Raw genomic sequence first — 47,682 nt, 5'->3', positions numbered from 1 at the left:
ACTCACCTGAGGTCGGTGGCCCGGCCGCGGTCCCACTGATTCCGCCGTCCGACACCACACAACGGAAGCCGAATCGAAATCGCAACAGCCCGGATTCCGTACGAGGGTGACAATAGTGGGCGCTCAGGTCAGTTGTACGGCTTGCGCGCCGTTTCCGGGTCGCCGTAGGTGATTGCCCGTTCACGTCGCGTTCCGCTGAGAAGTGTTGCGCCCCAGTTGATCAGCGTTCCAGCTCGGTTGCGTTTACCGGCCAGGAATGCGATGTGGATGACGCCCCACGACACCCAGCCCAGGAATCCCGACATCTTCAGCGGCCCGGCCTGCACCAGTGCGTGTCCGCGGGCGATGTAGGCGGCAGTGCCCAGGTCTCGATACTTGAAATCCGAACGCGCAGAACCGGATACGTCGGCCGCGATTGCTGCGCCCGCTGCGCGTCCACCCTGCATCGCCACTTCGGCGACACCGGCCAGACCGTTCAACGCCATGATGTCGCCGACGACGAACACGTTGCGGTGACCCGGTACGGACAGGTCGGGTTGCACGGCGATCCGTCCGGACCTGTCCTGCTCGACGCCCAGGGCGTCGGCCAGGTGCTTCACGAACGGAACCGCTTCGACGCCTGCGGTCCACAGCACGGTGCGAGTGTCGTGGCGTGTGACGGTCTTCGGTTCGGCCTTGGCCGTCACCTCGACGTCGGTGGCCGTGACGTCGGTGACGTGAACGCCGAGATGCGTTTCGACTCCGACCGTGTCGAGGGTGCGCTGGGCCTTCTTCGTCAGCGAGTCGGGGAACGATTCGAGCACTCGGTCACCGCCGTGGAACAGCAGAACGCGCGCTTCGGACGGGTGGATCGAATCGAATTCCTTCGCCAGCGCCCGGGTGGCGAGTTCCCGTATCTGCCCGGCCAATTCGACTCCGGTGGGCCCTCCCCCGGCGACGGCGAAGGTGAGCCAGGGGCGACGCTCTTCGGGGGTGGGCAGGGACTCGGCCATCTCGAATGCCGAGATCAGTTTTCGTCTGATCGCCAAGGCGTCGTCGAGGGTCTTCATGCCCGGTGCCCTCTGCACGTATTCGTCGTGGCCGTGATACGCCTGCTGCATTCCGACGGCAACCACGAGATAGTCGTACGGCAACTCGAACGTCGACCCGTCGAAGCGGCTCGCCGTCACCACTCCGCCATCGCCCACGGTTGTCACCGAGGTTGCTTCACCGAGAGCCACCTTCACGTTCTTCTGCTTGCGCAACAGGTGCCGCAACGGGCTGGCGATCGAGCCTTCGGAGAGAAGGCCGGTTGCGCACTGATAGAGCAGCGGCTGAAAGACGTGAGAGGTGCCTCGTTCGAGAACGGTGATGTCGACATCCGAACCGTGCAGCCGGCGGGTTGCATACAACCCGCCGAAGCCGCCGCCGAGGACCAGGACCCGTGGACGTGACATCGTCGATACTCTCCCTCGATCCGACCCGCAGAACACAATTCCTCGCGCGTCACAGCGTACTCGAGGGCAACGGCGTGCAGCCGTCCCCCGCCGGGCCGCACCCCGGTCTGGGGTGCGGCCCGGCAACGTACCGACAACGGATCAGCCGAGCATCCGCTGCATCGTGTCGATTTCCTGCTGTTGCGTGGCCACGATCGTGCGAGCCATCTCCTGCGCGTCGGGGTTCGAGCCGTCCGCAATCTCGTTGTTCGCCATCTCGATCGCGCCCTCGTGATGCTCGATCATCATCGTCAGCCACTGACGGTCGAACTCCTGGCCCGACAGACCGGTCAGGGCGTCCATGTCCTGCTGGGACATCATGCCCATACCCGAGCTGTGGTCCATTCCGCTCATCTCACCCATGTCCGACGGGGGTGCGGGCTGACCCCATTCGGCGAGCCAGGCCGTCATCCGGTCCATTTCCGGTTGCTGCGCGGCTTGGATCGCCGACGCCAATGCCACGACGTCCGGATTGTCGGTGCGACCTTGGACCATGTCAGCCATGTCGACGGCCTGCGCGTGGTGCGGGTACATCATCTGCGCGAACATGACGTCGGCAACGTTGAACTCCGCCGATGCCGATGCCGACGCCGAGGCCGAGGCCGATGCCGATGCCGATGCCGAATCCTGAACGGAAGCCGATGAGGTAGTCGACGTCGACGAATCCGACGTGGTGTCGTTGCTGCAGCCGGCGACGAGGAATGCGCTCACGGTGGCAGCAGCCACCGAAGCGACGAGTGTTGTACGCATGTGAAACTCCTTGAACGAGTGTGCAATACAGGGCTCTAGGTATGCCGATCCGCCGGTGGTCGTGCGTCCACCGGGCTCCCTGTCACACTCGCAAGGTCACCGATCTGTCCAACTCCCACAGAGTCCACGGCGGCGCACGCTCCGATATGGAATGGACGCGCCCACCGATCCCGTCCTCCGACATGACCGGGTGGGCGACATCGACGCTCGTCGCCGGGACCGACAGCGCAGCCCACGACACGGTGGTTCCCGCGCACGGATGCATCATCTGATGTCCCGACGGGCAGTCGTGCTCACCGACTGCCACCTGAACCGGGTCCTCGTGGTGGGTCGCCGACGCCATGGCCGCATGCTCGCTTCTTGCCGACGTGGTCGGTGTCACCGAATGCATCAGCAGTACCCCGAGGATCGTCAGCGCGATCAGCAATCCGGTCGCCGAAGCAAAGCCCGGGCGACGGCGTCGGATCACTGAATGCATGTCACCGACGATAGCAAGACATACCCCCAGGGGTAGCAGTGAGGGCATTCCGGCTCGAGCCGAGGGACTTCCGACTCTGTCTGCTCTCCAGCGAAGGGGCCATGCTCGAGGTGTACCTGAACACGACAGTCAACGAACGGGAATACAACATGAATGCATCGAGTCGGGTCGTCGTCGGAGTCGACGGATCTGCCACATCGCTCGACGCGGTCCGTTGGGCAACGCGTGAGGCGATACGACGCCACGCCCCGCTCGAGTTGGTCACGTCGTCACTGTTCGCACCGGGAACCTACGGCGATGCCATCAGCCTCCGGATCGGCGCGTTCGCAGATCCGGACGTCGAGGCCAAGCGGGTCCTGACCGCTGCGGTCGACGTTGCGCACAAGACCGCGGCAGGCAATTCGCTGATTCTCGACACTCGTCTCGAACATGGCTCGGCTGCACGCAATCTGACGCACTTCGACGTCGCGCCTGCCTTGATCGTCGTCGGTTCGAGAGGCCTCGGTGAGTTCACCGGCGGATTGGTCGGGTCGGTCAGTACCGCCGTCGTGTCACACGCCAAGTGCCCTGTTGCAGTGATCAAGTCGAACACGGTCAGCGACGGGCCGGTGGTCGTGGGTGTGGATTGCACGTCCAACAGCCAGCCGGCCATCGGATTCGCGTTGCGCGAGGCGTCGATGCGAGGTGTCGACCTCGTTGCCGTACACGCGTGGAGCGACCTCGAGCTCGGGAGCGTGCTGACCCGCGACGAAGAAGGTCCGTGGGCCGATTCCGAACTGGCAGAGAAGACTTCGCTGGCGGAGAGCCTGGCCGGGTGGTCGGAGGACTACCCCGACGTCACCATCCGCCGGGTGGTGGTTCAGGACAGACCCGTTCGCGAACTGGTCCGCGCCTCCGAGAGCGCGCAGCTGATCGTGGTCGGCAGCCGCGGCCGGGGCGGCTTCGCCTCGATGCTGCTCGGATCGACCTCCCGCGCACTGCTGCATTCGGTCGATGTCCCCGTCGTTGTCGTACCCACGAACCGATGACCGCGTCCACCACCGAGACCACCTACAGCTCCGATGAACTCGACGCCGATCTGCGCTACTGGGCTGCCGCGAACTACCTGACGGTTGCCCAGATCTACCTGCAGGACAACGTATTGCTACGGCAACCACTGACGGTGGAACACATCAAGCCCCGACTGCTCGGGCACTGGGGCACCAGCCCCGGTCTGTCGATGATCTACACGCTGCTCAATCGCCTCATCTGCCGAACCGGTTCGGATTGGCTGTATGTCACCGGTCCCGGTCACGGTGGCCCGGCGTTGGTCGCGAACACCTATCTCGAAGGCACGTACAGCGAGATCTATCCCGACATCTCGCTCGACAGCGACGGTGTGCGTCGTCTGTGTCGCCAATTCTCCACTCCCGGTGGCATTCCGAGCCATGTGAGCGTGCAGACCCCCGGCAGTATCCACGAGGGTGGCGAGCTGGGGTATGCCCTGATCCACGCAGCGGGCGCGGCGTTCGACAACCCCGATCTGGTGGTCGCCTGTGTCGTCGGCGACGGGGAGGCCGAAACCGGTCCGCTGTCGGGTTCATGGAAGATCCCGGCGTTCCTGAACCCGGTTCGTGACGGCGCAGTGCTGCCCATTCTGCATCTCAACGACGCCAAGATCTCCGGCCCGACAGTGCTCGGGCGCAGCACCGATCAAGCGATTGCCGACTACCTCGGCGGTCAGGGTTGGGCACCGATCTTCGTCGAGGGCGACGATCCGCGAGAGGTGTTCCCGGCCTTGCAGTTCGCTCTCACCCGCGCCCACGACGATATTCGGAGAATCCAGCGTGCGGCCCGCGGCGGCGAGTCGCACCACGGAAGTGCATGGCCTGCAATCGTCTTGCGTACCCCGAAGGGCTGGACCGGGCCACACGAGGTCGACGGCAAGCTGATCGAGGGAACGCACTGGGCCCACCAGGTCCCGCTGTCCGGCGTCCGCGAGAACCCGTCGCATCTGGCGCAGCTCGAGCAGTGGTTGCTCTCCTACGATCCCGGATCACTCTTCGACGACAACGGCGTACCCGCGGCGCACATCAGTGAACTCACTCCGACGGGCGACAAGAGGCTCGGGGCCACTCCCCACGCCAACGGCGGTGTGCTGTTGCAGCCCTTGGTCATTCGCGAGCTCGAGAACTACGCTCTTACGATCGACTCCCCGGGACGCGTCTCACACGAGACGACCACCGTACTCGGGGAGATGATGCGGGATATCTACCTCGACAACGCACGACCCGACGGCGGTGGCACTTTCCGCCTGTTCTGCCCCGACGAGACCGCCAGCAACCGTCTGCAGGCCGTGTTCGAGGCCACCGACCGATGCTGGCAGCTGCCGACCACCGAGTTCGACGACAATCTGGCCGCCGACGGTCGCGTCATGGAGGTGCTCAGCGAGCATCTGTGTGAGGGCTGGCTCGAGGCGTACCTGTTGTCGGGCCGACACGGATTGTTCGCGAGCTACGAGGCTTTCGCGATGGTGAGCGTGTCGATGCTGATCCAGCACACCAAGTGGCTGCAGCATGCGGCCACTCTGGCCTGGCGAGCACCCGTCGCCTCGTTGAACGTGCTGCTCACCAGCACGTGCTGGCGCAACGACCACAACGGGTTCAGTCATCAGGGGCCCGGACTGATCGACGCGGTGATTCCTCTGGCACCGGATGTGGTGCGCGTGTGGCTGCCACCGGACTCCAATACTCTTCTCGCCGTTGCCGACCACTGCTTTCGGAGCCGCGGACACGTCAACGTGCTGGTGGTCGACAAACAGAGCCATCCCCAGTATCTGACGCTCACTGAGGCTCGCGCACACGCAGCAGCCGGTGCCTCGCGGTGGGACTGGGCCGGTACCGAGAACACCGCTACTCCGCGCGATCCTGAGATCGTGCTGGCCTGCGCCGGCGACGTTCCGACCGAGGAGACTCTCGCTGCAGCGGACCTGTTGCGTAACTGGACTCCCGAGTTGCAGGTGCGCGTGGTCAACGTCATCGACCTGATGGCGCTACTACCCGTCGCCGATCATCCACACGGGTTCTCGGAGGATCAGTTCGCCGATCTGTTCACCGACTCGGTCGATGTCGTCTTCGCTTTCCACGGCTACCCCCGGGCGGTGCACCAGCTGCTGCACGGCCGTCCGAACGCGCAGAGATTCCACGTCCGCGGCTTCATCGAACAAGGCACCACGACAACACCGTTCGACATGGTGGTGCTCAACAAGATCAGTCGCTACCACCTGGCGATCGAAGCACTCGACCGAGCACACACGGTGCCGGCCGGTGCCGTGGAACTGCGGCAGCACTGCCGGGACCAACTGACCCGGCACGACGCCTACATCCGGAAACACTTCGAGGATCTACCCGAGATTCGCGAATGGCGGTGGTCGTGACGGATCGGTTGCTATCCGCGAGCGATGATCAGCGGACAGTCGACGCGGTGGGCCAGTGACCGAACGGTGGATCCGAGCAGTTGGCCACTGAAACCGGTGCGTCCGCTCGAACCGACCACCACGGCCTCTGCGCGCACCGCCGCGCCCAGGATGCGTTCGACGACGTCGCCGCGCAGCACTGTCTGCTTCACCACCACGTCGGGATACAGCTCGCTCCACCCGGACAGGTTCTCGGCCAACACGGTTCGGCCGGTGGACACAATTGCCTCGGACTTGTCCGACGTCGACGCGTCGGGTGACGAGACGAGTCGGTCCGTCGACACGTGGACTGCAACAAGGCCAGTGCCCCGAAGCGAGGCCTCCTCGAAGGCCAGCCGGACGGCCTCCTGGTTGTGCGCCGAGGCGTCGACTCCGAGGACGACCGGTCCCCGTGCCGAATGTAATTCCACGCTGCGCGGCACGATGACTACCGGACAGCGCGCCTGCACAGCCACCGCCGTGCTCACAGAGCCGAGCAGCTCGGCGAAGTACTCGCCGTTGCCGCGTGAGCCGACCACCATCATCGACGCGGTGGCGGACTCGTCGATCAGCGCCTGAACAGTCGGTCCGACAATCGGTTCGATCATGATCGTCAGCGCGTCGGGTTTCTCGACCGACCGCCGCGCGACGAGGGATGCCGACGTCAGAATCGAATCAGCACGTGCATTCTCCTCGGAGCCGAGGTGCGACGGGAGTGCGACGAAACTGGTGTAGAGGGCCCTGATTTGGTACGCAGACACCAGCTTCAACGGTGCTCCGCGTAATTCGGCTTCGCGTGCGGCCCAGCCGACCGCGTCGAGTGACGAACCGGATCCGTCGACGCCGACGACGATCGCCTTCGAGTTCACGGTACTCATGCGTGCGGCACAACGAGGACGGGGCATTCGGCGTGCCGCAAGACTTTCGTCAACGTGCTTCCCGGCACGCGATCGCGCTCGTGCCCCACCACCAGCAGCTGTGCAGTGTCGGACACCGCGATCAGTTCCGAACCCGCATCGGCCTCGGCGTAGACCGACGCGACCCGCACCGAAGGATAATCGGCGCTGAAGGGTTCCAACCGGACGTCCATTGCCGACTCGGGGTGCAGATGGTCGACCGGACCGCCGATGGCGCTGGCCAGAATGGTCGAGACAGTCTGGGTGTGCACGGCCAACACGCTGGCCCCGCGCATCGACGCTTCGTGGAATGCCTGCGCCACAACGAGGTCCGATGCCGAAACCTTCGCGTCTCCCAGAGCGGCGACGACCGCGCCGTCGCGCTCGGAATCGAAGGTGTGCACGATCGCCACGGGGTTCGGTGAGCATTCGACCACCGTGCGCACCATGGATCCGAGAACCCGTGCAGCGATCGAATTCTCGGTCTTGGCACCCAATACGATCAGGCACGCAGACGCTGCTTCGGACAGCATCACCGTTTCCGGGACACCCTGTAGAACAACAGCTTCCACGATGACGGTCGGGTCGCTCGCCCTCGCTATGATCGCGGCCTGGTCCAAGACGGTTCGCGCATAGTCACCGTCCACGTCGGGTGCTCCGTATACCGTTTCACGCTGAATCTGGGGTTCGATCACATGTACCAGTCGCAGTGATGTTCCTCGGCCTCGCGCCTCACGCACTGCGAAGCGCACTGCATCGAGCGCGGCCGTCGATCCGTCGATTCCGACCAGAACGGGTCCGGTGGTGTGTGAGATGTTCATCGGGTTCCTCTCGGTGGTGCGACGCAGGATCAGCACCGTCACCGAAAACGCTACGAGCTCATCGCCACTCGCGGTAACGGCCGGAGGTCATCGAAAGAGGTGACCAACGACTGGAGCCGTCAGGGCAGTGGTACCGCCCACGTAACATCGGTGCCGCTGCCGGAGGCACCGGGGCAAACGGTCATGGTCCCGCCGCACTCGGCCGCACGGGCCCCCAGGTTGGACAACCCACTGGTGGTGGTGTTGTCGGGCATACCGACCCCGTTGTCGGACACCACGATTTCGAGCTCGTTCCCCACCGACAGAGTAACGGTCACAGTGTCGCCCTGGGCGTGATGAACGACGTTGCTGACAGTCTCGCGGACAACGGCAACGGCATGATCGGCGAGTTTGGTGTCGACGACCGACAGTGGTCCGAACATCCGCACGACGGCACGGATATCGACGTTCTCGGTGAGTTCGAGTACCGCGCTGTTGATACGTTGCCGCAACCGTGTTGCGGAGTGGGATGTGCTCTGCAGGTCGAAAATGGTCGTCCTGATGTCCTGCACCGTGTCCTGCAGGTCGTCGATCGTTCTGGACAGACGCTGCCGTAGGTCCGGGGACTCGGTGCGCTGCAGGGTGCTCTGCAGCGCCAATCCTGCAGCGAAGATCCTCTGAATCACGTGATCGTGCAGGTCACGGGCAATACGATCCCGGTCGGACAACACGTCGAGTTGATGCATCCGCCGACTGGCGTCCGCGATCTGCATCACCAGCGCGGCCTGGTTGGCGAAGTTCGAGACCAGTTCGAGTTGGGTCTCGTCGAACGGTCCCCGCCCCGCGGCGCGCAGAACCACCAGGACTCCACTGACGCCCTCTGCCACGCGGAAGGGTGAAATCATTGCGGGTCCGAAAGCAGAGCCCAGTTCCTTGACCCCGTAGTCGAGTCGCTCCTTCCGCAACGCTGTTCGACGCCGAAAGGCTACTCCCGAGCTCGAGCCCTCGATCGGAACGACTGCCCCGATCATTCGATCGGCCCCGAGCCCGTCGCTGACCGTGACGACGAGTTGCGTGACATCCCCGAAGGCTTGGTCTGTGTCCTCGGGTACCGCGATGAACGCCGCATCGGACCCGGTCAGGTGCAACGACTTACGCGCCACCATCTGCAGTACTTCGTCGATGTCCGTCCCGGAAAGGAGCTCGGTGCCGATGTCCCGCGTTGCCTCCATCCACGCCTGACGCACCCGCGAGTCCTCGTACAGTCTCGAGTTGTCGATGGCGATGCCGGCGGCGGACGCCAACGCCTTGGTGACGACTTCGTCGTCCTCGGTGAACTGCTTGCCGCCCTTCTTCTCGGTGAGATAGAGATTGCCGAAGATCTCGTCGCGAACCCGAATCGGCACTCCGAGAAAGGTTTTCATCGGAGGATGGTTGCGCGGGAACCCCACCGATTCCGGGTGCGATGTCAGATCGTCCAGACGTAGCACTTTCGGTTGGTCGATCAATAGTCCGAGTACCCCGCGTCCGGTGGGGAGCGGGCCGATGGCCACCCGGGTGTCCTCGTCCATGCCGTAGTTGATGAACGCACTCAATCCGTGGCCTTCTCCGCGCACGCCGAGCGCACCGTACTGGGCGTCGACGAGCTTGACGGCCGATTCCACGATCGAACGCAGCGTCACCTCCAAATCGAGTCCCGAGGTGATGACGAGCATCGCGTCGAGCAGACCGTCGGCTTGAATCCTCGCATCGGCGATGCGACCGATACGATCCTGCACCTCGGCAAGCAGCTCTCCGAGCCGGAGTTGCGGTAGCGAAGACCGGGTTTCCCCGTGCTGGTCATCCATCCCGGGACCCCGGTTTCCGGTGGGCAGGCGGATCGCCGTCGGCGAGCTTCGACGCATACACCGCAGCTTGGGTGCGGCGTTCCATCCCGAGCTTGGCGAGCAGCCGAGACACGTAGTTCTTCACCGTCTTCTCCGCCAGGAACATCCTGGCCGCGATCTGTCGGTTGGTCAGGCCCTCTCCCAGCAGATCCAGCAGGGTGCGCTCCTGGGGCGTGAGGTGATCGATAGGGCCCGATGACGCCGTCCCGGCTCGCAATTTGTCCATCAACGCCGCGGCTGCACGGTTGTCGAGCAGCGACCGGCCGGAACCGACGTCCTTGATCGCTCGGGTCAGTTCCATGCCGGTGATGTCCTTGACGACATAGCCGCTCGCGCCCGCGAGTATCGCGTCGAGCATGGCCTGGTCCTCGGTGAACGAGGTCAGCATCATGGTCTTGAGGTTCGGCAGTCGATCGAGAAGCTCACGGCACAGTTCGATGCCGTTGCCGTCGGGTAGCCGCACGTCGAGCACCGCGACGTCGGGCTGCAGGGCCGGAATTCGGGCCAGCGCCTGCGCAAAACTACCTGCCTCGCCGATGACCTCGAGATCGGGATCGGAGTCGATGAGGTCGATCAGACCGCGCCGCACGATTTCGTGATCGTCCACCAAGAACACCGTGACCACGTCGACACCCCTCTACCTGCGTCCATGTCGAACGCCTCGACTTCTGAGCCTACGGGGGACGGGCGGCGGTGGTCCGACCTTTCGTCACCGAAACAGAGGACCAAAGTCCTCGGTCCAGGTGTTGTTGTCCTGCCGCGCCCGAGGCTGTGCGCGGCGTCTGATGGATGTTCGACACCACGACCGAGGAGGAAATCGATGGGTCCACTTCCGACCATCGTCGGGGTCGACGGTTCGGCGGCGGCTCTGGACGCGGTGCGCTGGGCCGCTCTCGACGCACGATTGCACCTGTCCGATCTGCTTGTCGTCTCGGCGACGTCGCTGCCCAAGGTCTTGACCGGGTTGGGCGTCCTCCCCGATACCGTGGTGCACCAGGCCAGATCGGAAACCGACCGAATTCTCAGCGAGGCCCGGGAGACTGCGTCTCGTGGGACGGCGACAGTCACCGTCGATACCGTCTCGTCCGAAGCCTCTGCGGTGTCCACATTGCTCGAACTGTCCGAGACGGCCCGCATGGTGGTCATTGCCACGCGGGGGCTCGGTGGCACCGAGCAGCGGTCACTCGGCTCGATCGGATTCGCCGTCACCACTCATGCTCGCTGCCCGGTCACCGTGGTGCGTGGCTGGACCGACGGCAGTATCGACCACGCGATCCAACCGGTGGTCGTGGGCGTGGACGGCACCAAGGCGAGCGCTGCCGCAATGACGTCGGCGTTCGAGGAGGCGGATGTTCGATCGGCACCACTGACTGCGGTGCACTCCTGGTCGGACACGGATCTGTCGATCGGCTTCCCGATTCGAGGAATGGAGTGGCCGGACAACCGACGCGCGGCTGCAGATCACTTGGCGCGGCTGCTCGAACCGCACACTCGACTCCATCCGACGGTGTCGGTGCGGTCCGTGGTGGTCAAGGACAAACCGGTGCAGGCACTTCTCGATCACGCCCAAGGTGCTCAGCTGGTGGTGATCGGTAGTCACGGACGCGGCGGCTACGCGGAGATGATGCTCGGCTCGACCAGCCGGTCGGTGCTGACGCGAGCGCACTGCCCGGTCACCGTCGTGCCGTCGCCCGGTCGCCTCGCCGCTGTTACCCACCGGCCCATCATGTGACTGTCCCCGACCGGACAATGCCGTTCGTCGACCTACGAGGGTCCTAATGCCCTACGACGGCCGGGCCGAGCCGAGCACGCTGTGTTCATGAGCCGACCGGACACCGCCGCCTACGCCATCGAAGTACGCGCACTGAGCAAGAGCTACGGCGGGAAGCTCGTCATCGACGACCTGTCGTTCGTCGTCGAACCCGGCACCGTCACAGGCTTTCTCGGCCCCAACGGATCGGGTAAGTCCACCACGATGCGATTGATCGTCGGATTGGATCGCCCCAGCGCGGGCACCGCACTGATCGGGGGCGTCGAGTACGCGCAGCTGCACCGCCCACTACTCACGGTCGGCACCTTGCTGGATTCCGAGGCCGTCCACCCGGGCCGGACCGCATACGACCACTTGTTGTATCTGGCTCAAACTCAACGTATCCCGGTCACACGCATCATCGACGTACTGAAGCTGGTCGGTCTACGCGACGTCAGTGGCGGCGCGCATTCTGCACCTGAATCGCTGCATTCATCACTGCTCGATTCCTTGTGAGCACACGCGCTGGTCCAGCGCGTGTCTGCCCTCGAGCAACCCTACGGCGAATCGAGCCCATGGGGAACACTCGTCGAGATCGGAGAGCCCCTCAGAACTCGAAAACCTGACGAGCGGTGACGCGTCCGGCCATCAGGTCGTCGAAGCAGTCGTTGACCTCGTCGAGTTTGCGCGACACCGCCGATACCGTCGTTCGTCCGGCCTCGTGCAGTGCGAAGACTTCACGCAGATCTGTCCTGGTGCCGACGATCGAGCCGAGTACCGAGATTCCGCCGACCACCGTCTCGAAGATCGGGATCGGGAACACGCCGTGCGCCGGCATCGACACGCACACCAGACGTCCACCGCGGCGTAGCGACCGGAAGGCCTGATCGAACACACTCGGGATGACGGCCAGGACGATCGCGACATCGGCTCCACCGAGCGCCTGAATTGCCTCCACCGGATCGGTCGTCGCCGAGTTGACGGTGTGGTCTGCGCCGAGTTCTTGTGCGAGGTCGAGTTTTTCGTCCTCGATATCGACCGCGGTGACGAAGCCGCCGGCGATCTTGGCGTACTGCACCGCCATATGACCGAGCCCGCCGACACCGAAGATGGCCACGCGCTGCGCCGGGGTGACGCCACCGACCTTGACAGCCTTGTACGTGGTCACGCCGGCACAGGTCAGTGGGGCAGCGTCGAACGAGGAGATCCCGTCGGGAACATGGACGACATACTTCGCATGGGCGACAGCGTATTCGGCGTACGCACCGTCGATCGAGTAGCCGCTGTTCTGTTGCGTGTCGCACAGCGTCTCCCAACCCGAGACACAGTGATCGCATTCGCCACATGCCGAACCGAGCCACGCGATGGCGACTCGCTCACCGATTCTGTCCTTCGACACCTGCGACCCGACCGCCTCGATCACTCCGATGCCCTCGTGCCCGGGGACGAAGGGCAAGGTCGGCTTGGCCGGCCAATCCCCCTGCGCAGCATGGATATCGGTGTGACACACACCGCACGTCTCTATCTTCACCAGCACCTGTTCGGGCGCGGGCTGCGGTATCGGGATGTCCTTGACTATTAGGGGCCCGCCGAACTCGGTGACAACAGCTGCTTTCATCGTGAACTTCCTCCAACATCAGAAACCGGTGCCGTTCTCGACCGTCGAGCAATGCACACCGTCGATGATCGGCGCTGCGGCGGTCGGCGCGTAGGGCCGGAAGTCATCGACCGGTCGGGACGTCTCCCGAGGTGCGCGTGGGGAGGCAAAAGGCACAGCAGTCATGGACTTTCGTCCCTGGTGACTCTGGCGATCAGGGGCCACACTAGGCACCATGGACACTTCTGCACCCTCCGATTCGAAGACTTGCGAACGATGAACCTGTGGAGAAGACATCCGGGCGTCCGAACCGGTGATGCACTGACCACGGGTGAGCGTGCGGCGGATTACGTCCGAAACGGAATGGGCTCCTGGCCGTTCGTCTTCCTGTTCCTGGGCGTGATGGCGCTGTGGGCCGCGTACAACCAGAACGACGGGTTCGATCCGTACCCTTTCATCCTGCTCAACCTGTTCCTGTCGATGATGGCAGGACTGCAGGGTGCCATTCTGCTGATCTCGGCCAAGCGCGCGGACTCGGTGAGCAGTGAGGTTGCCGTACATACACTTTCGAATACCGCACTGCTGCAGGACATGATCGAAGCGAATACCGTCTTGACCGAATCGGTGGCACAGTTGGCGGCAGAGATTCACGAGCACGTCTGCCCGTCCGCTCGGCGTGTCGGTGCAGGCACGTTCACGAAGGTTACGAGCCCGGTGTCCCAGCCCTGAGACAGGCAAGGATCTCTCGGGCCCAGTTGCACACACGAACCCAGTCTCGGAAGTCTCCGGCAACCGCGCCGGAGTTGTCGAAGATCTGACGTTCGCCCACCGAGAGCCGTTCCGCGTCGAGCCGACCGGGAAATGTTCGATGCGAGGACGCATCCAACATCGATACCGCGCGTGCGGCGTCGGCGGTGTCGTTGACCGGTCGGTCGCTCGAATGCAATGGCCCGCAGGAGAACAGCCACACGGGTGGGTGCGCAGACCCGGAGACCCGCTCGACGAGCCGCTTGGCGGTGGGGACCCACCGATCGGAATAGACAGCACTTCCGATGACCAGGGCGTCGTAGCCACTGATGTCGACGACGGAATCCGGAGCGCAGACATCGACCTCGGCTCCCCCGTGCCGGAACACGCGGGCCATCTCCTGCCCGAGCGAGTTCGTCGCTCCGTGCCGTCCGGCGGTCGAGACCAGGATTCTCATGCGGTGCGACTTGCGAGGCGGTTCGTGTACGCCGTGATCCGCCACCCTCGGAGGGCTACGAGAACTCCCAGTACGCCGAACATGCCCTGCAGCCAACTCGTTTCGCCGATCACAAGCGGTTGGACCACTATCCAGGCAGCGAGCAGTACGCCCGCCGTGTGGGCGATGGGGCCGGTCTTGCCGCCACCCGCCAGAGCCGATGCCGCCGCCAGTCCCATCGGCACTCCGACGACCAGAACCAACGCGAGGCCGGCGAGCGCCGTATTCGACAGCGGCAGGCGTGCGTGCGCCTCGGTGCCCAGATCGATGGCACCCGAGGCCAACCCGATCGCGCCACCGAAGGCGTTGATGGAAATTCCGGCGCACACTGCGCCCAGCCACGGCCATCGTCGGTCCCTCGTGGTGAGTGCTCGCGTTGTCGACATCATGAGCTCAGCGTGGCTGCCGAACAATCCGCGAGCTAGGGCACAAGGTCCGCCGCCACGAGGACTTCTCTCCACTTCGCGATGAAACCACGCCCGAACATCACGCGCTTGCGCGCTACCCACGTTCGCATTCACGGTCCACCGCCCTCGCCGTATCGGGACCTTGTGCCCTTACTTACGAGTGCACGGCGTCGGAGACTCGTAATCGACGCCGAACACACGGCGGTGAGGGGTAGGTGACCGCATGCTCGCAGAACTCGCGCACCGGTGGTGGCGCCGAACTCCTTGGTGTTCCAATCCGCTGATGCGACTGCCCGACAGGATCGAACGAACGGCGTACGTCGTCGGTGTCGCGGTCCTTCTGTTGCTGATACCCGTCGCCGCGACGATCGGTTCGGTGACCTACAGCGACCTGTCGACGCGGTCGCGTCAGCAACGGGCACAATACGTTCAGGTCGACGCCCGAGTGATCGACACCGTGCAGTCCACGAGTACCGGCAGCGACAGCACCACGCTCGCCACCGGTGTCGCAACGGTGCAATGGAGTGCACCGGACGGGTCGATTCGCTCGGAATCGACCGAGGTTCCCTCGGACGTCCACATCGGTGAGACCACTCCGATTTGGTGCGACGCGAACGGAACCCTCGCGCGTGCGCCCGTCAGCGAAGTCGGTGCCGTCGTCAACGGGGCCTCCACAGCCGTGTTCGTGTGGGTTCTCGGCGCGGTCTTGGTCGGATTCCTGGTCTATCTCACCACCGTGGCCGGTGATCGAGTTCGCATGCGGCGTTGGGACAGCGACTGGAAAGACTTCCTGCAGGCGCGAAACCACCCCTCGCGGTAGAGCCGTCGAGCATCCACCGTTCGAGGAGACAATGACATGAGCGATCTCGACACCGAATATCGGTCCGCCCGCATCGACTACGAGCGCAAACTCATGCGCAGCCCTCTGGCGGCGCAGCTGCGTGTTGTCGAGCAGCTGACGAGACTGATGATGGCCGAGCAAGGCGTGCTGCACCCTCGTGATCTCGTTGCGTCGGCGCTGCCGCCGAACATGCACCCGACGCTGAACTCTGCCTGACGTCGGCGGGGTCGTACAGGTACCGATTCGCGATCCTCGACTGCGGGTCGGCCTCCGGGTGGGCGCTGCGCGGGCTGTGGCCGTCGGGCTGCTGGCTACCGCACTCGGCTGGGCCGTCTCCACTGCGTTCGATCCACCGCACCCCGGTCTCTACGCGGTGTTGATGGCATCGTCCTCGGCCGCGGTCATCATGCCGATAGTCGAATCCAGCAAGACGGCCACATCCGGCGACACTTCGACCTCACCGGACTGCGCCGCCGAATCCACCATGTGTCTGCCCAGCGTAAGTTCGCTCTCGAATTGCGACTCAACCTGGTTCTGCTGTTCGGCCTCGCGGCCCTCGCGGTCCACACTCATGCGTCGGTGATGCTGGCCGGCTTCGGCTTCGGACTGGCCATCGCTGCGATCGGAGAACCGCGACGTCTGGCGAAACAGCTGTTCGCCATCACCGAAGGTTTCCTGGGTCCGCTGTACTTCGTCTGGCTCGGCGCGTCACTCGACCTGCGTGCACTGGGTGGCCACGCGAGCATGATCGTGCTGGGGCTCGTGTTGGGCCTGGGTGCAATCGCGGTGCACGGTGCGATGCGCGCGACAGGCCAGCCCGTCGGGCTTGGGATACTCGCGGCCGCCCAACTGGGCGTTCCGGTTTCGGCCGTGACTCTCGGGGAGCAGAGCAGCGTGCTGGCACCCGGTGAAGGCCCCGCCATCGTGCTCGGCGCACTGGTGACCATCGCGGCGGCGGCCGTCATATCTCGGTCTGCTGCTCGTCGTCCTGCCTGAGCGGTGGGCCAGAACTGCGCGGCTCAACGGCGGGTCTTCGGCGCCGCAAGGCATTTGGTTGTTTCGAGTCTCCAGGGATGGGGAATAAGCGTTGTGGAACGATCGGCACGACGCGAAACGGATCACGACGATGACGGATGACCAGGTCTGGCGCCTCAAGGGTGCGTGCATCGAAGACATGGATGCATACGACTCGCAACAACTTCCTCGGCACGGACGCAAACGCGCAGAGAAGGCATGGCGGCTGTGCGCCGACTGCCCGGTGTTGCGGAACTGCGCCGAGCAAACGGCTCGCGATATCGAGTCGGGTCGCATTCCGGTCGGCGTGGTCGTCGCCGGCGCGGCGTATCACGACAACGCCAGCAACGGTCGCCGAACGGATGCCTACCGCACCCTCGAACTTCTGATCGGGAGACCTCTGGCCAACCCGGCTGCCTGATAACGAGGCGGTTACGGAACGCTACGTCACCGGTAACGGCTACGGCTACGGCACGGTCTGTCGCTTTCACCGCGTGTCTTTCGGTCTCTGACCTGCATGGACGTCAGGTGCGCAACAATGACTGCATGAGCACAGCGCACGTGACGAGGATCGAGGGCCCGCTCGATCTCCAGGACGCGTTGGCGCGTCGCGCGCCTATCGAACAGGCAAAGGGAATCCTGATGGCGGTGCACCGCATCACTGCCGACGAGGCGTTCGCTTTGTTGGTCGAGAGGTCGCAACGTGCCAATCGCAAAGTGCACGACATCGCTCTGGAGTTCGTGCACGAGATGGCCGAGTTGCCCTGACCGACAAGTCGACCCCGCACGCTGTGTTTTCAACGTACGGGGTCTGAGCAATGTGGCAGTCCGGACTACTTCATCACCTGTTGTGCCGTATGCCCTGCCGTGGCTGCCCGAAACATCCAGTACGCACACCACCGGCTCGACCGTTCAGAAGCGCGCGAGAATTGCACGGGCGCAACGGACTACGGTGGCGCGGTCGTACGACATCACATAGTCGAATTCACGATCCGCGTCGGCTTCGCCCCGGTGAAGGTCGATGGCGGCGAGCACTCCGCAGAAATGCGGGCCGAGAACTACCACGTTCCACTCCTCGACGAGTGAGTCCGTCGGGTCGAGCGGGGCGTGCACGATGCCGCCTTCTTGCACGTAGCCCATCCCCACCCCGTAGACGCCGGCGTACGAGATCTGCTCCGCCATCGACACCCACCGCGCACGGCTGGTCGGTGTGAAATGCTCGGCCCGCTGAAAGGTGCCGAGTACCAATGTTTCCGGGCCCGACGCCGACGCCTGCATCTCCAGGGACGTGCTCATGGCCACCAACAGACGCTTGGTGCTCCGCGTCGCGACCTTGCCTGCGGCGGCAATTGCGTACGGCGACTCGAGCGCGGTGGCGGGGGTGCTCCAGGTGGGGAACGGCGGCATGATCTCCGCGGCGTCGGCCGGCAACTCTTCGGTCGTCTGAGCAGCCGGGTACAGCTCGCCCACTCCGTAGGTGGCACCGAGACCGAGTGCCCGGCTGCGGTGCACGGCGGTGTCGACTCCGCTGGCCACGACCACGGCACCGGTTCGCTCCACCTGAGCCGACACCGCGTGCGCCGTACGGGCGGTGGCCAGATCGGGCCGGGTGGAGACCATGGAGGAAGACAGAATGATGACATCGGGTTCGATGAGCGGCAGCAGCGTCAGGGACTGCGGTCGGCGACCGACGTCGTCGACGGCAACCACTTTTCCGTCGCGACGTGCCTTGTCGATCGCGGCCAGTGTGCGCGCCGGGCTGTCCACGAGTGCCGCCTCGGTGACGACGACGATGTCGCGACGCAACTGTTCTTCGGTGGCTTCGTCGAGTGCTGCGAGCGAGTCGACATCCATCGAGACCAGCATCGGTAGCCGAACGGCGCTTTCCAGCCGGGCCACTCCCCACGCGAGAACATCGAGTTCACGCTTGGCGTCCATGGCGCGAGCAGCGCGCTTCAGTGCATCGGCGGAGGCGAGTGGACCGTCCTTCGGGCCGCGCAGTTGTACTTCGATTGCCGCGAGCGCACCGTTATCCAGTCGACAGACCGGGGCGAAATACGGCTGCACCGTCAACTCTCCCGTGTCCGTGTCGACTGTTGAACCTGCTTCGGCCAGCGCGAACGTCACACCACAGTTTGACATGAAAAAACCACCCCCGTCACGCAGGGGTTGCTATCTGTTTCAAACCTCTTCGGGTCGTCTTTTCTCGCTGACGCCAGCCTGAACGACTCAGGTGTCACCGAAGTACTACGGCGCGTCTCGTTTCGGTAACGAACCATAACGGTTCGATAACGCCACAGATGGGTGTTCGACGCGCCCACCATGCCGACTCCCCCAGGAAAAACGGGCCGAAAACTCATGAAGCGCATACCTTCCGAGGTGCCGACCGAAATCAATACCAAGACTTACAACAAACATACCGACCGGATTGTGACTTGTCACTGTCTTGCAAAAGAACATATCCGACATCCATTTCGTCGTCCTAATGTTCGTTTCGGCTGCCGGAGCACCGGAGCCACCGGATGCCCGTCTGGGAGCCGGAAGCTGCTCGGACTTGGAGGATCGATGACGCTCAACCTGCCGTCCCGTACCCGAACGTTCACCACTGTCGCTGCTGCAGTCGCGATTGCCGGGGCCACCCTCGGCGCCGGAAGTGCCGCTGCCGCCACCATCTCGCCGGCGAATACCGCCTTCACCGCACCCGGCACGATCGTCGTCACCACACCGGCCTCGTTCGGGGTACCCGTCAGCTGCTCGATCACCCTGTCCGGATCCACCAGCGCGGACGGCTCGTCGGCGTCGATCACCGACGCGAAGATCAGCGGATCGAACCGCCTCTGCGGCCTGCCGCAGCTGAAGAACCTGCCCTGGACCCTCACTCCCACCAGCTCCACCACCGGTGAGGTCTCGAACGTCGGCTTCTCGCTTCTGGGCTACAACTGCGGGCCCGCAACGCTCGCAGGTTCGTTCGACAACATGACCAACACTCTGACGTCGAGCAACCAGCCGATGTCGGGCAACTGCACGGTGAACAGCCTGTCGGTGCAGCCGAACCCGGCATTCACCTTGTCCTGATCGCCAATTCCTTTCCAGCACAACAACAATATTCAGGAGAGCACGTGAAGATCCGTAACAAAGCCGTCGTCACCGCGACGGCCTTGGCGTCGAGTGTCGCTCTGGCGACCTTGGTCGCCGGCCCGGCCAACGCTGCCGACACCCTTCCCATCACGTTCCAGGCCGACACCACGACCGTGATCGCCAAGACCGGCCAGCCGGTGGTCTTCCCGACCACCGCTCTGGCCACCGACGTCGACCTCGTCGGCGGAACGGTGACCGGCACTCTTGCCTTGCCGCAGGCGTCGGCCGATCTCAAGCTCGGCCCGGCGACGCTCGCCAACTTCACCATCTCGATCGTCGACGCCACTCCGGTCTCCGGCACCATTGCAGCCGGCGGTCCCGCCGAGGCACCGCAGCTGGAGCTGAATGTCGCGCAGAGCTTCAAGATTCGCATCGACTCCGTCAAGCCCCTCGGCATCGGCGGCACCGGATCGTCCGGGTCGGCGGCACTCGACCTGATTCCCCCGGGGAGCAACTGCGTCACCAGCGAGACCACCGCCAATCTGACCGGTGCCCTCGACGCGATCGATCTGATTCAGAACAACGAGGCCGACACCCATGTGAAGGGCACGTACACGATTCCGCAGTTCCAGAACTGCGGCACGTACACCTCGTTGCTCAACGGTCTCATCGCCGGCCCCAACAACACCCTCGACGTGCACCTGACCAACCCGGTCTTCGACGTCGGAACGCAGCAGGCCATCGCGGCCAAGGTTGCTCCGTAGCAACATATTTCGATTCCGTTGACGGCGTCGACCGGTTCCGGAAGTGGGATCGGTCGACGCCGTCGTTCGTCAGTGCGGCTCGCCGGCCGGCCGCGGCGATCGAGGCTCGCCCTCCGACAGGGCGACGCGGTCGCCGCCGAGCCCCTTGGCCCGGTACATCGCACGGTCCGCGCGACCCAGCAACTCTTCCACTGCGGTGCCGATCTCTCGCGTGTCGACAACCGCATGCGCGATGCCTATCGAGGCGGTCAGTGGGGAGCGATCGGTGGCGTTGCACAGACGGATTCGTAGTACCTCTGCGCTGGCGACAACCGAGTCACGGTCGTCGAGGGCAATGATGGCGAACTCTTCGCCGCCGAGCCGAACGGTGATGGCGGGTGCCGGAAACACGTCGAGAATGCGGGAGGCCGCCAGCCGGATCACGGCGTCTCCCTGCAGATGGCCGTATCGGTCGTTGACGGCCTTGAAGTTGTCGATGTCCATCACCACGGCCGTCATTCCGGTTGCCGATCCCGGCCGTAGTCGCAAGTTCCCGATCGCCGCGTCGAATCCCCGCCTGTTCTGCAATCCGGTGAGGGGGTCGTAGAACGCGCCGGTGGCATCGCGTCGCAACATCATCATGAACGTGTGCACGATCAGCGGTGCCGAGAACATCACCAGTATCAAGATCACCAGGTAGACCGTGGCCAGTAACCGTAGTTCGGGTTCGGCCACCAAGGCCGAGCCGTACAGCACAGCGGTCGTGACCAAGGCGAAACCGTAATGGGCGGTGAGCAGCTTGGGACCGTGGAACCCGACGACGTAACTGCCGATGACGGTGAACAGAGCGGCTGTCGGCAGAACCGTCGTGGGAACACCGATGGTGAGCACCACGGCCGCGAGGACGACGTCGGCGTAGAAGACGAAGGCGATCGACATCTGCCAGCTCGGCCAGCCACCGACCCACCAGGCGACCCCGACCGGGACTGTCGTGGCGACGGTGAACCACAGTGCAGCCGTACCCAAAGTGCCTTCGGCGAGGCCCGGCACCACCAACCCGATGGCCGCCGCCGCGCCGAACAGCCAACACCAGAGGCCGATGAGGATCTTCGTGATCTCGAGCGCCTGCTGCGAGCGCGCGAAGGCAACGTTCCATCCGTAGTCGACTGGAAGTGCCCACCATTCGCGCAGACTGTTCACGTATCTCGAGCGGCTTTCCTCGTGTCCCGACTTGGATGAACCAGTGAACCACAGAAGATACCGCCTGGTACGCGAACGGCAGATGTCTTCAGCAGGCGTCAGCCGCGCATGCCGTCCGCCAATTCGAGCACTCGGCCGGCATAGGTGCCGACGAACGCGTCGAGTGCCTGCTGCGACAACTCAGGGCAACCCGCTCGGCGAAAGTAATGTTCGAGATCGACCAGCCGGTCACCCATCCCGACGCGTTGGCGGTCGAGGGCCTCGAGCTCGGTGACCAGTGCTTTGAGCTCCGCTACCTTGCGCAACACGTCGTCCATCGCCGTCACCGTCCACTCGCTCGGGTGTCATATGTAGGAGCGGTGGAGCAAGGCTTCCCTCCTCGCTCCACCGACTCGAACTCTACTCCTGATCGAACACGTGTGCGAATCACATCTGCACATTCGCCGGTTTGTACCATCCAACTTGTGCACAAACCCGAGAAGTGACCTACAGTCTGTGCCATGCTCCAGAAAAGGGGTCCGAACGGCGTTCGGCCGCCAGGCTCGACCAGCCCAATCCAGTTGGCACTCTTAGCAATACTCATTATCGCGGCGATCGCTCTCGTCGTACTCGCCATCGCCGAGGGCCGCTTCTAGCTGTTCGCCATCGAGCGTGTGCGGCGATGCCCCGCGTTCACTCCTACCGCTTCGCCACTGACGCTCCGCGGGCTGCGCCGGCATTCTCGCCGACGCAGCCCCTTCGGGTCAGGATCCGAAGATTGCGCTCACTGCGGTGCTGCCGCTCTCGGCACTTCCGCTGCCGATGAGCCCGAGGATGACGTCGACGATGATCTTGGCGATGAATGCGTCCATAACTACTCCTGATGTGAAGTACCCCCGACGGGATACAGACGAACCTGCGAGTGCCGTGACCATTCGTGACCGATCACAACGAGTCGGAAGGTAGCAGGCCGATTCGTCCAAACGGTGACGCTGTGACTGCCGCAACAATCCATCCACTGATGTACAAATATCTTGATTTGTACACACGGGATACAAATTGCGCGTATTGTCCACACCACAGTGATCCGCCCTACACGAGGAGTGACGATGACGGCATCGAATGTCGACGATCAGGCACAGGCGCCCGTCGACGAGTGGCACGACCGCAAGCGATACCTCTGGCTCATGGGCCTGATCCCGCCGACGGCGGTGTTTCTGGCAACCGGCCTGGTGTGGGCTTTCAACCAGCTCGGTTGGAACGCCGTGGCACCGGTCTGGTGGTGGATCGGCGCGCTGCTCGTCTACGGGTTGCTCCCGATCCTCGACAGGTTCTTCGGACCGGACGGCGACAATCCGCCCGACGAGGCGATGAAGGCGCTCGAGGAAGACAAGTACTACCGCTACTGCACCTACGCCTACATTCCGTTCCAGCTCGCCAGCCTGGTGTTCGCCTGCTACCTCTGGTCCGCCGACAACCTCTCGTGGCTCGGCATCGACGGCGGTCTGGGGCTGCTCTCGAAGATCGGCCTGGCCATCAGCATCGGTGTCATGGGCGGCGTGGGCATCAACACCGCGCACGAGCTCGGTCACAAGAAGGACGACCTCGAACGCTGGCTGTCGAAAATCACACTGGCGCAGACGTTCTACGGCCACTTCTACATCGAACACAACCGCGGTCACCACGTGCGCGTCGCTACTCCCGAGGATCCGGCGAGCTCCAAGTTCGGTGAGAGCTTCTGGGCCTTCCTCCCCCGCAGCGTGTGGGGAAGCCTGCGGTCGTCCTGGGAACTCGAGAAGACTCGCATGGAGCGACTGGGCAAGAGCACGTGGAGTATTCACAATGATGTACTCAACGCGTGGCTGATGTCCGTCGTCCTTTACACGGTCCTTGCCGTTGTGTTCGGCCCGATCGTGTTGCCGTTCTTGGCCGTTCAGGCAATCTACGGCTTTTCGCTGCTCGAAACGGTCAACTACCTCGAGCACTACGGCCTGCAGCGCCAGAAGAAGGACAACGGCCGCTACGAGCGATGCACCCCCGAGCACAGCTGGAACTCCGATCACATCGTGACCAACATCTTCCTGTATCACCTTCAGCGACACAGTGATCACCATGCCAACCCCACCCGGCGCTACCAGACTCTGCGTAGCATGGACGGAGCACCCAACCTGCCGAGCGGTTACGCAAGCATGATCTCGCTGGCCTACTTCCCGCCCGTGTGGCGCAAGGTGATGGATCACCGCGTTCTCGATCACTACGACGGCGACATCACTCGCGTCAACATCCAGCCGTCCAAGCGGGAGAAGATCCTCGCTGCCTACGGAGCGAAGTGATGGCTGTCTACGAATGCCCGGTGTGCGAGTTCGTCTACGACGAGACCGCGGGCGCACCACGCGAGGGCTTCCCGGCCGGAACTCCGTGGTCCGAGGTACCCGACGAGTGGCCGTGCCCCGACTGCGGCGTCCGAGAGAAAATCGACTTCAGGAGCAAGCAATGAAGCTTTATCGCTGTGTGCAATGCGGATTCGAGTACGACGAAGAGCTCGGCTGGCCCGAGGACGGCATCGAACCCGGCACGCGTTGGGACGACATTCCCGACGACTGGTCGTGCCCCGACTGCGGTGCGGCCAAGGCCGATTTCGAGATGGTCGAGGTCGAGCGCGGGTGACCGCTCGCCAACCCGGCAACGTCGTGATCGTCGGCACCGGGGCCGCCGGATACACCGCCGCCAAAGTGCTTCGCGCCGAGGGTTTCACCGGATCCATCACGATCGTCGGTAGCGAACCGGAGACCACGTACCGTCGACCGACTGTCTCCAAGGAACTGCTGCTGGGTACGAAATCGGTCGATCAGGTTCAGCTCGGTGCAGCCATCGACGGGGTCGATGTACGCACAGGCGTCACGGCTACCGCCGTCACCGATTCCGAGGTGCACCTGGACGAGGGAGCTCCGGTCCCGTACGACGCCCTGCTGCTGGCAACGGGTTCTCGTGCACGGCAACTCGACCTACCGGGTGCCGAGCATGTGTTCACCCTTCGCACCGCAGCCGATGTCGCCCCGCTGCAGGCCGAGATCGTCCGAACGAGATCACTGTTGGTGATCGGCGGCGGCCTGATCGGGTGCGAGGCGGCGGCAGCGGCACGATCGCTCGGTGCCGAGGTCACGGTGTTGGAGGCGGCATCGGCTCCGCTGAATCGGATCGCACCGGCCGCGATCTCGCAGATGTACCGAGACCTGCATGCCGACAACGGCGTCACGATGCGCACCGACGTCGCCGTGACCGGCCTGGAGAAGCTGGCCGACGGCACCGTTCTCGCAACCTCCGAGGACGGTCGTTCATGGTCCGCCGGCACCGTGCTGATGTCCGTCGGCTCGGTCGCGAACACCGAGCTCGGGGCGGACCTGGGCCTCGAGACCGCGTCGGGAATCTTGGTGGACGCCGGCATGCGTACGTCGAGACCGAACGTCTACGCCGCGGGCGACGTCGCCGAAGTTCCCAACTCGGTACTCGGCGGGACGTATCGGAGTGAGCACTGGAACGGAGCCGTCGATCAGGCGACCCGGGCGGCGCGATCCATCCTCGGTCTCGATGTGGGTGCTCTCGATGTTCCGTGGGGATGGTCCATGCAGCACGGCGTCAACCTGCAATTCGCGGGGTGGACCGATACACACGACGAGTATTTCGTGGTTCGCGGCTCCATCGAAAGCCGTCGGTTCACGGCCTGCGCGGTGCGCGACGACAGGCTCGTCGGGGCAATCGGGGTAGGTCATCCCAAGGACATCCGGCAGGTCCGCACCCTCATCGCGAGCGCGGGCCCCGTCGATCGGAACAGTCTCGAAGAAGGTTGGCTGGACAGGCCACATGCGGTCGTTCGATAGAGTCGTGTTCATGCCCGCCGCCGAACAGACGTCGACTCCCGGTCGATACCGTGAAGCCGCGTCCACTCTGGCGCGCGATGTGGCGCTCGATGCGCTGCGCGAGTTGTTGCACGAGCGCAACTGGCGCAACGTCACGATGAGCCACATCGCCAAGGCCGCGGGGTTGAGCAGGCAGAGTCTGTACAACGAGTTCGGTTCGCGACGCGGCGTCGCACAGGGGTATGCAATCAGATTGACGGACGCGTTCGTCGCGATGTGCGAGACCGCGCTGTACCAACACGAGAACGATGCGTCCGCCGCTCTGAGACAGGGCTTTTCGTCGTTCTTCGAGCTGAGCGGTCTGGATCCACTCGTCCGATCTCTGCACAGCGGCGACGCGCCGGAGGATCTTCTGCGCCTGATCACCACCGACAGTGAGGTCCTGATCGACCGTGCGGGCGAGCGTCTGGCGGAGACATTTCAGCGTGGATGGGTGGGCGCAAGTCCACGACAGGCCGACGTCATCAGCAAGTCCATCGTGCGCCTGGCCCTGAGCTACATTCCCGAGCCGCCCGACGATGTCGCCTCTGCCGCAGACGATCTCGCCCTGCTGCTGACGCCGTTCATCGACTCCATCGCCGACGGCAACTGACCTCGGCGCCCGTAGTTCGCACCCACCCCCAGTTCTCGCACCCACCCCCGCTTCTCTCCACCCACCCCCGCTGATCTCGCAAACGCGCGCGCGTTTGCCAGGTGCGAGCGAAATAGGCCCCGAATCGGTAGCGAACTCGGACGCGTCTGACAAATGCGCGCGCGTTTGCCGCAGCACAGCCACATCAGTCGACGTTCACACGACTGCGCGGCGGACCAGCAGGAGCGCTTCTCCCTCCCTCCCGCAGGGCGACCACGGTCCATCCCGCGCCGACCAGAGACAAGGCCAATACAGCTCCAATTGCGATCATGCGACAACAATGGACTGGTTTTACCGTGAATAGTTCAGTCCAGTGTGCGACAGTGGACTGCATGGACTCGTTCGACGCCACCGCGATCTCGGCCCCGGAGTTGGCAGCACGCATCGGCCCGTCGACGCTGCGCAACAGATCCGGTGGTCCGCTCTACCTCGAGATCGCCGACGAGTTGCGGCGGCTGATCGAGAACGGCGAGGTGTCGGCTCAGACGCGGCTACCCGCCGAGCGGGCACTCTCGATCAGTCTGGACGTCAGTCGGGTCACGGTGGCGTCGGCCTATCGCCACCTCCGTGAAGGTGGCTGGATCAGCGCCCAACGGGGCTCGGGCACATACGTTTCCCCGACGGGGTCGATACCGGCCTGGAGTTCCCTCGCCGGCGACCGTGACACTGCGACAGTGGAATTGGTCAACGCGTCACCGTCGGCTTCTCCCCTGCTGGCCGATGCGTACGGCGTTGCGGCCCAGAGGATTCAGGGCCGATTCGCGTCCGGCGGCTATGCCCCACTCGGGCTGTTCGAGCTCCGCGAATCGATCGCCGCCTACTACCGGGGGCGCGGAGTGTCGACCACAGCCGAGAACATCCTCGTCACCTCCGGTGCCACCGACGCCATCCATGCGGTGTTGGCGACATTCACCGAGCCGGGCGCCCGCGTGTTGGTCGAGCACCCGACGTATCCGGGTGTCGTCGAACTCGTCCACTCGCTCGGCGGCCGATGCATCCCGGTGCCCATCGACCCGGACGACACCGAGGAGTTCGTGCCGGCCGCAGACCGGGCCGCACGTCAGAGCGCACCGACCCTGGCCTATTTCATGCCCGACTTCTCCAATCCATCGGGAGCTCGACTCCCCCTCGGCACCCGCCGACAGCTGTCCGCGACGATGCACCGCCACGCAGTACTGACCATCGTCGACGAGGTAGCAGCGGACCTGTCCCTCGACGGGTCGCCCGACATCGAACCCTTCGGGGCGGCAACGCCGGACATTGCGACGGTAACGATCGGGTCGACGAGCAAGACGGTGTGGGGTGGGCTGCGAGTCGGGTGGGTTCGCGCCGAGGCAGGGCTACTGGCGAGAATTGCCGCCACCTATGCGCGACGCCAACTCTCGACGTCCATTCTCGATCAACTCGCTGCGGTCGAGTTGATGGGCAAATACGACGAGGTACGCCGAGTGCGCGCCGACATATCGAGAGTCGCACGTGATCACACCGTTGCTCTGATGCGAGATCGATTGCCTGATTGGCACTTCCGCGTTCCGGACGGCGGGCTGGCATTGTGGTGTTCCCTGCCCGACGGTCTTCGATCCAGTGCCCTTGTCGCCGAAGCTCAATCGCACGGCGTGCTGTTGGCACCCGGACTACGATTCGGGACGGGATATGCCTTCGACGACCGTCAACGCATCCCCTTCACTCGTTCACTCCCCGACATCACCTCGGCTGTGGATATTCTCGCGCGCCTGTCTGCTGCGGACAGGTCGACGGAGATCGTCGCATCGAACAGGCCCGCGACAGTGGTCTGATCGACGCTGACACCCGCGCCCCCATGCCGGGTCGTACGTCAGGGCCGAAGAGCCGCGACGATCGACGCGATGCGACGGTCACGGGTGTCGGCGCGCTTGGCGTCGGCGACCGATCGTGCGTGCTCTTTTCTCTTCGACGGAGACAGTGCGTCGAATGCTGCGCGCACCGCAGGTTCGGCGTCGAGTGCAGTGGCGAGCTCCGCCGGTAGCTCGACGGTGCGCGGTTCGGCATCGAGTTCGATGGTCACGTCGACGGTGTCGCCGGCCTCGACTCCGAGCGTGGTGCGCACACTCTTGTTCAGGCCCAGCAGGTTCTCCCCGCCCATGCGCCCGATGCGTCCTGCCACCGTCTGCCCACCGATCGTGAACCGCACCGGCGGCGTCTTGGTGCTGCCGAGTGAGGCGACCTGGGCGTCGGTCAGCACGATCGCAGCCGCTGGGCCGCGAGGCTCGAGGACCGCGGTCAGTTGAAGAACCGTCGACGTCATCGGCACAGAATAGGCGCGACTACAGGGCTGAGTGTCCACAATTCGTGTCTGCAGGCGGAATCGCGCGCCGACGCGAAAAGTGGACAGCCAGCGCACCTACCTGTCAGGACTCCGATTCGATGATGCGCTTGATGGCCGCCAGGGTGCGCGGAATGCCGTCGAGCGCGGCCTTGCTGCGGGTGTCGATCTGCTCCTGCGCGGAGTCTCCGAATTTGCGGTGGAAGAGAGCGATGCCGTCGGGCAGGAAGTTCCAGTTCTCGGTCAGCCGGGTGCCGCCGTCCACCGCTTCGAGTGTGTATCCCCAGCGGACGAAGTTGTCGCCGACGACCCACGCGAATTCGCGTCCGGGCTCGGCCACTGCGACGGTCGAGACCGTTTCCCAGGTGCGGTCGGGTGTGACGTTGCGTCCGGTGAACGTCGATCCCACACCGCCGCCGTCGGGTTCGTTCCACCGGCACGCCTGGCAGATCGGGCTCCATTCACCTGTTCGGGTGACGTCGGATACGACGGCGTAGACGTCCTCGGGCGATGCGGCGACGACGACGGAATCGGAGAATTCGAGTGCTGTCATGCCTCCATTGTCCCTCGAGCGTCACGCAGCTCTGAGCAGCGTCTCTGCCGACAGCAGAATCGTTGGCACACAGCGCTATTGGAGTTCACACTCGAACCATGAGCGAGACACCCCGAATGTTCCCACCCGAACTGCGCGACCGACTCCTACGTCATCGAATCCTCGTGCTCGACGGCCCACTCGACGACGACAACGGCACCGTCCTCACCACCCACCTGTTGACGATGGCGGCCGAGAATCCGTCGGCCGATATTGCCCTGTGGATTCACTCCCCTGGCGGATCGGTGCCTGCCATGCTCGCGATCCGCGACGTGATGCACCTGATTCCCTGCGACGTCTCGACGTTGGCACTCGGATTGGCCTGCAGCGCCGGTCAATTCCTGCTGTCGTCGGGAACACCCGGAAAGCGCTACGCACTACCGCATTCGCGGATTCTGATGCACCAGGGCTCGTCCGGCATCGGTGGTTCTGCTGTCGAAGTGGAGGTGCAGGCCAACGATCTTCGTCATACCCGCGATACGGTGCTCGGCCTCATCGCCGACGACACCGGGCAGACACGAGAGCAAATATTCGACGACTCCTTGCACGATCGTTGGTTCACCGCGGACGCCGCGCGTGACTACGGGTTCGTCGACGCCATCGTCAGTTCGTTCGATCAGGTCATGCCTGCGCGTCGGGTGTCGTTCGGGATGGAGATGGCCCGATGAGTACGTACACCATTCCCAATGTCGTCACCCGTGATTCGCGCGGCGAACGCGTCGTCGACGTCTATTCGCATTTGCTCAGCGAACGCATCGTGTACCTCGGTACTGCATTGGATGCCGGTGTTGCGAATGCGATGATCGCGCAGCTGTTGCATCTCGAGGCCGACTCCCCCGATCAGGAAATCTCGATGTACATCAACTGCGAGGGCGGCGACACTGCGGCCATGTTGGCGATCTACGACACGATGCAGTTCATCGGATCCCCTGTCGCCACAACATGTGTGGGGCAGGCAGTGGCGGCCGGCGCGGTGCTGCTCGCCGCAGGTGCACCGGGTCGACGTTCGGCGTTGACGCACAGCCGGGTGGTGTTGCATCAGCCAGCGGGGCAAGGGCGAGGCACCATTCCCGATCTCATTCTCGCCGCCGACGAGATCGTCAGGGTACGCGCCGAGATGGAGATGATCCTGGCGAAACACACCGGACGCGATGCCGCGAAGATTCGGCACGACACAGACCGTGACCTGGTGTTGACGGCTCCGTCGGCGCTGCAGTACGGCCTGGTCGACCAAGTCCTCGAGGGACGACGTCAGGCAGCCATCAACGTCGCATTGCCGCGGGACAGGTCGTGATGCGCCAGGCCTGAAATTTCGGCCATCGACGTGCCGAGTGCCCCGACGACGGCCGCAAGGATCTCACTCGACGGGTCCTTGCGGCCGCGTTCGAGCTCCGAAAGATACTGCGGTGCAATCCCTGCGCGCGCCGCCGTGTCGGCGAGCGTGTCGCCGCGGGAGTGTCTGCGCTCGCGCAGCCGGCGACCGACCACCTCACGCCACAGCGGTTCCACTGCGCGTGCTGCTCGGCGCTCATCGATTCGTATGACCTCGCCCATGATCGGAGCCTAAGCCTCGATTCCATGGAGGGTCGGCGATTCTGCTCAGAGCAGAGAACCTTCGATCACCCGGGCTGTGTCCATTCGATGGTGTGCCTGAATCCGACGCGATGTCGCATCGTTGCCCCGGGCAGTATCGCGTCGACCGACCGCTTCACTTCGTCGAAACTGAGCACCGGGTCCTTGACCGGGAAAGGTGCCGGCTGCTTTCCCGCTGGGCTCGGCCAGGGATGGCCGACGAAGCCGATCAGCGGGTTGGTCACGATGGATACGGCGTCCCACAGCAGATCCCGGGGACTTCGTGGCGCAGCCATACCCACGACGAGCAGCCGGCCGTTCGGCGCGAGAACACGCTCGACGTGGCGAAGCGTGTCGTCGATGTCGAGGTGGTGGAGAACGGCGATCATCGTGATCAGATCGACGGATTCGTCCGCCCACGAGTCGAGTTGGCGTTCGGAGACAGTCACATTGGTGACATCGGAGCACGCAAGACCTGTGCGGCGGCGCATGTCGGAGTCGATGTCGACTCCGGTGACGTGATCGAAATACGGTGCGAGAGAGTGCACGAGACCGCCACGGCCACAACCCACGTCGAGTGCCTCGCGTCGTCGGCTCGGCAGGTTGGCGAGAATCCAACTGTGGAAGTAGTCGTTGTGACTCCACGGATGCCGCGCATTCAGCGCTTGCACCCATTGAGCCCCCTTGCCTCCGATCAGCGAGGTTCCCATTCGTCTGAGCATGCGTCGAGTATCCAGGCCAGTGCCCGGCCATTGCGCTTGAACATGTTCAAAAATGGGTCTACCGTCCTTTTTGAACACGTTCAGAAAACGAGGTGACCGCATGGCCCGCACATCCGAGACGCGCGACAAGCTGGTCGAAGTCGCTCTTCGGCTGTTTCGCGAAGAGGGGTTCCAGGCCACCACCATGCGCCGGATAGCCGACGAGGCCGGCGTGTCGCTCGGCAATGCGTATTACTACTTCGCCGGGAAGGACGAGCTGGTCAATGAGCTCTATGTGGTGATCCAGCGCGATCACCGCGAACGTGCGGAGCAGGTCATCACCCAGGGCGGGTCACTGTCGGAGAACCTGGCCGCGGTTCTGCATTCCGGCTTGGACGTCCTGACGCCGTATCACGCGTTCGGCGGCGCGTTCCTCCAGCTGGCGCTGCCGACGAGGTCCAGCTCCAGTCCGTTCTCCGAGGAATCCTCCGACGCCAGAGCCATGGCCATCGATCTGATGCGCACGACGCTGGATGCATCGAAGCAGAAGGTACCCGCGTCGCTGAACGATGCACTCCCGCTGCTGCTCTGGATGATCTACATGGGCGTCACGCTGCACTGGGTCACCGATTCGTCCGACAACCAGGCTCGCACCCGCACTCTGGTCGACGGGCTCGTACCCGTCGTATCCAAGGCGGTTCGTCTCGCCCGACTCCCGGTTGCGCGCGGCCTGGTAGCCGATGTCGCCGGTCTCCTGAAACGAATGACCTCTCCAGAAGGGTTTAGTCGATGACCGATTCACCATCGACCGTCGTCCTGTGCGGTGCCTCCGGCTACATCGGCGGGTATCTGCGCAGCTACTACGAGGACCGCGGTATCGGCGTCAGGACGGTCGGACGCGGATCGTCCAGCGATGCACCATGGTCCGACCATCGCGGCCTCATCGAGGTCCTGAACGGGACCGATCTGGTGGTCAACCTCGCCGGCCGCTCGGTGAGCTGTCGCTACAACAAGGCCAACGCCGACGCGATCATGTCGTCGCGAATTCAGACCACAGCCCAGCTCGGGCGTGCCTTGGCCCAGGTACAGAATCCACCCGCGCTGTGGGTCAACGCGAGCACCGGAACCATCTATCGCGATGCCCGCGACAGGTCGATGAGCGAACGGGACGGCGAACTGGGATCGGGCTTCTCGGTCGAGGTGGCCAGGTCGTGGGAGCGCGAACTGTTCGACGCCGACGTGTCGATTCGCAGAGTGGCACTGCGGTTGTCGATCGTGCTGGGCGCAGGCGGCGGGGCGATCAACCCGATCATCGATCTGGCACGAGTGGGATTGGGGGGCCGCATGGGCGATGGTGGCCAGATGTTCAGCTGGGTTCACGTCGACGATGTCGCTCGGACTCTCGACCACCTGTACGCCACCTCGCACGTCGCCGGACCTGTCAACGTGGCGACACCGTTCCCGGTGACCAACGAGGTTCTGATGCACCAGGTTCGATCTGCTCTCGGTCTCGATCACGGACTGGCGACGCCGGCATGGCTGCTGAAGCTGGGCGCACGGGTGATCCGAACCGAACCCGAGCTGGTCCTCAAGAGTCGGTGGGTCGAGCCGCAGGTGTTGACCGACAGCGGGTTCGACTTCCGATACCCGACGCTGGAGGGTGCGTTGGCCGACATCGCATCTCGGACGCGACCCCGCCTGCTCCCCGTCGCCCTCGGCTGACGGGGACCTCCGAGCGTTACACCAGCGACGCCGAGAGGCCGCCGTCCAGAATGTAGTGAATTCCCGTGATCCACGTTGCACGGTCCGAGGCGAGGGAGCGTCACTCGACGTCTTGGACATCGAGGAACGTCGCGAAGACATAATTTGGCGCGTGGTGACGAAGTACTGCGAACTACGCGGCTCCGAATCGGCCCTCGACCGCCCCTCCGCCTACATCCTGCTCGACGGGATCTTTCAACGCGCCTTGCTCCACCATCTTGCGGGCAACACCTCCGAAATCGACGCAGCCCGAGCACAATTGACGGCCGCATTCGCGTTGTTGGACCTTCCGAACGTCCGACTTCTTGATCTTCTCCAGCGGGTAACCCCCCACCACCACGACGACGACGACGACGACGACGACGAAGCAGCCAGACCGGCCAGCTCCCAAGTCGTTCTTTCACGGTGAAAGTCGGAGCCGATCCATACGATCGGCACCACAGCCATCATGGAACTGACCGTGCACCAGATCCCGACCGATCGATTGGCTCGTGCACGCAGTCGGGGTGTCGATTTCACCGTGTCCGACACTCGTGCACCGTAGTAGTCGGGATGCGTTGCCCTGCCACGGAATCCGACGGATGCCGCGTACGCAAGCGCGACGAACCAGAGCATCAGCATCAGCACGGTGTTCATGGGCTATATTGCGGACGCTCGACGTCGACTCTTCAGTTCGCGAAAATTCCGAATCGTGTTGGAGCAAGCCCATGCCGCGATGAGCGGCACCAGAATTGCGGCTGATGCGGTAGCTGTCGCACACACCAGAACAACGACGGCGTAGGCAATGAGTGTCACCACCACCGCGTCGACTTTCCTTCCGATCGACGACCCCGGTGTGACGACGATTCCGGGGAACCTCGGAGAGTCGGCCAGTGTGCGAACTGCCGCAACACACGCGGCGAGACCGCCCACGACCAGGAACGAGAACAGCAACACTTCACCGAAACCCGTGTCGGCCCAATCTATTCAAGGGTCGAATATCCCGTGGACCAGCGACGAGAGAGTCGGGATCGACGCGATGTACCCCAGATACAGCAGCACAATGGGTCCCGCGAGCCCTGCTACTGCTCCCCGATCGGCCATACCGAACGGTACCAAATTGGGCGACGTCAGTGGGAAGTTATGCCTTTCGTTTCGATCACCGTCGCGAACTCGCCGTGCAGGTTGGTGGCCGTGATGGCCGACAGTGTTGCGGCGGGTACGACTGTCCCGTCGAGCGCGACGCGATCGAAGGTGTGCGTCGCGTCTATGACGAAGTAGGTGTCGTAGCCGAGGTTCCCAGCCATCCTCGCTGTGGTCTCACAGCAGTGATTGGTGGTGATTCCGCAGATGACCACCTGGTCGATGTCCTCGCCTCGCAGCCATGCGTCCAGATCGGGAGTGCCGTAGAAGCTCGAATTGACGCGTTTGTGGACGAGCAGATCCGGAATCCCGTCGAGCATGTCCTTGAAGCGATGCCCGTCCTGCGTCGGCGACAACGGCGACTCCGGATTGTCGGAATCGTGCTGAACGAATACCACGGGCCAAGCCCGGGACCGCCAGAACTCAACGAGATCGACAATATTGCTCTCGCACGACGGGTTGTCCCGTGGACCCCAGAATTCCGAGTTTTCGAAACCGGCCTGCACATCGACGACGATCAATGCAGGTCGACGAAGGTCGGCCACCCGGATATCCATGGACATCCATGGACATCAACCTATCCGGTGCCGATCGGGACAGCGAAAATCCCGGGTCGAGTTGCGGCCCGGGATTTTCGTCGAACTATCGCGTCGCGAGTTCGTAGATCAACAGTCCGGAGAGCGAGAGGACGGAGACGAGTCCCAGCCACACGCTGACAAAACGTACCGGTCTGTCCGTGTCGAGTTCCTTGTATCAGGTACAACGATCTATCGTGTAGGCCATGACGACGTCCAGTTTTCGGCCGCTCTACGCGCGGTCAGACTCGGACGTGCGCGCAGAGAACGCCCCGGAGTCGGCCATCCGGGAGACGCAACCGGAAGTGCATGCGACGCGCGTTGGCCGGCTCGGTTGGCGCTGGTTCCTCGCGTCGGCCATCGCCGCGTGCGTCGCGGTCGTTGCGCACGCCTACTTCCTGGGATGGTCGACCCCCTTCGGTCTGTTCGGCAACGGAATCGACACCATCGTCTATCGACACGGCGCGTACGTCGTTCAGCATGGCGAGCCGCTCTACGAGTTCGCATTGTTCGACATCGGCCTACCGTTCACCTACCCGCCCTTCGCGGCGTTGGCCTTCGCCCCGCTCGCCCTCCTCTCGGTCACGAGCGCTGTGACGGTGGTCCAGGCGATCAATCTGTTGCTGATCTACGCGGCCGTGGTCGCGAGCTGGCGCGCGCTCGGATATCGAAGCGCAACAATGTATCTCGTCAGTGTCGGATTGGCAGTGGCACTGACGTGGCTCGAGCCCGTCCGCATGACCATCTGGCTCGGCCAGATCAATGTGCTTCTACTGGTTCTCGTTCTGCTCGATCTCACCCGCGGCGAGGGCAGTCGGCTCCGCGGTGTGGGGGTCGGCATCGCTGCAGGACTGAAATTGACGCCCGCATTCTTCGTGCTTCATCTACTGGCACAGAGACAGTGGCGAGCAGCCGTCACCGCGATCGCCGCGTTCACGGTGACCGTGCTTGCAGGACTGATCGTCATTCCCGCAGATTCGTGGAGATTCTGGACGTCGACGATGATCGACTCGGAACGAATCGGCGCACTTGCCTCACCCGCCAACCAGTCGATTCATGGCGTGTTGGCTCGACTGTGGCCGGGCAACACACCTCCATTTGCTGTGTGGCTGGTGCTCGCCCTCGTCGTCGCCGCCCTGGCGCTGTGGGTGGCGGCACGCGCACAGGCAGCCGGAAAGACGTTGCTGGCCCTGACGATATGTGGAATGGCGACGCCGATGGTCTCGCCTTTCGCGTGGGGCCATCACTGGGTGTGGTGCATTCCGCTGACCGTCCTCGCTCTCGACTATGCCAACCGACACCGAACCTGGTGGAGTTGGCTGGTCCCGATCGCCGTGACCACGCCGATGATTGCCTGGTACTTCACCGACTACCGCGGCATCAAGGCCATCGGAATCTTCATGTTCGAGGGCTCCCCCGCCTTCGAGTTCGCCGTCCAATTCACCTATCCCGCGGTATTTCTGGCGACCCTTGTCGTGGTTTTCGTCGGTCTGAGGATCAGGCCCACTGCGGGCCATGACAATGCTCGCCAATAGGCGCACACGCGTCCGCCCGATCCGGTGACCGTCCTGCTCACCAGGGATGGGCAGCGATCATCTCTGTACATCTACTGCCCAGGACATTGACGCGACATCCGGCCGTGTCCGCGCCCCCACCCCAGGTTTCCAAACCGACTCGTCTGTCGAAATCGCGAGGACAGCGCTACGATCTTCGATACAACGGACCGAGCGGTCTTGGACATGGAGGGACACAATGCCGTATTTCGGTTTGCTGGTCATGCTGCTGTGGGTGTTCTGTCTGATCGACGCGATCACCGCAGACGAGGGTGGCATCCGCTATCTACCCAAGATCGTCTGGATTCTGCTCATCGTCTTCCTCCCGTTCGCTGGGTCGTTGGCCTGGCTCGTTGCGGGCCGACCCGTCGGTGCCGGGATTTGGGGAGGTGCCGGCGGGTCCGGTTACGGTCGCGCGAGCAACTCCGCGTACCCCGAGTACGAGACGCGGCCGGGACGTCAGGCCGCCCAGAATCCGGATGCGGACGCCGAATTCCTCCGGCAATGCCGCGAACGCGCCGAGGAACAGCGACGCATCGAACGCGAGCGTCGTAAGCGCGATCTCGGGTTCTAAGACGCCGCTACTCGACAGGATCGTGGGAATGCGCAGTCGATCAGCGCTGTATCGCAGGCGAGTCGATGACACCCCATCTCGACGGTGGCAGCACGATGAATCTGGCCTTGCCTATCACGTTCCCGATAGGGACCGTTCCGCCCAGTTCGTCACGGGAGTGTGCCCTCGAATCGGCTGAGCCGCTTCGATTGTCGCCCATCATCCACAGATTTCCGGACGGCACGGTCACCGGCCCGAAACAGCGACCGGACTGCGGAACTGTTGCGCAGGTAAGTGTGTCCGCGTCGTAGGGGAAGTCGAACGCGATGTAGGGCTCGTCGAGGGGCTGCCCGTCGACCTCGACTCTTCCTTGCACATCGCAACACTGGACGGTTTGCCCGCCTGTTGCGATCACCCGTTTCACCAGGTCGTTCTCGTCGGGCGCGACGAGTCCGGCCCACGATCCCGCGTCTTGTAACGCCTTCACTCCCGCGTTGCTCGATCGGTTCGAGCTGTATCCCCTGTTCCACGACTCCGTCGGAGCCTTGAACACCACCACATCACCCGGCTGCGGATCGCCGAATCGAAACGTCATCTTGTCCACCACGATTCGATCACCGGTACAACCGGGACAGCCGTGCAGAGTGGGTTCCATGGACTGCGACGGGATGAGATAGACACGGCCGACGAATGTTTGCAGTAGCACACTCAATAACAATGCGACCACGACCAGAACCGTCAACTCTCGTAACCAGGACGGCACCCGACGACGGGTCTCATCGGAATTCGCAGCGGCAGTCATACCAGCAGCCTAGGGCCACAAGTTTGCGTAGCGTACTGAGCATGTTGTTTCTCGGCCTCCTGATCGCCGCCATCAGCGCGGCCATGATGACTGTCGCTACGCTGCAGCTGTCACAGGTGAACGAGGGCCACTATCTGCCGATGACCATAGGCAAATTCGTAGTTCGTTCACCGTGGACAGTGACGGCCCTCCGAGTGGGTGCGCAGGCCATCGCGGCCGTGGGTGCATGGATAGTGGCTGTAGCGGTCCACAACCTGACGACTGCTTCTGCTGCCCTCGTTCTTCAGCGGCGGCCTTGATCCTGCCGATCGCCATACCGGTACTGGTGATCACCGCCCAACACAACCGACGCCTGACGACGTCGGGTATCTGACGCCGATTCACCTACCCACCATGCTGTTTCGGTTCATACTGGGCTGGTGAAACTTGTTGGAGTGAGCGCGGTCGCTGTGGTGTTGCTCGCCTGCGCCTGCTCCCCCGCCGAGGTGGACGAGCCGGAGTCGCCGGTCGCATCGATCAGCCCGACGCAATTCGCCTCTCCGCCACCGCCCATCACCGACGATGTGCCGACCACAGCCCAGTTGACGGCTCTGTTCGCAGCGAGCGTGGACTACTCGATTCGCGAAGAAGATCGAGCTCGATTGTTCGACGGGCCGGCCGAGAACAACGTGCGGCTCGCACGCGCCTGGGGCGCTCAGCCGGATCCGCAACACATCGAATTCACAACCGTCGCTTCGACCGGTCCCGATTCGGTCGAGGCCATGGGTGTCGGAACCTTCCGAAGCATGGAGGGTTATCCCGTCGGACCGATGTAATTCGTGCGATACGACAATCAGTGGAGAGTCCCGCGTGATGTTGCCTGCAGATTCGTGGGCGCGCTCGACGGCCCTGACGCCTGTCGGTGAGCGTGTCCTCGGCGCGCTCACCGGTTCGGACTGAACCGCTCCAGCCGAAGTCAGTTGACCTCGGGCGCAAGGAAGTACGCGAACACGTAACTGATTGCAGTCAACGCAATTGTCACCATCAGCTGTATTGGCGGCTCCGCGCTGTCCGACGCGACCATCACCGAGGAAGCGCTCGCCCATGCCAAGAGCCCAGCAACAAATAGTGTCACCACTGCCGCAGTGCACAGGGCAAATCGGTGTCGCCATTGTTTTCGACCGCTCGGTGGCCACGGCACTGCAGTCTTCAGTGCGTACTTGCCGCCGACCACCGCCGCGAATCCCACCAGCAGTCCACCGATTGCGCCGAGTACGGCTGGGAGAGTCAGATCCAACCACTTGCCATCGATGACCGGTGCGATGAGTACCGCCGACGTGACTGCCCCGCTCCCCGCAGCCACACACAGCTCTCTGCCGACCCAGTCCATGGGACTCACCCAAACACATGGCCTCACCACCCTCGACTCACAAGCAGCCTGGCAAAGAGGGTGAGCGCGGCTATCTGCACCCGATTCAGGTGGATCGGGAGGCAACGGGTGCCCACGCCGAACTGCTCCGGCCGAGTCACGAAACGGGACTGAACCCCGCCGCAAACGCGCGCGCTTTTGTCGAATGGCCCTCTCTGGCGGTCGAAATCAGAGACGAATCCGCGCGCACCTGACGAATGCGCTCGCGTTTGCGCCGCCACGCCGACCCGACGCCGACCCCCACGGGCATCGATCTAAGAACGCATCCGTCCGTCTATTCGCCGGATGGCCTTCCATCCCGCAGGAGTAGCGACGGTGCAGATGATCGCGCCGAACATGATTCCCTGACTCAGGGCCGACCAGTGGCCAGGGCTGTCTCCGAACACCGGCCACTTGTAGATGATCGCGAGTACAGCGAGGAAGACAACAGCGCGCATAACTCGAACCCCACCTAAACCAACTCTCCGGTATCCTGGCTGAACGGGACAAATCAGACCCATACAAGGAGCCTGAGATGCAGAAGCCATTTCGCGAGTGGGTCATGACCGGCGCATTGAGCAAGAAATGCGGCGCGACCCGGGCCGATTACATCAACGCCCTGGCGCTCGTCCCGGCCGTCGCAATAGGGTTCTTCTTGCTCCACTTCACGATCAACTCAGGATCCACCGCCCTCGATATCGCAGCAGGATGTCTCGGCGGCACCATTACCGGCTGCCTGTATCTCTATCTCGCGTATCGGGTCGATTCGCGCAAGAAGCAAGACCCTGCTCCCGCACCGATACTGGGGGCACGTCCGACACGGCTGTGAGGCACCACCCTCGTAGCCGACTCCCACGCCGACCGGAGTACCTCGAGGCCTCCCGCAAGAGTGGCGTCTACATCGTTCTGGCGGAGGTCCATGTTCTTGCGTACCTTCGCAAACGCGCGCGCGTTTGCCGAACGCTCCCATAATTGCCACACCGTTCCGGGCATTTCTGACAAGTGCGCGCGCGTTTGCGAACTATCCGGACCCGCACCTCCCCGCCGCCCCGCTCACCCCTCTGCCGACGGATCAATGCGACTTTGTTGCACTCCAAGCGACTGCAAGCCACATTGATCCGCAATGGGGAGCCGCGCGAGGGGTCAGCCGCACGTCGGGGAGCCGCGCGAGGGGTCAGCCGCACGTCGGGGAGCCGCGCGAGGGGTCAGCCGCACGTCGGGGGCCGCGCGAGGGGTCAGCGTCGTTTCGACGAGTACATGCGTTCGTCCGCGATGTGCAGTAATTTTTCGGGGCTGACGGGTTTGTCCCAGCTCCATCCGACGCTGACCGATGCGGGTACCGGAACACCGTCGATGAGGTACGGGCCGGCCAGTAGCAACCGCACTCGTGCGGCGAGGCGTTCGACTCCGTCGGCCGATCGGGAGCTACGCAGCAGAGCGACGAATTCGTCGCCTCCGGTGCGGCAGGCGATGTCTCCGGTGCGGAGGTTGGCGCGGATGCGGGCTCCGATGGCGGCGAGCAGTCGGTCGCCTACTGCGTGGCCGTATCGATCGTTGACGGATTTGAAGGAGTCGACGTCGACGAACAGGATTCCGACCGGGTTTTCGTCGGCGGCTTCCTTGAGGGCCTGAAGTTCTGCCATCAACCGTCGGCGATTGGCCAGGCCGGTCAGGTCGTCGATCAACAGTTGGCGCTCGAGTGCCGCCTCGGCTCCCTTCCGGGCGGTGATGTCCTGGATCTGGGCGATGATGATGTCGTCGCCCTCGTTGTCTCGCACCACGGTGGCGTTCCGCTGGACCCAGATGGTGGCTCCGTCCTTGCGGATGTATCTCTTCTCCGATGCCACGCTGGTGAGCGTCCCGTCGGCCAAACCGGCAAGGTGGTGGTCTGCCATCGCGATGTCGTCGGGATGCGTGAGGTCTCGAAAAGTTTTCTGCAGCAGTTCTTCCGAGGTGTATCCGAGGAGATCGCACAGCGCTTTGTTCACTTGCAGCCAGCGGCCGTCGGTTGTCAGTAGCGCTTTGCCAATTGGTGCGTACTCCATCGCGATCTGGAAGAGGCGCACGGCGCGGTCGCGTTCACGTTCGGCTTCGGCTCGGGCGCTGACGTCGACGACCATTTCCGTGAACCCGACGACGACGCCGTCGACGAAGTCGGAAACGTAGGTGGCCTGGGTGACGCGTACGACGCCGTTGACGTCGATGAGTGTGCGGTCGAACTGTTGTTGCTCGCCGGCGAGAGCTCCGGAAATGTAGGGCCTGTTCAGTTCGTACAGCCCCTCACCGAGGAGCTCGCTGATGTGCATACCGACCAGGCGCGCCGGCTCGATGCCGAAGTAGTCGGCATAGACCTTGTTGGCGAAGACGTTGCGCTCCGAGCTGTCCCAGTATCCGATCATCGACGGCAGCTGGTCGATGGCGCGCGCCAGGTGCCCCACTGGATACGTGCGTGGATCGGCCATTGACCACCCCTGGATATTCATTGAGCCGATAACACGACGCTACCGAAAATAGCCCCATCGCGTGGCGTTCGTCTGCGCATCTTGAATAAAACATATGAGTGCGCAAGTGCGCACTCATATGTACAGTGAACGCATGCTTCGGCACAATCACACTTTCCGACGCCTGTTCACCGCACAGGTGGTCGCGCTCGTGGGCACCGGGTTGCTGACGGTGGCGCTCGGGCTCCTGGCCTACGACATCGCCGGAAGCGCCGCCGGAGCCGTCCTCGGTACCGCATTGGCGATCAAGATGATCTCGTATGTGGTTGTGGCACCGGTCGTTTCGTCACTGACCAGCACACTGCCGCGCAAGACCGTCCTCGTGACCGCGGACGTCGTCCGAGCGCTCACCGCGCTGGCGCTCCCCTTCGTCGATCAGGTGTGGCAGGTCTACGTCCTGATATTCGTGCTGCAGGCGGCGTCGGCCACGTTCACACCCACCTTTCAGGCCGTGATCCCGTCCGTCGTGCCGGACGCACGGCAGTACACCCGCGCGCTCACGCTCTCCCGCCTGGCCTACGACCTCGAGTCCCTGGTGAGCCCGCTGATCGCCGCCGCACTGCTGACGGTCGTCACCTTCCACACCCTGTTCGTCGGGACGGCGGTGGGGTTCGTCGTCTCCGCAGCGGTGGTGGTCGGCACAGCCCTTCCCAGATACGTTGCACCACAACACAAGAAACCACTCGACGGCATAGCGACCTTCGTCCGGCAGCGGGAACTCCAGGGTCTGCTGGCATTGAACATCGTGGTCGCCGCAGCCACGGCTCTCGTCCTCGTCAATACCGTTGTCTACGTTCGTGATCTGTTCGGCGGTTCGAGCACCCAATTGGCTGTCGCCCTCGGCTGTTTCGGTGCGGGGTCGATGGCGGCGGCGCTGCTTGTTCCGAGAGCCCTCGAGCGGATCTCCGACCATCGCGTCATGCTCGCCGGTGCCGCCGTCGCTGTCGTCGGCACTGCAGCTGCAGCACTCGTCGCCACCCTCGGCGGCGGGCCGACCGCGTGGACCGCTCTGGCGATCACGTGGTCGATCCTGGGTATCGGCACCTCGCTGATCAACACGCCGTCGGCGAGGATCTTACGCCGAGAGTCGGACGAACACAGCCGAACCTCGATCTTCGCCGCTCAGTTCTCCCTGTCCCATGCGGCGTTTCTGCTCACGTATCCGTTGGCCGGTTGGGTCGGTGCGCAATTAGGACTGCTCGCCGCGGCGACGGTGCTCACGGCCTTGGCTACACTTGCGGCACTGTCCGCAGCACGCCTGTGGAGTCGCTCCCGAATCCCGGTCGCCGCCTCCGCATGAGGAGACGCCGTCCGCAAAGGAGACACCTCGATGCCACCGAAGAAGGAACAGCGCATCAGTCTCCATCACGAGGCACAACCCGACTCCGCGCGACTGGCGACGGCAACCGACACGTTCCGGATGCTGTCCGATCCCACTCGGCTGCACATACTCTGGCTACTCGATCGCGGCCCCGCCGACGTCAGCGAGCTCACCGCGGCCACCGGCACGTCCCGCACTGCCGTCAGCCAACATTTGGCGAAGCTCCGGTTCACCGGTCTGGTCGAGACTCGCCGCGACGGGCGAAACGTCATCTACAACCTCGCCGACGGGCACCTCGCTCGGCTGGTGCGTGAGGGCCTCAATTTTGCCGACCACAAGGTGACCGGTGAACCCCCGCACGAGTGACCTCCGAACCCCAACGCGCCCACAGCAGCCCGTGGAACATGAGACCATGCAGCATGAGTGACGGTGGCGCACGCCCGAAGGCCGATGGCCGCAAGCGGCGGTGGGAACAGCACAACACCGATCGTCGACGCCACATCATCGAGGCCGCGATGACGGTACTGGCCCGTGACATCGCTCCCGGGGAGCGTCTGACCACTGCACAGATCTCGGCCGAGGCGGGCGTTCATCGCACCGGCCTCTACCGGTATTTCAACGATCGCACCGATCTCGACACCGCGATTCAGCGTGCCATCTGTAAGCAGCTGAGCGCTGCGCTGGTCGCCTCGTTCGCATTGACCGGCACTCCACGCGATGTGGTGCATCGTGTCGTGAGTACCTACGTCCGCTGGGTCGCCGAGCATCCGGCGTGGACGCGTTTCGTCGAGCAGGATGTCAGTGCCGAGTCGCCCAGTCCGCTCGAGGAGACCAATGCCCTGCTCGCCGAGCAGCTGGAGGTCAGCGTCGCGGCGTTCCTCGCGTTGGTGAATGCGGATCTGTCGCCGGAGGATTGGTCGCTGGTGCGCCCGTGGGTCGCGGGCCTGGTCTCCGGATGCATGGGCGCGGTCCGCAGCTGGAGCGCGCAAACCGAATCACGCACCGGCCTGGATCATTTCGCAACGTTCCTGGCCGACACCATCTGGCTGCAGGTCAAAGGACTTGGGGCATCACGCGGAATCGCGATACCCCAAGTCCCTCTCGAATCTGTCACCGGCCCACAGACAGCTCAGCCGAACGAGGGCTCACTGCGGTAACGCGACGGTCGTCCGTCGATTCCGAGGGCGCGCCACACGCGCTTGGAGACGCGGTTCATCAGTCCCAGTTCACCGGCGAGCATCCGTACGTCACCGAAGGTGTCGCGCAATGCCTTTCGTGACGATTCACTGTTCCACCACACGGCGTCCACTACCTCGTCGGGGATGTCGAGTTCGCGTCGCATCTGCTTGCTCGGCTTCATGATGACGTCGCACAGCAACCGCATGATGACGGGCGTGAGAATCGAGATCGACGCCTTCTCGAAGGGACCGAGACGAGGAGCCTTGTACCGCAGGTACTGATGCGCGAAGCCGATGTGGCGGGCTTCCTCGGCGATGTGGATCTGCATGACGCGCTGGACCAACGGGTGGCCGACTGAGCCTCCGCGCAGAACGCCCTTCTGCATGTGGTCGATCGGCTCTTCGCCCGCGAGGACGCCGACGAAGAATCCGAACGGTGCCGAGCGGCTGGCGAACACCGTGAGCATCGGCACGATCTTGCGGAACCATCCGGGTCCACCCGGCACGTCGATGCCGATGCGGTTCACCAGCTCCTGGAACATCTGCGTGTGGTGGCACTCTTCGGTGGCCTCGTGCGTCGAGTACCGGAATTCCGGTGAGTCGTTGGGCAGCGTCAGGGCGTACTGCATGAGGCCGCTGATGAGGATCTGCTCGAACTGCAGGCCCACCTTGACCATGCTGGCCTGGCGATACATGCCGATGTGGATCTGCCGATCCAGGGGAAGCGACTTGTACCAATCGGTGTGACCGAGAGGATCCTCGTCCGGGAGTACCCACCGGGGATCGTTGGGAACGATCGCGTATTCGGGCTCGTCCCAGGGGATGTCGAGGAAGGCGTCGAAGTGCTGATGCACCGATGCCGTCGACAAGGAGTGCAAGGTGTCTCGGTAGTGCGTTCGTGCGTCGTCGACTGCAGTCATGGTGGTCCTTCCGCCTGCGTCCCGAACAATCTTTACGCTACAGAGCGTCACATATAAATCCCGTTAGTGCAACGGACCGTCGCAGATACTTACCGAAATGTTGCCGAAGACGACGAAAGCCGGCCGACGCGTCGTCGACCGGCTCTCGCCACGAACCCTTACCTCACCAGTGCGGCAGCACCATCAACAGGAAGCCGAGACCGATGAGAACGCCGACCGCTCCGGTGCCGATGGCGAGCGCGGTATCGCTGCGTTCGGCGCGCGGCCCGGAGAGATCCGGGCTTCGATCCGCCCACAGCGCAGACACGATGGCGATCAGACCGGCTGCGATACCGAGGCCGGCGGCCCAGAACGACACGATCGACAGAGCGCCGAACATCACGGCGATCTCGGTCACCTGCGTTCGGGTGCGAATATGTCGATTCCACCACCGCGGCGGCACGTCATCCGTGTCGTGAGCGTCGAAATCGGGGGATGTCACTGTCACTGTTCTCTCCTTCCTCAGGCTCGCTGAGCTGGGGTTTGGTGCACGAAAGTATGCCTCTCCATTTTGGCACCCGACGCCCGAGAGTGCTAATCCCAAATTAGTTGCATACGCGCTATAACGGCGTAGGCTCACAACGAACACGACGAGGAGGATCCATGCACATAGATCTCGACGGACGTACTGCCCTGGTGTCCGGCTCCACGCAGGGAATCGGCTTGGCGATCGCTACGGCGCTTGCTCAGTCGGGTGCCCGGGTGGTGATCAACGGGCGCTCGCAGGCCACCGTGGACACAGCCGAGCAGCAGATACTCGACACCGTTCCGGGCGCGCGTGTCATCGGCGTCGCCGCCGACCTCGCCACCGCCGAGGGCGTCGAGCTACTCACCGCGCGCGTCCCCGCGGTCGACATCCTCGTCAACAACCTCGGCATCTTCGGATCCAAGCCCGCCCTCGAGATCGACGACGACGAATGGCGTCGCTACTTCGAGGTCAACGTGCTCTCGGCCGTCCGCCTGATCCGCACCTACCTGCCCGGGATGATGGAATTCGGTTGGGGCCGAGTGCAGAACATCTGTAGCGACTCCGCCGTGGTCATTCCCGAGGAGATGATCCACTACGGCATGACCAAGACCGCGTTGCTGGCCGTGAGTCGCGGATTCGCCAAAGCTGCTGCCGGGACCGGAGTTACGGTCAACTCCGTCATCGTCGGCCCCACCCATACCGGCGGGGTGGAGGATTTCGTGGCCGAGCTCGTCGGCGACGACCTCCCGTGGGACGAGGCTCAGGCGACGTTCATGAAGAACCATCGCCCGAACTCGTTGATAGGCAGACTGATCGAGCCCGAGGAAGTCGGCAACATGATCGTCTACCTGAGCTCGGATCAGGCGTCTGTGGGCGTTACCCGTAAGCCCCGCGTCTTTGCTGATTCGGCAAGAGCACTTGCCGATCATCCGTAGTTCTGCCAGGCTCCCGACAACCGATGAAGTGTGAGAGGACTCTGCCGTGACGCACGCATTCGATAAGGACTACTGGGAGAAGCACTGGGACGACCGGACTGCCCACGCGGCCATGGCCAATCCCTACTTGGAGGCCGAGACCGCCGAATTGACGCCCGGCACCGCCCTGGACGCGGGGTGCGGCGCGGGAGCGGAGGCAATCTGGCTCGCCGCACAGGGGTGGCAGGTGACCGGTGCCGACATCTCCGGTGCCGCGTTGACGGCAGCCGCCCGTCAAGCCGACGCCGCAGCGGTGCACGTCGAGTGGGTCGAGGCAGACCTGACGTCGTGGAGCCCGGCCGAGCGTTGGGATCTGGTGGTCACCCACTACGCGCATCCGTCGACTCCGCAGTTGGAGTTCTATCGACGCATCGCGCAGTGGGTGGCACCGGGCGGCACCCTGCTCATCGTCGGGCATCTACACGATGGGGCACACCATCATTCGCACGACGGGCACGACGAGCCACCGGACGAGGCGACCGTCACCGCGAAAGACATCACCGCCCTGTTCGACGCCACCGCGTGGCGCATCGACACCGCAACCGAGCGTTCCCGGACGGTCGGCGCACATGGCGAACACTCGAAAACGTTGCGCGACGTGGTAGTTCGGGTCAGTTCCCGGCTACCTCGGTAGCCCGAGCGAGTCCGTCGACGAGGGTGGGCAGGAAGTACGGAATCGACAGTGCCGTCGGGCCTACTGCAGCACCGGCTTCCTGGCCGACGAATCCTGCGACTGCTCCCCCGGCGACGGCCGGGATCTGCCGCGTCACCGGTGAACCCGTGAATTCGGCCAGTGCAGCGTCGGTATCGACCTGAGTGAACACCACGTCGGCGTCGATTTTCGAGATGTTCTCTGCTGAGACTGTGGTCGAGAACGTCGAGTCGCCGCTCGCCAGGGCCGTCACCGACGGGTCCGAGGTGAAGCCGAGGTTCTCGAGCAACTCCACTCGCGGGTCGGACGGCAGCAGCAGGTAGTAGACATCTGCGGCCTCGGACACGTAAGCGATTGTGCGGCCCTCGAACTCGGGGTGTCGCGAGCCTGCATCGGTGACCTGCTTGTCCAGATCGGCCACGAGTTCACGAGCCCGATCCGGCACGCCCAGCACGTCGCCCGTGGTGGTGATGACGTCGCGCCACGGCGTCGACCACAGCTCTTCCGGCGGGGCGATGACGGGAACTCCGGCGTCGGTCACCGCGTCGTACTCGGCCTGAGTCAGACCCGAATGCGGGGCGAGCAGAACG

The 47,682-nt window shown here is 63.9% G+C and carries 59 protein-coding genes (1 of these 59 cut by a window edge); 33 read left to right on the top strand and 26 right to left on the bottom strand.

Annotation, left to right across the window (positions count from 1 at the left end; all coding sequences use genetic code 11):
• Window positions 1-128 precede the first annotated feature (128 nt).
• From AB0P23_RS10830 to AB0P23_RS10820, 3 genes are all read right to left on the bottom strand, one after another.
• The gene (locus AB0P23_RS10830; RefSeq protein WP_363797574.1) at window positions 129-1,436 is read right to left on the bottom strand and encodes an NAD(P)/FAD-dependent oxidoreductase; all 1,308 of its coding nucleotides are present in this window, start codon (window positions 1,434-1,436) and stop codon (window positions 129-131) included.
• A gap of 141 nt (window positions 1,437-1,577) precedes the next feature.
• Window positions 1,578-2,225: a DUF305 domain-containing protein gene (locus AB0P23_RS10825; RefSeq protein WP_363797572.1), complete on the bottom strand. Its 648-nt coding sequence runs from the start codon at window positions 2,223-2,225 to the stop codon at window positions 1,578-1,580.
• Between the two features lie 82 nt (window positions 2,226-2,307).
• A complete protein-coding gene (locus tag AB0P23_RS10820) occupies window positions 2,308-2,703 on the bottom strand; it encodes a DUF6153 family protein (protein ID WP_027495587.1) in 396 nt (131 codons plus the stop codon).
• Between the two features lie 149 nt (window positions 2,704-2,852).
• On the opposite strand from AB0P23_RS10820, the gene AB0P23_RS10815 reads away from it, so the two are divergent.
• The gene (locus AB0P23_RS10815) at window positions 2,853-3,731 is read left to right on the top strand and encodes a universal stress protein (protein ID WP_206497735.1); all 879 of its coding nucleotides are present in this window, start codon (window positions 2,853-2,855) and stop codon (window positions 3,729-3,731) included.
• Window positions 3,728-6,118: a phosphoketolase family protein gene (locus AB0P23_RS10810; protein WP_363797570.1), complete on the top strand. Its 2,391-nt coding sequence runs from the start codon at window positions 3,728-3,730 to the stop codon at window positions 6,116-6,118. Before AB0P23_RS10815 ends, AB0P23_RS10810 begins: the two co-directional genes overlap by 4 nt.
• Window positions 6,119-6,129: 11 nt before the next feature.
• Here the strand turns inward: AB0P23_RS10810 and AB0P23_RS10805 are convergent, their stop codons facing one another.
• From AB0P23_RS10805 to AB0P23_RS10790, 4 genes are all read right to left on the bottom strand, one after another.
• Window positions 6,130-7,014 (bottom strand): universal stress protein, encoded by an 885-nt coding sequence (locus AB0P23_RS10805; RefSeq protein WP_032374981.1) that lies wholly within the window; start codon window positions 7,012-7,014, stop codon window positions 6,130-6,132.
• Window positions 7,011-7,853 (bottom strand): universal stress protein, encoded by an 843-nt coding sequence (locus AB0P23_RS10800; protein ID WP_139278416.1) that lies wholly within the window; start codon window positions 7,851-7,853, stop codon window positions 7,011-7,013. Before AB0P23_RS10800 ends, AB0P23_RS10805 begins: the two co-directional genes overlap by 4 nt.
• Window positions 7,854-7,972: 119 nt before the next feature.
• Window positions 7,973-9,679: a GAF domain-containing protein gene (locus tag AB0P23_RS10795; RefSeq protein WP_080733394.1), complete on the bottom strand. Its 1,707-nt coding sequence runs from the start codon at window positions 9,677-9,679 to the stop codon at window positions 7,973-7,975.
• Window positions 9,672-10,343, bottom strand: coding sequence for a response regulator transcription factor (locus tag AB0P23_RS10790; RefSeq protein ID WP_032374979.1), 672 nt, complete (start codon window positions 10,341-10,343; stop codon window positions 9,672-9,674). Before AB0P23_RS10790 ends, AB0P23_RS10795 begins: the two co-directional genes overlap by 8 nt.
• Window positions 10,344-10,538: 195 nt before the next feature.
• On the opposite strand from AB0P23_RS10790, the gene AB0P23_RS10785 reads away from it, so the two are divergent.
• Together AB0P23_RS10785 and AB0P23_RS10780 are read left to right on the top strand one after the other, a co-directional pair.
• Window positions 10,539-11,450: a universal stress protein gene (locus AB0P23_RS10785; protein WP_032374978.1), complete on the top strand. Its 912-nt coding sequence runs from the start codon at window positions 10,539-10,541 to the stop codon at window positions 11,448-11,450.
• 87 nt (window positions 11,451-11,537) lie between these two features.
• Window positions 11,538-11,984 carry an ATP-binding cassette domain-containing protein gene (locus AB0P23_RS10780; protein WP_080733408.1) on the top strand — a complete coding sequence of 149 codons (447 nt, stop codon included), beginning with the start codon at window positions 11,538-11,540 and terminating at the stop codon, window positions 11,982-11,984.
• 91 nt (window positions 11,985-12,075) lie between these two features.
• Here the strand turns inward: AB0P23_RS10780 and adhP are convergent, their stop codons facing one another.
• Together adhP and AB0P23_RS10770 are read right to left on the bottom strand one after the other, a co-directional pair.
• The gene (gene adhP / locus AB0P23_RS10775) at window positions 12,076-13,086 is read right to left on the bottom strand and encodes an alcohol dehydrogenase AdhP (RefSeq protein WP_032374977.1); all 1,011 of its coding nucleotides are present in this window, start codon (window positions 13,084-13,086) and stop codon (window positions 12,076-12,078) included.
• An 18-nt stretch (window positions 13,087-13,104) separates the two neighbouring features.
• Window positions 13,105-13,251, bottom strand: a complete 147-nt coding sequence (locus AB0P23_RS10770) for a hypothetical protein (protein WP_155289616.1) — start codon at window positions 13,249-13,251, stop codon at window positions 13,105-13,107.
• A gap of 90 nt (window positions 13,252-13,341) precedes the next feature.
• On the opposite strand from AB0P23_RS10770, the gene AB0P23_RS10765 reads away from it, so the two are divergent.
• Window positions 13,342-13,794, top strand: a complete 453-nt coding sequence (locus AB0P23_RS10765; protein ID WP_094663388.1) for a DUF1003 domain-containing protein — start codon at window positions 13,342-13,344, stop codon at window positions 13,792-13,794.
• On the opposite strand, the gene AB0P23_RS10760 is transcribed toward AB0P23_RS10765, so the two are convergent.
• Together AB0P23_RS10760 and AB0P23_RS10755 are read right to left on the bottom strand one after the other, a co-directional pair.
• Complete coding sequence (locus AB0P23_RS10760) at window positions 13,769-14,269, bottom strand: flavodoxin domain-containing protein (RefSeq protein ID WP_363797568.1); 501 nt, start codon at window positions 14,267-14,269, stop codon at window positions 13,769-13,771. The genes AB0P23_RS10765 and AB0P23_RS10760 overlap by 26 nt on opposite strands.
• Window positions 14,266-14,697 carry a hypothetical protein gene (locus AB0P23_RS10755; RefSeq protein WP_176457125.1) on the bottom strand — a complete coding sequence of 144 codons (432 nt, stop codon included), beginning with the start codon at window positions 14,695-14,697 and terminating at the stop codon, window positions 14,266-14,268. The genes AB0P23_RS10760 and AB0P23_RS10755 overlap by 4 nt, the downstream gene beginning before the upstream one ends.
• Window positions 14,698-14,998: 301 nt before the next feature.
• On the opposite strand from AB0P23_RS10755, the gene AB0P23_RS10750 reads away from it, so the two are divergent.
• The 5 genes from AB0P23_RS10750 (at window position 14,999) to AB0P23_RS10730 (ending at window position 17,338) form a co-directional block, all read left to right on the top strand.
• Window positions 14,999-15,535: a hypothetical protein gene (locus AB0P23_RS10750; RefSeq protein WP_363797566.1), complete on the top strand. Its 537-nt coding sequence runs from the start codon at window positions 14,999-15,001 to the stop codon at window positions 15,533-15,535.
• Window positions 15,536-15,571: 36 nt separating this feature from the next.
• Window positions 15,572-15,772 carry a hypothetical protein gene (locus AB0P23_RS10745; protein ID WP_057473546.1) on the top strand — a complete coding sequence of 67 codons (201 nt, stop codon included), beginning with the start codon at window positions 15,572-15,574 and terminating at the stop codon, window positions 15,770-15,772.
• Window positions 15,773-16,042: 270 nt separating this feature from the next.
• Complete coding sequence (locus AB0P23_RS10740; protein ID WP_363797564.1) at window positions 16,043-16,552, top strand: cation:proton antiporter; 510 nt, start codon at window positions 16,043-16,045, stop codon at window positions 16,550-16,552.
• A gap of 130 nt (window positions 16,553-16,682) precedes the next feature.
• Entirely contained in the window at window positions 16,683-16,991 is a 309-nt protein-coding gene (locus AB0P23_RS10735) for a WhiB family transcriptional regulator (RefSeq protein WP_135043299.1), read from the top strand.
• A gap of 125 nt (window positions 16,992-17,116) precedes the next feature.
• Window positions 17,117-17,338, top strand: coding sequence for an ANTAR domain-containing protein (locus AB0P23_RS10730; protein WP_230593455.1), 222 nt, complete (start codon window positions 17,117-17,119; stop codon window positions 17,336-17,338).
• Between the two features lie 144 nt (window positions 17,339-17,482).
• On the opposite strand, the gene AB0P23_RS10725 is transcribed toward AB0P23_RS10730, so the two are convergent.
• Complete coding sequence (locus tag AB0P23_RS10725) at window positions 17,483-18,712, bottom strand: EAL domain-containing protein (protein ID WP_196248612.1); 1,230 nt, start codon at window positions 18,710-18,712, stop codon at window positions 17,483-17,485.
• A gap of 423 nt (window positions 18,713-19,135) precedes the next feature.
• Here AB0P23_RS10725 and praA point away from each other — a divergent pair, with 423 nt between their 5' ends.
• Both praA and AB0P23_RS10715 read left to right on the top strand, forming a co-directional pair.
• Complete coding sequence (gene praA, locus AB0P23_RS10720) at window positions 19,136-19,645, top strand: alkane oxidation protein activator PraA (protein WP_032366927.1); 510 nt, start codon at window positions 19,136-19,138, stop codon at window positions 19,643-19,645.
• A 44-nt stretch (window positions 19,646-19,689) separates the two neighbouring features.
• Window positions 19,690-20,412 carry a hypothetical protein gene (locus tag AB0P23_RS10715; RefSeq protein ID WP_027495562.1) on the top strand — a complete coding sequence of 241 codons (723 nt, stop codon included), beginning with the start codon at window positions 19,690-19,692 and terminating at the stop codon, window positions 20,410-20,412.
• Window positions 20,413-20,481: 69 nt separating this feature from the next.
• Here AB0P23_RS10715 and AB0P23_RS10710 read toward each other — a convergent pair whose 3' ends face one another.
• Together AB0P23_RS10710 and AB0P23_RS10705 are read right to left on the bottom strand one after the other, a co-directional pair.
• Window positions 20,482-21,591, bottom strand: a complete 1,110-nt coding sequence (locus AB0P23_RS10710; RefSeq protein ID WP_222096339.1) for a GGDEF domain-containing protein — start codon at window positions 21,589-21,591, stop codon at window positions 20,482-20,484.
• Window positions 21,592-21,689: 98 nt separating this feature from the next.
• Window positions 21,690-21,908: a hypothetical protein gene (locus AB0P23_RS10705; RefSeq protein WP_094621470.1), complete on the bottom strand. Its 219-nt coding sequence runs from the start codon at window positions 21,906-21,908 to the stop codon at window positions 21,690-21,692.
• 771 nt (window positions 21,909-22,679) lie between these two features.
• Between AB0P23_RS10705 and AB0P23_RS10700 the strand changes: the two genes are divergently transcribed.
• The 6 genes from AB0P23_RS10700 (at window position 22,680) to AB0P23_RS10675 (ending at window position 27,914) form a co-directional block, all read left to right on the top strand.
• Window positions 22,680-23,903 carry an alkane 1-monooxygenase gene (locus AB0P23_RS10700; RefSeq protein WP_283542601.1) on the top strand — a complete coding sequence of 408 codons (1,224 nt, stop codon included), beginning with the start codon at window positions 22,680-22,682 and terminating at the stop codon, window positions 23,901-23,903.
• A complete protein-coding gene (locus tag AB0P23_RS10695) occupies window positions 23,903-24,067 on the top strand; it encodes a rubredoxin (RefSeq protein ID WP_027495559.1) in 165 nt (54 codons plus the stop codon). Before AB0P23_RS10700 ends, AB0P23_RS10695 begins: the two co-directional genes overlap by 1 nt.
• Window positions 24,064-24,237, top strand: a complete 174-nt coding sequence (locus AB0P23_RS10690) for a rubredoxin (RefSeq protein WP_027495558.1) — start codon at window positions 24,064-24,066, stop codon at window positions 24,235-24,237. The genes AB0P23_RS10695 and AB0P23_RS10690 overlap by 4 nt, the downstream gene beginning before the upstream one ends.
• Window positions 24,234-25,448: an FAD-dependent oxidoreductase gene (locus AB0P23_RS10685; protein WP_363797560.1), complete on the top strand. Its 1,215-nt coding sequence runs from the start codon at window positions 24,234-24,236 to the stop codon at window positions 25,446-25,448. The genes AB0P23_RS10690 and AB0P23_RS10685 overlap by 4 nt, the downstream gene beginning before the upstream one ends.
• Before the next feature lie 10 nt (window positions 25,449-25,458).
• On the top strand, window positions 25,459-26,079 hold the full coding sequence (locus tag AB0P23_RS10680; RefSeq protein WP_032375138.1) for a TetR family transcriptional regulator: 621 nt from the start codon (window positions 25,459-25,461) through the stop codon (window positions 26,077-26,079).
• Between the two features lie 371 nt (window positions 26,080-26,450).
• Complete coding sequence (locus AB0P23_RS10675) at window positions 26,451-27,914, top strand: PLP-dependent aminotransferase family protein (protein WP_032400354.1); 1,464 nt, start codon at window positions 26,451-26,453, stop codon at window positions 27,912-27,914.
• Between the two features lie 38 nt (window positions 27,915-27,952).
• Here AB0P23_RS10675 and AB0P23_RS10670 read toward each other — a convergent pair whose 3' ends face one another.
• Both AB0P23_RS10670 and AB0P23_RS10665 read right to left on the bottom strand, forming a co-directional pair.
• A complete protein-coding gene (locus tag AB0P23_RS10670) occupies window positions 27,953-28,402 on the bottom strand; it encodes a YdeI/OmpD-associated family protein (RefSeq protein WP_032371834.1) in 450 nt (149 codons plus the stop codon).
• A gap of 103 nt (window positions 28,403-28,505) precedes the next feature.
• A complete protein-coding gene (locus AB0P23_RS10665) occupies window positions 28,506-28,973 on the bottom strand; it encodes an SRPBCC family protein (protein ID WP_032400353.1) in 468 nt (155 codons plus the stop codon).
• A gap of 98 nt (window positions 28,974-29,071) precedes the next feature.
• Here AB0P23_RS10665 and AB0P23_RS10660 point away from each other — a divergent pair, with 98 nt between their 5' ends.
• Window positions 29,072-29,680 (top strand): ATP-dependent Clp protease proteolytic subunit, encoded by a 609-nt coding sequence (locus AB0P23_RS10660; protein WP_032366937.1) that lies wholly within the window; start codon window positions 29,072-29,074, stop codon window positions 29,678-29,680.
• Window positions 29,677-30,306, top strand: coding sequence for an ATP-dependent Clp protease proteolytic subunit (locus AB0P23_RS10655; RefSeq protein ID WP_032383043.1), 630 nt, complete (start codon window positions 29,677-29,679; stop codon window positions 30,304-30,306). The genes AB0P23_RS10660 and AB0P23_RS10655 overlap by 4 nt, the downstream gene beginning before the upstream one ends.
• On the opposite strand, the gene AB0P23_RS10650 is transcribed toward AB0P23_RS10655, so the two are convergent.
• Complete coding sequence (locus AB0P23_RS10650; RefSeq protein ID WP_045841141.1) at window positions 30,264-30,566, bottom strand: helix-turn-helix transcriptional regulator; 303 nt, start codon at window positions 30,564-30,566, stop codon at window positions 30,264-30,266. The two genes, AB0P23_RS10655 and AB0P23_RS10650, sit on opposite strands and share 43 nt — an antisense overlap.
• Before the next feature lie 65 nt (window positions 30,567-30,631).
• Window positions 30,632-31,306: a class I SAM-dependent methyltransferase gene (locus AB0P23_RS10645; protein ID WP_045841140.1), complete on the bottom strand. Its 675-nt coding sequence runs from the start codon at window positions 31,304-31,306 to the stop codon at window positions 30,632-30,634.
• 100 nt (window positions 31,307-31,406) lie between these two features.
• On the opposite strand from AB0P23_RS10645, the gene AB0P23_RS10640 reads away from it, so the two are divergent.
• The 3 genes from AB0P23_RS10640 (at window position 31,407) to AB0P23_RS10630 (ending at window position 33,455) form a co-directional block, all read left to right on the top strand.
• Entirely contained in the window at window positions 31,407-32,078 is a 672-nt protein-coding gene (locus AB0P23_RS10640) for a TetR family transcriptional regulator (RefSeq protein WP_222072886.1), read from the top strand.
• Window positions 32,075-33,007: a TIGR01777 family oxidoreductase gene (locus tag AB0P23_RS10635; RefSeq protein ID WP_363797557.1), complete on the top strand. Its 933-nt coding sequence runs from the start codon at window positions 32,075-32,077 to the stop codon at window positions 33,005-33,007. The genes AB0P23_RS10640 and AB0P23_RS10635 overlap by 4 nt, the downstream gene beginning before the upstream one ends.
• Before the next feature lie 151 nt (window positions 33,008-33,158).
• Window positions 33,159-33,455 carry a hypothetical protein gene (locus tag AB0P23_RS10630; protein ID WP_363797555.1) on the top strand — a complete coding sequence of 99 codons (297 nt, stop codon included), beginning with the start codon at window positions 33,159-33,161 and terminating at the stop codon, window positions 33,453-33,455.
• A 700-nt stretch (window positions 33,456-34,155) separates the two neighbouring features.
• Here AB0P23_RS10630 and AB0P23_RS10625 read toward each other — a convergent pair.
• A complete protein-coding gene (locus AB0P23_RS10625; protein WP_283542609.1) occupies window positions 34,156-34,731 on the bottom strand; it encodes a cysteine hydrolase family protein in 576 nt (191 codons plus the stop codon).
• A gap of 218 nt (window positions 34,732-34,949) precedes the next feature.
• Here AB0P23_RS10625 and AB0P23_RS10620 point away from each other — a divergent pair, with 218 nt between their 5' ends.
• Window positions 34,950-36,278, top strand: a complete 1,329-nt coding sequence (locus tag AB0P23_RS10620; protein ID WP_283542610.1) for a glycosyltransferase 87 family protein — start codon at window positions 34,950-34,952, stop codon at window positions 36,276-36,278.
• 217 nt (window positions 36,279-36,495) lie between these two features.
• Complete coding sequence (locus AB0P23_RS10615; RefSeq protein WP_027495537.1) at window positions 36,496-36,870, top strand: PLD nuclease N-terminal domain-containing protein; 375 nt, start codon at window positions 36,496-36,498, stop codon at window positions 36,868-36,870.
• A gap of 40 nt (window positions 36,871-36,910) precedes the next feature.
• Here the strand turns inward: AB0P23_RS10615 and lepB are convergent, their stop codons facing one another.
• Window positions 36,911-37,651 carry a signal peptidase I gene (gene lepB / locus AB0P23_RS10610; RefSeq protein ID WP_283542612.1) on the bottom strand — a complete coding sequence of 247 codons (741 nt, stop codon included), beginning with the start codon at window positions 37,649-37,651 and terminating at the stop codon, window positions 36,911-36,913.
• A gap of 41 nt (window positions 37,652-37,692) precedes the next feature.
• Here lepB and AB0P23_RS10605 point away from each other — a divergent pair, with 41 nt between their 5' ends.
• Together AB0P23_RS10605 and AB0P23_RS10600 are read left to right on the top strand one after the other, a co-directional pair.
• A complete protein-coding gene (locus tag AB0P23_RS10605; protein WP_032374951.1) occupies window positions 37,693-37,950 on the top strand; it encodes a hypothetical protein in 258 nt (85 codons plus the stop codon).
• A gap of 120 nt (window positions 37,951-38,070) precedes the next feature.
• A complete protein-coding gene (locus AB0P23_RS10600) occupies window positions 38,071-38,466 on the top strand; it encodes a hypothetical protein (protein WP_283542613.1) in 396 nt (131 codons plus the stop codon).
• A 140-nt stretch (window positions 38,467-38,606) separates the two neighbouring features.
• Here the strand turns inward: AB0P23_RS10600 and AB0P23_RS10595 are convergent, their stop codons facing one another.
• Window positions 38,607-39,029 carry a hypothetical protein gene (locus AB0P23_RS10595; RefSeq protein ID WP_363797551.1) on the bottom strand — a complete coding sequence of 141 codons (423 nt, stop codon included), beginning with the start codon at window positions 39,027-39,029 and terminating at the stop codon, window positions 38,607-38,609.
• A gap of 284 nt (window positions 39,030-39,313) precedes the next feature.
• Complete coding sequence (locus AB0P23_RS10590; protein WP_027495532.1) at window positions 39,314-39,496, bottom strand: hypothetical protein; 183 nt, start codon at window positions 39,494-39,496, stop codon at window positions 39,314-39,316.
• Between the two features lie 77 nt (window positions 39,497-39,573).
• Between AB0P23_RS10590 and AB0P23_RS10585 the strand changes: the two genes are divergently transcribed.
• On the top strand, window positions 39,574-39,867 hold the full coding sequence (locus AB0P23_RS10585; RefSeq protein ID WP_032374949.1) for a hypothetical protein: 294 nt from the start codon (window positions 39,574-39,576) through the stop codon (window positions 39,865-39,867).
• 406 nt (window positions 39,868-40,273) lie between these two features.
• Here AB0P23_RS10585 and AB0P23_RS10580 read toward each other — a convergent pair whose 3' ends face one another.
• Entirely contained in the window at window positions 40,274-41,500 is a 1,227-nt protein-coding gene (locus tag AB0P23_RS10580) for a PAS domain S-box protein (RefSeq protein WP_363797549.1), read from the bottom strand.
• A gap of 133 nt (window positions 41,501-41,633) precedes the next feature.
• On the opposite strand from AB0P23_RS10580, the gene AB0P23_RS10575 reads away from it, so the two are divergent.
• Genes AB0P23_RS10575 through AB0P23_RS10565 form a run of 3 tightly spaced genes read left to right on the top strand, consistent with a single transcriptional unit; the run spans window position 41,634 to window position 44,017 of the window.
• Complete coding sequence (locus tag AB0P23_RS10575) at window positions 41,634-42,839, top strand: MFS transporter (protein WP_206498711.1); 1,206 nt, start codon at window positions 41,634-41,636, stop codon at window positions 42,837-42,839.
• Window positions 42,840-42,869: 30 nt separating this feature from the next.
• Window positions 42,870-43,226, top strand: coding sequence for a metalloregulator ArsR/SmtB family transcription factor (locus AB0P23_RS10570; RefSeq protein WP_032366952.1), 357 nt, complete (start codon window positions 42,870-42,872; stop codon window positions 43,224-43,226).
• Between the two features lie 53 nt (window positions 43,227-43,279).
• Complete coding sequence (locus tag AB0P23_RS10565; protein ID WP_052057102.1) at window positions 43,280-44,017, top strand: TetR/AcrR family transcriptional regulator; 738 nt, start codon at window positions 43,280-43,282, stop codon at window positions 44,015-44,017.
• Here the strand turns inward: AB0P23_RS10565 and AB0P23_RS10560 are convergent.
• Together AB0P23_RS10560 and AB0P23_RS10555 are read right to left on the bottom strand one after the other, a co-directional pair.
• Window positions 43,990-44,958, bottom strand: a complete 969-nt coding sequence (locus AB0P23_RS10560) for a diiron oxygenase (RefSeq protein WP_032366953.1) — start codon at window positions 44,956-44,958, stop codon at window positions 43,990-43,992. The genes AB0P23_RS10565 and AB0P23_RS10560 overlap by 28 nt on opposite strands.
• Before the next feature lie 163 nt (window positions 44,959-45,121).
• Entirely contained in the window at window positions 45,122-45,445 is a 324-nt protein-coding gene (locus AB0P23_RS10555; protein ID WP_155288685.1) for a hypothetical protein, read from the bottom strand.
• Window positions 45,446-45,600: 155 nt separating this feature from the next.
• Here AB0P23_RS10555 and AB0P23_RS10550 point away from each other — a divergent pair, with 155 nt between their 5' ends.
• Together AB0P23_RS10550 and AB0P23_RS10545 are read left to right on the top strand one after the other, a co-directional pair.
• Entirely contained in the window at window positions 45,601-46,401 is an 801-nt protein-coding gene (locus AB0P23_RS10550; protein ID WP_206498710.1) for an SDR family oxidoreductase, read from the top strand.
• A 46-nt stretch (window positions 46,402-46,447) separates the two neighbouring features.
• Window positions 46,448-47,074 carry a class I SAM-dependent methyltransferase gene (locus AB0P23_RS10545; RefSeq protein ID WP_206498709.1) on the top strand — a complete coding sequence of 209 codons (627 nt, stop codon included), beginning with the start codon at window positions 46,448-46,450 and terminating at the stop codon, window positions 47,072-47,074.
• On the opposite strand, the gene AB0P23_RS10540 is transcribed toward AB0P23_RS10545, so the two are convergent.
• Window positions 47,052-47,682, bottom strand: the 3' portion of a protein-coding gene (locus AB0P23_RS10540; RefSeq protein ID WP_363797545.1) for an ABC transporter substrate-binding protein. The gene runs 392 nt beyond the window's last position; only the last 631 of its 1,023 coding nucleotides appear in the window; the start codon falls outside the window, past its right edge — the gene reads right to left on this strand; the stop codon is at window positions 47,052-47,054. The two genes, AB0P23_RS10545 and AB0P23_RS10540, sit on opposite strands and share 23 nt — an antisense overlap.

Origin of the sequence: Rhodococcus sp. NPDC077669 (assembly GCF_040686915.1) — a bacterium.
In the GTDB taxonomy this organism is placed as follows: Bacteria; Actinomycetota; Actinomycetes; order Mycobacteriales; family Mycobacteriaceae; genus Rhodococcoides; species Rhodococcoides fascians.
This window is presented reverse-complemented; position numbering and strand designations above follow the sequence as displayed.

Excerpts from the sequence above, each read along its gene's own strand:
- AB0P23_RS10725 (WP_196248612.1), bottom strand. The coding sequence starts at position 18,712 with ATGTCAAACTGTGGTGTGACGTTCGCGCTGGCCGAAGCAGGTTCAACA.
- AB0P23_RS10700 (WP_283542601.1), top strand. The coding sequence starts at position 22,680 with ATGACGGCATCGAATGTCGACGATCAGGCACAGGCGCCCGTCGACGAG.
- AB0P23_RS10765 (WP_094663388.1), top strand. The coding sequence starts at position 13,342 with ATGAACCTGTGGAGAAGACATCCGGGCGTCCGAACCGGTGATGCACTG.
- AB0P23_RS10645 (WP_045841140.1), bottom strand. The coding sequence starts at position 31,306 with ATGCTCAGACGAATGGGAACCTCGCTGATCGGAGGCAAGGGGGCTCAA.
- AB0P23_RS10690 (WP_027495558.1), top strand. The coding sequence starts at position 24,064 with ATGAAGCTTTATCGCTGTGTGCAATGCGGATTCGAGTACGACGAAGAG.
- AB0P23_RS10810 (WP_363797570.1), top strand. The coding sequence starts at position 3,728 with ATGACCGCGTCCACCACCGAGACCACCTACAGCTCCGATGAACTCGAC.
- AB0P23_RS10575 (WP_206498711.1), top strand. The coding sequence starts at position 41,634 with ATGCTTCGGCACAATCACACTTTCCGACGCCTGTTCACCGCACAGGTG.
- AB0P23_RS10550 (WP_206498710.1), top strand. The coding sequence starts at position 45,601 with ATGCACATAGATCTCGACGGACGTACTGCCCTGGTGTCCGGCTCCACG.
- lepB (WP_283542612.1), bottom strand. The coding sequence starts at position 37,651 with ATGACTGCCGCTGCGAATTCCGATGAGACCCGTCGTCGGGTGCCGTCC.
- AB0P23_RS10590 (WP_027495532.1), bottom strand. The coding sequence starts at position 39,496 with ATGCGCGCTGTTGTCTTCCTCGCTGTACTCGCGATCATCTACAAGTGG.
- AB0P23_RS10760 (WP_363797568.1), bottom strand. The coding sequence starts at position 14,269 with ATGAGAATCCTGGTCTCGACCGCCGGACGGCACGGAGCGACGAACTCG.
- AB0P23_RS10750 (WP_363797566.1), top strand. The coding sequence starts at position 14,999 with ATGCGACTGCCCGACAGGATCGAACGAACGGCGTACGTCGTCGGTGTC.
- AB0P23_RS10625 (WP_283542609.1), bottom strand. The coding sequence starts at position 34,731 with ATGTCCATGGATATCCGGGTGGCCGACCTTCGTCGACCTGCATTGATC.
- AB0P23_RS10665 (WP_032400353.1), bottom strand. The coding sequence starts at position 28,973 with ATGACAGCACTCGAATTCTCCGATTCCGTCGTCGTCGCCGCATCGCCC.
- AB0P23_RS10620 (WP_283542610.1), top strand. The coding sequence starts at position 34,950 with ATGACGACGTCCAGTTTTCGGCCGCTCTACGCGCGGTCAGACTCGGAC.
- AB0P23_RS10800 (WP_139278416.1), bottom strand. The coding sequence starts at position 7,853 with ATGAACATCTCACACACCACCGGACCCGTTCTGGTCGGAATCGACGGA.
- AB0P23_RS10795 (WP_080733394.1), bottom strand. The coding sequence starts at position 9,679 with ATGGATGACCAGCACGGGGAAACCCGGTCTTCGCTACCGCAACTCCGG.
- AB0P23_RS10830 (WP_363797574.1), bottom strand. The coding sequence starts at position 1,436 with ATGTCACGTCCACGGGTCCTGGTCCTCGGCGGCGGCTTCGGCGGGTTG.
- AB0P23_RS10745 (WP_057473546.1), top strand. The coding sequence starts at position 15,572 with ATGAGCGATCTCGACACCGAATATCGGTCCGCCCGCATCGACTACGAG.
- AB0P23_RS10655 (WP_032383043.1), top strand. The coding sequence starts at position 29,677 with ATGAGTACGTACACCATTCCCAATGTCGTCACCCGTGATTCGCGCGGC.
- AB0P23_RS10755 (WP_176457125.1), bottom strand. The coding sequence starts at position 14,697 with ATGATGTCGACAACGCGAGCACTCACCACGAGGGACCGACGATGGCCG.
- AB0P23_RS10640 (WP_222072886.1), top strand. The coding sequence starts at position 31,407 with ATGGCCCGCACATCCGAGACGCGCGACAAGCTGGTCGAAGTCGCTCTT.
- AB0P23_RS10705 (WP_094621470.1), bottom strand. The coding sequence starts at position 21,908 with ATGGACGACGTGTTGCGCAAGGTAGCGGAGCTCAAAGCACTGGTCACC.
- adhP (WP_032374977.1), bottom strand. The coding sequence starts at position 13,086 with ATGAAAGCAGCTGTTGTCACCGAGTTCGGCGGGCCCCTAATAGTCAAG.
- AB0P23_RS10650 (WP_045841141.1), bottom strand. The coding sequence starts at position 30,566 with ATGGGCGAGGTCATACGAATCGATGAGCGCCGAGCAGCACGCGCAGTG.
- AB0P23_RS10560 (WP_032366953.1), bottom strand. The coding sequence starts at position 44,958 with ATGACTGCAGTCGACGACGCACGAACGCACTACCGAGACACCTTGCAC.
- AB0P23_RS10580 (WP_363797549.1), bottom strand. The coding sequence starts at position 41,500 with ATGGCCGATCCACGCACGTATCCAGTGGGGCACCTGGCGCGCGCCATC.
- AB0P23_RS10730 (WP_230593455.1), top strand. The coding sequence starts at position 17,117 with ATGAGCACAGCGCACGTGACGAGGATCGAGGGCCCGCTCGATCTCCAG.
- praA (WP_032366927.1), top strand. The coding sequence starts at position 19,136 with ATGACGCTCAACCTGCCGTCCCGTACCCGAACGTTCACCACTGTCGCT.
- AB0P23_RS10735 (WP_135043299.1), top strand. The coding sequence starts at position 16,683 with ATGACGGATGACCAGGTCTGGCGCCTCAAGGGTGCGTGCATCGAAGAC.
- AB0P23_RS10805 (WP_032374981.1), bottom strand. The coding sequence starts at position 7,014 with ATGAGTACCGTGAACTCGAAGGCGATCGTCGTCGGCGTCGACGGATCC.
- AB0P23_RS10670 (WP_032371834.1), bottom strand. The coding sequence starts at position 28,402 with ATGACGTCGACGGTTCTTCAACTGACCGCGGTCCTCGAGCCTCGCGGC.
- AB0P23_RS10825 (WP_363797572.1), bottom strand. The coding sequence starts at position 2,225 with ATGCGTACAACACTCGTCGCTTCGGTGGCTGCTGCCACCGTGAGCGCA.
- AB0P23_RS10675 (WP_032400354.1), top strand. The coding sequence starts at position 26,451 with ATGGACTCGTTCGACGCCACCGCGATCTCGGCCCCGGAGTTGGCAGCA.
- AB0P23_RS10565 (WP_052057102.1), top strand. The coding sequence starts at position 43,280 with ATGAGTGACGGTGGCGCACGCCCGAAGGCCGATGGCCGCAAGCGGCGG.
- AB0P23_RS10820 (WP_027495587.1), bottom strand. The coding sequence starts at position 2,703 with ATGCATTCAGTGATCCGACGCCGTCGCCCGGGCTTTGCTTCGGCGACC.
- AB0P23_RS10770 (WP_155289616.1), bottom strand. The coding sequence starts at position 13,251 with ATGACTGCTGTGCCTTTTGCCTCCCCACGCGCACCTCGGGAGACGTCC.
- AB0P23_RS10785 (WP_032374978.1), top strand. The coding sequence starts at position 10,539 with ATGGGTCCACTTCCGACCATCGTCGGGGTCGACGGTTCGGCGGCGGCT.
- AB0P23_RS10570 (WP_032366952.1), top strand. The coding sequence starts at position 42,870 with ATGCCACCGAAGAAGGAACAGCGCATCAGTCTCCATCACGAGGCACAA.
- AB0P23_RS10815 (WP_206497735.1), top strand. The coding sequence starts at position 2,853 with ATGAATGCATCGAGTCGGGTCGTCGTCGGAGTCGACGGATCTGCCACA.
- AB0P23_RS10780 (WP_080733408.1), top strand. The coding sequence starts at position 11,538 with ATGAGCCGACCGGACACCGCCGCCTACGCCATCGAAGTACGCGCACTG.
- AB0P23_RS10695 (WP_027495559.1), top strand. The coding sequence starts at position 23,903 with ATGGCTGTCTACGAATGCCCGGTGTGCGAGTTCGTCTACGACGAGACC.
- AB0P23_RS10615 (WP_027495537.1), top strand. The coding sequence starts at position 36,496 with ATGCCGTATTTCGGTTTGCTGGTCATGCTGCTGTGGGTGTTCTGTCTG.
- AB0P23_RS10605 (WP_032374951.1), top strand. The coding sequence starts at position 37,693 with ATGTTGTTTCTCGGCCTCCTGATCGCCGCCATCAGCGCGGCCATGATG.
- AB0P23_RS10585 (WP_032374949.1), top strand. The coding sequence starts at position 39,574 with ATGCAGAAGCCATTTCGCGAGTGGGTCATGACCGGCGCATTGAGCAAG.
- AB0P23_RS10660 (WP_032366937.1), top strand. The coding sequence starts at position 29,072 with ATGAGCGAGACACCCCGAATGTTCCCACCCGAACTGCGCGACCGACTC.
- AB0P23_RS10635 (WP_363797557.1), top strand. The coding sequence starts at position 32,075 with ATGACCGATTCACCATCGACCGTCGTCCTGTGCGGTGCCTCCGGCTAC.
- AB0P23_RS10680 (WP_032375138.1), top strand. The coding sequence starts at position 25,459 with ATGCCCGCCGCCGAACAGACGTCGACTCCCGGTCGATACCGTGAAGCC.